At 60.1% G+C, this 56,089-nt stretch carries 58 protein-coding genes (2 of these 58 only partly in view); 20 read left to right on the forward strand and 38 right to left on the reverse strand.

What is annotated here, in order from left to right; all coding sequences use genetic code 11:
• A protein-coding gene (locus N1078_RS06365; protein WP_274087367.1) for a DUF5924 family protein crosses the window boundary here: on the forward strand, positions 1-638 show its 3' portion. 376 nt of this gene lie to the left of the window's left edge; only the last 638 of its 1,014 coding nucleotides appear in the window; its start codon lies off the left edge, out of view; its stop codon occupies positions 636-638.
• A gap of 97 nt (positions 639-735) precedes the next feature.
• Here N1078_RS06365 and N1078_RS06370 read toward each other — a convergent pair whose 3' ends face one another.
• The 5 genes from N1078_RS06370 to N1078_RS06390 form a co-directional block, all read right to left on the reverse strand.
• Entirely contained in the window at positions 736-1,965 is a 1,230-nt protein-coding gene (locus N1078_RS06370; RefSeq protein WP_274087368.1) for a nucleoside recognition domain-containing protein, read from the reverse strand.
• A gap of 198 nt (positions 1,966-2,163) precedes the next feature.
• Positions 2,164-2,622, reverse strand: a complete 459-nt coding sequence (locus N1078_RS06375; RefSeq protein WP_274087369.1) for an inhibitor of vertebrate lysozyme family protein — start codon at positions 2,620-2,622, stop codon at positions 2,164-2,166.
• Positions 2,623-2,632: 10 nt separating this feature from the next.
• Positions 2,633-2,797, reverse strand: coding sequence for a DUF1328 domain-containing protein (locus tag N1078_RS06380; RefSeq protein WP_274087370.1), 165 nt, complete (start codon positions 2,795-2,797; stop codon positions 2,633-2,635).
• Between the two features lie 84 nt (positions 2,798-2,881).
• Positions 2,882-3,316 (reverse strand): ferritin-like domain-containing protein, encoded by a 435-nt coding sequence (locus N1078_RS06385; protein ID WP_274087371.1) that lies wholly within the window; start codon positions 3,314-3,316, stop codon positions 2,882-2,884.
• Between the two features lie 79 nt (positions 3,317-3,395).
• On the reverse strand, positions 3,396-4,232 hold the full coding sequence (locus tag N1078_RS06390) for a BON domain-containing protein (protein WP_274087372.1): 837 nt from the start codon (positions 4,230-4,232) through the stop codon (positions 3,396-3,398).
• Between the two features lie 232 nt (positions 4,233-4,464).
• Between N1078_RS06390 and algB the strand changes: the two genes are divergently transcribed.
• Positions 4,465-5,811 carry a sigma-54-dependent response regulator transcription factor AlgB gene (gene algB, locus N1078_RS06395; RefSeq protein WP_274087373.1) on the forward strand — a complete coding sequence of 449 codons (1,347 nt, stop codon included), beginning with the start codon at positions 4,465-4,467 and terminating at the stop codon, positions 5,809-5,811.
• On the forward strand, positions 5,808-7,583 hold the full coding sequence (locus N1078_RS06400) for an ATP-binding protein (protein WP_274087374.1): 1,776 nt from the start codon (positions 5,808-5,810) through the stop codon (positions 7,581-7,583). Before algB ends, N1078_RS06400 begins: the two co-directional genes overlap by 4 nt.
• Before the next feature lie 136 nt (positions 7,584-7,719).
• Here N1078_RS06400 and N1078_RS06405 read toward each other — a convergent pair whose 3' ends face one another.
• The 3 genes from N1078_RS06405 to N1078_RS06415 form a co-directional block, all read right to left on the reverse strand.
• A complete protein-coding gene (locus tag N1078_RS06405; protein WP_274087375.1) occupies positions 7,720-9,204 on the reverse strand; it encodes a nucleobase:cation symporter-2 family protein in 1,485 nt (494 codons plus the stop codon).
• 207 nt (positions 9,205-9,411) lie between these two features.
• Positions 9,412-10,197 (reverse strand): N-acetylmuramoyl-L-alanine amidase, encoded by a 786-nt coding sequence (locus tag N1078_RS06410; RefSeq protein ID WP_274087376.1) that lies wholly within the window; start codon positions 10,195-10,197, stop codon positions 9,412-9,414.
• Positions 10,194-10,787 (reverse strand): MarC family protein, encoded by a 594-nt coding sequence (locus N1078_RS06415; protein WP_274087377.1) that lies wholly within the window; start codon positions 10,785-10,787, stop codon positions 10,194-10,196. The genes N1078_RS06410 and N1078_RS06415 overlap by 4 nt, the downstream gene beginning before the upstream one ends.
• A 178-nt stretch (positions 10,788-10,965) precedes the next feature.
• Here N1078_RS06415 and N1078_RS06420 point away from each other — a divergent pair, with 178 nt between their 5' ends.
• Positions 10,966-12,384 carry a DASH family cryptochrome gene (locus N1078_RS06420; protein WP_274087378.1) on the forward strand — a complete coding sequence of 473 codons (1,419 nt, stop codon included), beginning with the start codon at positions 10,966-10,968 and terminating at the stop codon, positions 12,382-12,384.
• An 11-nt stretch (positions 12,385-12,395) separates the two neighbouring features.
• On the opposite strand, the gene N1078_RS06425 is transcribed toward N1078_RS06420, so the two are convergent.
• The 5 genes from N1078_RS06425 to N1078_RS06445 all read right to left on the reverse strand — a co-directional run bounded on the left by N1078_RS06425 (position 12,396) and on the right by N1078_RS06445 (position 16,937).
• Positions 12,396-14,309 (reverse strand): GGDEF domain-containing protein, encoded by a 1,914-nt coding sequence (locus tag N1078_RS06425; protein ID WP_274087379.1) that lies wholly within the window; start codon positions 14,307-14,309, stop codon positions 12,396-12,398.
• Positions 14,310-14,324: 15 nt separating this feature from the next.
• A complete protein-coding gene (locus N1078_RS06430; protein WP_274087380.1) occupies positions 14,325-15,188 on the reverse strand; it encodes an endonuclease/exonuclease/phosphatase family protein in 864 nt (287 codons plus the stop codon).
• A gap of 24 nt (positions 15,189-15,212) precedes the next feature.
• Positions 15,213-15,842, reverse strand: coding sequence for a thiol:disulfide interchange protein DsbA/DsbL (locus N1078_RS06435; protein ID WP_274087381.1), 630 nt, complete (start codon positions 15,840-15,842; stop codon positions 15,213-15,215).
• Between the two features lie 153 nt (positions 15,843-15,995).
• Positions 15,996-16,601 carry a c-type cytochrome gene (locus N1078_RS06440; RefSeq protein WP_274087382.1) on the reverse strand — a complete coding sequence of 202 codons (606 nt, stop codon included), beginning with the start codon at positions 16,599-16,601 and terminating at the stop codon, positions 15,996-15,998.
• A 45-nt stretch (positions 16,602-16,646) separates the two neighbouring features.
• Positions 16,647-16,937, reverse strand: coding sequence for a c-type cytochrome (locus N1078_RS06445; RefSeq protein WP_274087383.1), 291 nt, complete (start codon positions 16,935-16,937; stop codon positions 16,647-16,649).
• Positions 16,938-17,185: 248 nt separating this feature from the next.
• Between N1078_RS06445 and yihA the strand changes: the two genes are divergently transcribed.
• Positions 17,186-17,839 (forward strand): ribosome biogenesis GTP-binding protein YihA/YsxC, encoded by a 654-nt coding sequence (gene yihA, locus N1078_RS06450; RefSeq protein WP_274087384.1) that lies wholly within the window; start codon positions 17,186-17,188, stop codon positions 17,837-17,839.
• A 291-nt stretch (positions 17,840-18,130) separates the two neighbouring features.
• On the opposite strand, the gene polA is transcribed toward yihA, so the two are convergent.
• The gene (gene polA, locus N1078_RS06455; RefSeq protein ID WP_274087385.1) at positions 18,131-20,980 is read right to left on the reverse strand and encodes a DNA polymerase I; all 2,850 of its coding nucleotides are present in this window, start codon (positions 20,978-20,980) and stop codon (positions 18,131-18,133) included.
• Between the two features lie 74 nt (positions 20,981-21,054).
• Here polA and N1078_RS06460 point away from each other — a divergent pair, with 74 nt between their 5' ends.
• Together N1078_RS06460 and N1078_RS06465 are read left to right on the forward strand one after the other, a co-directional pair.
• Positions 21,055-21,339 (forward strand): DUF2782 domain-containing protein, encoded by a 285-nt coding sequence (locus tag N1078_RS06460; protein ID WP_274087386.1) that lies wholly within the window; start codon positions 21,055-21,057, stop codon positions 21,337-21,339.
• A gap of 15 nt (positions 21,340-21,354) precedes the next feature.
• A complete protein-coding gene (locus N1078_RS06465; protein ID WP_274087387.1) occupies positions 21,355-22,305 on the forward strand; it encodes a homoserine kinase in 951 nt (316 codons plus the stop codon).
• A 15-nt stretch (positions 22,306-22,320) separates the two neighbouring features.
• On the opposite strand, the gene znuA is transcribed toward N1078_RS06465, so the two are convergent.
• Positions 22,321-23,274, reverse strand: a complete 954-nt coding sequence (gene znuA, locus N1078_RS06470) for a zinc ABC transporter substrate-binding protein ZnuA (protein ID WP_274087388.1) — start codon at positions 23,272-23,274, stop codon at positions 22,321-22,323.
• A gap of 66 nt (positions 23,275-23,340) precedes the next feature.
• On the opposite strand from znuA, the gene N1078_RS06475 reads away from it, so the two are divergent.
• The 7 genes from N1078_RS06475 (at position 23,341) to N1078_RS06505 (ending at position 29,059) form a co-directional block, all read left to right on the forward strand.
• On the forward strand, positions 23,341-23,826 hold the full coding sequence (locus N1078_RS06475) for a Fur family transcriptional regulator (RefSeq protein WP_274087389.1): 486 nt from the start codon (positions 23,341-23,343) through the stop codon (positions 23,824-23,826).
• Positions 23,823-24,629, forward strand: a complete 807-nt coding sequence (gene znuC, locus N1078_RS06480; protein ID WP_274087390.1) for a zinc ABC transporter ATP-binding protein ZnuC — start codon at positions 23,823-23,825, stop codon at positions 24,627-24,629. The genes N1078_RS06475 and znuC overlap by 4 nt, the downstream gene beginning before the upstream one ends.
• Positions 24,622-25,410, forward strand: a complete 789-nt coding sequence (znuB, locus tag N1078_RS06485) for a zinc ABC transporter permease subunit ZnuB (protein WP_274087391.1) — start codon at positions 24,622-24,624, stop codon at positions 25,408-25,410. The genes znuC and znuB overlap by 8 nt, the downstream gene beginning before the upstream one ends.
• Positions 25,411-25,478: 68 nt before the next feature.
• Positions 25,479-26,324 carry a PA5502 family lipoprotein gene (locus N1078_RS06490; protein ID WP_274087392.1) on the forward strand — a complete coding sequence of 282 codons (846 nt, stop codon included), beginning with the start codon at positions 25,479-25,481 and terminating at the stop codon, positions 26,322-26,324.
• A 201-nt stretch (positions 26,325-26,525) separates the two neighbouring features.
• Positions 26,526-27,533, forward strand: coding sequence for a methionine ABC transporter ATP-binding protein (locus tag N1078_RS06495; RefSeq protein ID WP_274087393.1), 1,008 nt, complete (start codon positions 26,526-26,528; stop codon positions 27,531-27,533).
• The gene (locus tag N1078_RS06500; protein ID WP_274087394.1) at positions 27,533-28,210 is read left to right on the forward strand and encodes a methionine ABC transporter permease; all 678 of its coding nucleotides are present in this window, start codon (positions 27,533-27,535) and stop codon (positions 28,208-28,210) included. Before N1078_RS06495 ends, N1078_RS06500 begins: the two co-directional genes overlap by 1 nt.
• Positions 28,211-28,288: 78 nt before the next feature.
• Complete coding sequence (locus N1078_RS06505) at positions 28,289-29,059, forward strand: MetQ/NlpA family ABC transporter substrate-binding protein (protein ID WP_274087395.1); 771 nt, start codon at positions 28,289-28,291, stop codon at positions 29,057-29,059.
• 54 nt (positions 29,060-29,113) lie between these two features.
• Here N1078_RS06505 and N1078_RS06510 read toward each other — a convergent pair whose 3' ends face one another.
• Positions 29,114-29,983 (reverse strand): LysR substrate-binding domain-containing protein, encoded by an 870-nt coding sequence (locus tag N1078_RS06510; protein WP_274087396.1) that lies wholly within the window; start codon positions 29,981-29,983, stop codon positions 29,114-29,116.
• Positions 29,984-30,093: 110 nt separating this feature from the next.
• Here N1078_RS06510 and N1078_RS06515 point away from each other — a divergent pair, with 110 nt between their 5' ends.
• Positions 30,094-30,519, forward strand: a complete 426-nt coding sequence (locus N1078_RS06515) for a VOC family protein (RefSeq protein WP_274087397.1) — start codon at positions 30,094-30,096, stop codon at positions 30,517-30,519.
• Between the two features lie 4 nt (positions 30,520-30,523).
• Here N1078_RS06515 and N1078_RS06520 read toward each other — a convergent pair whose 3' ends face one another.
• Genes N1078_RS06520 through N1078_RS06540 form a run of 5 tightly spaced genes read right to left on the reverse strand, consistent with a single transcriptional unit; the run spans position 30,524 to position 34,448 of the window.
• Positions 30,524-31,156 carry an SCO family protein gene (locus tag N1078_RS06520; protein ID WP_274087398.1) on the reverse strand — a complete coding sequence of 211 codons (633 nt, stop codon included), beginning with the start codon at positions 31,154-31,156 and terminating at the stop codon, positions 30,524-30,526.
• 11 nt (positions 31,157-31,167) lie between these two features.
• Complete coding sequence (cyoE, locus tag N1078_RS06525) at positions 31,168-32,067, reverse strand: heme o synthase (protein WP_274087399.1); 900 nt, start codon at positions 32,065-32,067, stop codon at positions 31,168-31,170.
• Positions 32,068-32,091: 24 nt separating this feature from the next.
• Entirely contained in the window at positions 32,092-33,132 is a 1,041-nt protein-coding gene (locus N1078_RS06530) for a COX15/CtaA family protein (RefSeq protein WP_274087400.1), read from the reverse strand.
• A 25-nt stretch (positions 33,133-33,157) separates the two neighbouring features.
• Positions 33,158-33,742 (reverse strand): hypothetical protein, encoded by a 585-nt coding sequence (locus N1078_RS06535; protein ID WP_274087401.1) that lies wholly within the window; start codon positions 33,740-33,742, stop codon positions 33,158-33,160.
• Positions 33,717-34,448 carry an SURF1 family protein gene (locus tag N1078_RS06540; protein ID WP_274087402.1) on the reverse strand — a complete coding sequence of 244 codons (732 nt, stop codon included), beginning with the start codon at positions 34,446-34,448 and terminating at the stop codon, positions 33,717-33,719. Before N1078_RS06540 ends, N1078_RS06535 begins: the two co-directional genes overlap by 26 nt.
• Positions 34,449-34,533: 85 nt before the next feature.
• Here N1078_RS06540 and N1078_RS06545 point away from each other — a divergent pair, with 85 nt between their 5' ends.
• The gene (locus N1078_RS06545; RefSeq protein WP_274087403.1) at positions 34,534-34,737 is read left to right on the forward strand and encodes a twin transmembrane helix small protein; all 204 of its coding nucleotides are present in this window, start codon (positions 34,534-34,536) and stop codon (positions 34,735-34,737) included.
• A gap of 5 nt (positions 34,738-34,742) precedes the next feature.
• On the opposite strand, the gene N1078_RS06550 is transcribed toward N1078_RS06545, so the two are convergent.
• From N1078_RS06550 to coxB, 4 genes are read right to left on the reverse strand one after another with little or no spacing between them, the layout of a single operon-like run.
• Positions 34,743-35,639, reverse strand: a complete 897-nt coding sequence (locus N1078_RS06550) for a cytochrome c oxidase subunit 3 (protein ID WP_274087404.1) — start codon at positions 35,637-35,639, stop codon at positions 34,743-34,745.
• A gap of 12 nt (positions 35,640-35,651) precedes the next feature.
• Positions 35,652-36,215 carry a cytochrome c oxidase assembly protein gene (locus tag N1078_RS06555; protein WP_274087405.1) on the reverse strand — a complete coding sequence of 188 codons (564 nt, stop codon included), beginning with the start codon at positions 36,213-36,215 and terminating at the stop codon, positions 35,652-35,654.
• 12 nt (positions 36,216-36,227) lie between these two features.
• Positions 36,228-37,832 (reverse strand): cytochrome c oxidase subunit I, encoded by a 1,605-nt coding sequence (gene ctaD, locus N1078_RS06560; protein WP_274087406.1) that lies wholly within the window; start codon positions 37,830-37,832, stop codon positions 36,228-36,230.
• Positions 37,833-37,836: 4 nt separating this feature from the next.
• The gene (coxB, locus tag N1078_RS06565; protein WP_274087407.1) at positions 37,837-38,961 is read right to left on the reverse strand and encodes a cytochrome c oxidase subunit II; all 1,125 of its coding nucleotides are present in this window, start codon (positions 38,959-38,961) and stop codon (positions 37,837-37,839) included.
• Positions 38,962-39,324: 363 nt separating this feature from the next.
• Between coxB and N1078_RS06570 the strand changes: the two genes are divergently transcribed.
• Positions 39,325-39,981 (forward strand): hypothetical protein, encoded by a 657-nt coding sequence (locus N1078_RS06570; protein ID WP_274087408.1) that lies wholly within the window; start codon positions 39,325-39,327, stop codon positions 39,979-39,981.
• Positions 39,982-40,005: 24 nt separating this feature from the next.
• Here N1078_RS06570 and N1078_RS06575 read toward each other — a convergent pair whose 3' ends face one another.
• The 12 genes from N1078_RS06575 to N1078_RS06630 all read right to left on the reverse strand — a co-directional run bounded on the left by N1078_RS06575 (position 40,006) and on the right by N1078_RS06630 (position 51,174).
• Positions 40,006-40,731 (reverse strand): carbonic anhydrase, encoded by a 726-nt coding sequence (locus tag N1078_RS06575; protein ID WP_274087409.1) that lies wholly within the window; start codon positions 40,729-40,731, stop codon positions 40,006-40,008.
• 118 nt (positions 40,732-40,849) lie between these two features.
• Entirely contained in the window at positions 40,850-41,908 is a 1,059-nt protein-coding gene (locus N1078_RS06580; RefSeq protein ID WP_274087410.1) for a PA0069 family radical SAM protein, read from the reverse strand.
• 93 nt (positions 41,909-42,001) lie between these two features.
• Entirely contained in the window at positions 42,002-42,940 is a 939-nt protein-coding gene (locus N1078_RS06585) for an AEC family transporter (protein ID WP_274087439.1), read from the reverse strand.
• 54 nt (positions 42,941-42,994) lie between these two features.
• Positions 42,995-44,947, reverse strand: a complete 1,953-nt coding sequence (locus tag N1078_RS06590) for a DUF7844 domain-containing protein (RefSeq protein ID WP_274087411.1) — start codon at positions 44,945-44,947, stop codon at positions 42,995-42,997.
• Positions 44,944-45,264: a DUF2388 domain-containing protein gene (locus N1078_RS06595; RefSeq protein ID WP_274087412.1), complete on the reverse strand. Its 321-nt coding sequence runs from the start codon at positions 45,262-45,264 to the stop codon at positions 44,944-44,946. The genes N1078_RS06590 and N1078_RS06595 overlap by 4 nt, the downstream gene beginning before the upstream one ends.
• A 106-nt stretch (positions 45,265-45,370) precedes the next feature.
• On the reverse strand, positions 45,371-45,688 hold the full coding sequence (locus N1078_RS06600; RefSeq protein ID WP_274087413.1) for a DUF2388 domain-containing protein: 318 nt from the start codon (positions 45,686-45,688) through the stop codon (positions 45,371-45,373).
• Between the two features lie 79 nt (positions 45,689-45,767).
• Positions 45,768-45,974, reverse strand: coding sequence for a DUF1127 domain-containing protein (locus N1078_RS06605; RefSeq protein WP_274087414.1), 207 nt, complete (start codon positions 45,972-45,974; stop codon positions 45,768-45,770).
• A gap of 248 nt (positions 45,975-46,222) precedes the next feature.
• Positions 46,223-46,438 (reverse strand): DUF1127 domain-containing protein, encoded by a 216-nt coding sequence (locus N1078_RS06610; RefSeq protein WP_274087415.1) that lies wholly within the window; start codon positions 46,436-46,438, stop codon positions 46,223-46,225.
• 380 nt (positions 46,439-46,818) lie between these two features.
• Positions 46,819-48,255, reverse strand: a complete 1,437-nt coding sequence (locus N1078_RS06615) for an NAD(P)(+) transhydrogenase (Re/Si-specific) subunit beta (protein ID WP_274087416.1) — start codon at positions 48,253-48,255, stop codon at positions 46,819-46,821.
• A complete protein-coding gene (locus N1078_RS06620; RefSeq protein WP_090241161.1) occupies positions 48,255-48,572 on the reverse strand; it encodes an NAD(P) transhydrogenase subunit alpha in 318 nt (105 codons plus the stop codon). Before N1078_RS06620 ends, N1078_RS06615 begins: the two co-directional genes overlap by 1 nt.
• Before the next feature lie 14 nt (positions 48,573-48,586).
• Positions 48,587-49,708 carry a Re/Si-specific NAD(P)(+) transhydrogenase subunit alpha gene (locus tag N1078_RS06625; RefSeq protein ID WP_274087417.1) on the reverse strand — a complete coding sequence of 374 codons (1,122 nt, stop codon included), beginning with the start codon at positions 49,706-49,708 and terminating at the stop codon, positions 48,587-48,589.
• Between the two features lie 566 nt (positions 49,709-50,274).
• A complete protein-coding gene (locus tag N1078_RS06630; RefSeq protein WP_274087418.1) occupies positions 50,275-51,174 on the reverse strand; it encodes a LysR family transcriptional regulator in 900 nt (299 codons plus the stop codon).
• Positions 51,175-51,371: 197 nt separating this feature from the next.
• On the opposite strand from N1078_RS06630, the gene N1078_RS06635 reads away from it, so the two are divergent.
• From N1078_RS06635 to N1078_RS06645, 3 genes are all read left to right on the forward strand, one after another.
• A complete protein-coding gene (locus tag N1078_RS06635) occupies positions 51,372-52,550 on the forward strand; it encodes an acyl-CoA dehydrogenase (RefSeq protein ID WP_274087419.1) in 1,179 nt (392 codons plus the stop codon).
• Positions 52,551-52,677: 127 nt separating this feature from the next.
• Positions 52,678-53,901 carry a CaiB/BaiF CoA transferase family protein gene (locus N1078_RS06640; protein ID WP_274087420.1) on the forward strand — a complete coding sequence of 408 codons (1,224 nt, stop codon included), beginning with the start codon at positions 52,678-52,680 and terminating at the stop codon, positions 53,899-53,901.
• 267 nt (positions 53,902-54,168) lie between these two features.
• The gene (locus tag N1078_RS06645) at positions 54,169-55,398 is read left to right on the forward strand and encodes an HD-GYP domain-containing protein (protein ID WP_274087421.1); all 1,230 of its coding nucleotides are present in this window, start codon (positions 54,169-54,171) and stop codon (positions 55,396-55,398) included.
• Between the two features lie 78 nt (positions 55,399-55,476).
• Here N1078_RS06645 and hmpA read toward each other — a convergent pair whose 3' ends face one another.
• Positions 55,477-56,089: the 3' portion of an NO-inducible flavohemoprotein gene (gene hmpA / locus N1078_RS06650; RefSeq protein WP_274087422.1), read on the reverse strand. 569 nt of this gene lie beyond the right edge of the window; only the last 613 of its 1,182 coding nucleotides appear in the window; its start codon lies beyond the right edge, outside the window; the stop codon is at positions 55,477-55,479.

Genomic DNA, 56,089 nt, shown 5'->3' on the forward strand with positions numbered 1-56,089 from the left:
TCGACCCGCTGTACTACAAATGGCTGGCGCCCAAGCGCTGGCTGTTTCTCGCCTATCACACCCTGGCCCTGTTCGCCGTGCTACTCACGGCGCTGCCGATCATCTTCAAACTGACCACGCCGCAGAGCTATCAACTGGCGTTAGCGGCGGCGGTGATTCTGTCGTTTCCCTCACTGTTCACGATCATCACCGTGCAACGCTGGTGGCGGGGCTTACTGCTGATTGGGATGACCCTGGCCATTGGCGCAGGCGGCTGGCTGGTACGCGTCTGGGTGCCGCCCGCGACCCTATGGCTGACCGAGGTGGCGGTCACCAGCGAATTCGACAACCAGAACCGCGCGCCGGGCGAAAGCATCAAGCAATTGAGCGTGGCGCAACTGCGCAGCCAGGGCCTGTTCGCCTACACCGCGATCAACGCACCGCGTGGGTTGAATGAGCGGATTTATCACGTGTGGCGCCGCGATGGCGGCGAAGTCGAGCGCATCGCCCTGAATATCCACGGCGGACGCAAAGAAGGCTATCGCGCCTGGACCCACAAACAGAACTTCCCGGCCGATGCCGTGGGCCGCTGGCAGGTGCAGGTGCTGACCGAGGCCGGGCAGATGATTGGCGTGCTGCGGTTTAAGGTGGTGGAGTAACCATCAGATAAACCTATCTGAGCTCTCGCGAGCTAGAGCCCTGCAAGCCCGTTTTTAACGCCGCAGGGCCGACGCGCAGCAGAGCGTTGCCGTACACCTAACCGAAGAACCAGTAGCAGACGGATATGGCGGCTACCACACCGGCAAACTCGGCCAGTAGCGCACAGCCCACGGCATGTCGTACGCGCTGAATGCCGACCGCACCGAAGTAAACCGCCAACACGTAGAAGGTGGTTTCTGTGCTGCCCTGCACCGTGGCGGCGATCAACGCGGGGAAGCTGTCGACACCCTGGGTTTGCATGGTTTCAATCAGCATGGCGCGCGCTGCGCTGCCGGAGAAGGGTTTGACCATGGCCGTGGGCAGCGCTTCAACAAAGCGCGTGTCCCAGCCAATCGCCTCGACCAGCCAGCGAATGCCGTCGAGGCCAAACTCCAGCGCGCCGGAGGCCCGCAACACGCCAATCGCGCAGAGCATGGCCACCAGATAAGGCAGCAGGCTCTTGGCCACGTCGAAGCCTTCTTTCGCGCCTTCGATAAACTCCTCGTACACCGGCACTTTCTTCAACGCGCCCATCAGCAGAAACAGCAGGATGATGCCGAATAGAGTGAGGTTGCCGGCCAGCGACGAGAGGGCCGCCAGCGCCGTGGCTGACATGCCGGCGAGCAGCGCCATAAAGGCACCCAGCGCCAGCGCGCCGGGCACCAAGTAGGCCAGCACTACCGGATCCCACAGGCGCAGACGCTGCATCAGCGCCACCGACAGCAGGCCGACCAGGGTCGAGGCGCTAGTGGCCAACAGAATGGGTAGGAATACCAGGGTTGGATCAGGCGCCCCCTGTTGGGCGCGGTACATAAAGATGGTCACCGGCAACAGGGTCAACGACGAGGCGTTGAGCACCAGAAAGAGTATTTGCGCGTTACTGGCCGTGGTACTGCTGGGGTTGAGCGTCTGCAGAGCACGCATGGCCTTGAGGCCAATCGGCGTGGCGGCGTTGTCCAGGCCCAGGCCATTGGCGGCGAAGTTCATGGTGATCAAACCAAGAGCCGGATGACCACGCGGCACTTCTGGCATCAGCCGCGCAAACAGCGGGCCGAGCATCCGCGCTAGGGCATCGACCAGGCCGGCTTTTTCAGCGATACGCAGCAGGCCGAGCCACAAGGTCAGGGTGCCGAACAGCAGCACCATGACCTCAACCGACAGCTTGGCCATGGCAAACAGGCTCTCGACCATGGCGGCAAACACCGCCGGGTCATCACCGAGTAACCAGCGCGACAGCCCGGCAATGGCCGCCACCACGAAAAACCCCAGCCACAGGCCGTTGAGCATGCTGTCTCTCCCCAATCAATGGGCGCGATGATAGCGCGGCTGATGCAGATGGGGTGTGGTGTTGGGGCTTTTCATCGCGCCCATGTGGCGTATGGGCCGGATATGTCGAGGTTATATGGGAGGCGCTCCGTTTGAGCCGCGATTGACCTTGAAGGCGCTGAACGCCTCGCGGCTAAAGCCCCTCCCACAGCCGCACCACTAATACCAGTTAGGGTCGCTTTTCAGCTGCTCTTGCAGCAGCTGCTGAGTCGCTTCGTCTGGCTCACCCAGCCAGCGCAGGGTGGCGTGTTGGCTGGGCGCTTTGTCCGCCGGCAGGCCGTCGGGCAATTGCACATACAGGCCATAGGCTTCGTCCTTGTCCCAGCTGAAAGCCACATAGAGGCGCTGGTTGAAGCAGTTTTGCGCTTCGCACAGCTGGCCGACCAGGTATTTGTCGCCGTCGTCTTCCAGGCCCTGCATGGGGCTGGCGATACCATTGAGGTTGAGCACCCACTCCGGCAGACGGCTTTCGTCTTCAACCAGTTCCTGCCAGCTCTGCTGGTAGGCCGGGTCACTGGCGAGCAGTTCGTTAAGGCGGAATTGGCCATCGGTATCCGCGGCCAAAGCCGCCGCACTGCCGCCCAGCAACAGGGCGGCAAGCAGCGTCTTGAAGGTCATGGGAACTCCTTTAACCGCGCGGCCGACGGCCGATGATGAAGGAGACGATAAACATCACCAGGAACACCACGAAGAGAATCTTCGCGATACCCGTAGCGGTGCCGGCGATACCGCCAAAGCCCAGAACGGCAGCGATGATGGCAATGATCAGAAAGGTAATGGCCCAACTCAACATGGCGAAACTCCTTCTCTACTCAAGTGTGCGCCGCGGCGCGAGATGACCCGGTGTAGCACTGGCCACACCGGGCCGGGCTTGCTGTTACTGCATGGACTGCTTCAGGTTGCGCATGCGGTCATGGCTGGCGCGCACTTTGGGCATTTCGGCCGCGAGCAGGGCTTGCACGCCCGGCTCGGCACTTTCCAGCGCATCCTCAAAGGCATGCAGAATGCGGTCTTCAGCCTCTTCCAGTTGCGCCACGTAGGTGGCCTCGGTGTCGCTGACCAAGTTGGCCTTGGTATCGGCATACACTTGGCGCAGCTTGCCGATGAAGGTGCCGCCGTCAGCGGGTTTCTGCTGGTTGGCGGCGACTTTTACCGACAGCGCGCGGATCAGCTCGGTCTTGTTCTGTGACATGTCACGGAACAGCGCCTGCAAGCGCACATCTTTCACTTCGTCGTGGGCGTGCTGATAAAAGCGCTGGCCGTCACGGGTAATTTCAATCAGCTCGTTCAGTTGCTGGATTTTGTCAGTCATGGTGACGCTCCTCTGGCTGGAACGGCGGCGGTAACCGCCTTAAAAGTTGACTGCCGCGGATAAGCGACAGCCCGCTGAATTAGCTCTCGATGCGCAATGCATCAGCGTCTACGCCGCGCACACCACGGATGTTGCGCGCGGTTTCTACGGCCAATTGTTTTTCGGCATTACTCAGCACCAGGCCGCTCAGGTTGACCATGCCGTTCTGGGTATCCACGGTGATGCTCAGGCCGTCCAAGTTGCGGCTGTAGATCAGGCTGGATTTAACCTTGCTGGTAATCCACGCATCACTGATCGCCGCAGCCGCGTCATCCGCCGCGTCTTGTGCCTTGGCCGCGGTGCTGTCGGCGGCGCTCACGCTTAACAGGTTGCTCACCTCACGCACGCCATCAGTGTTGGCGGCCAAGCGGCCCGCCAGCTCCTTGGCCTGCGGCGTTTGCGCGCTACCGTTCAAGGTCACCTTGCCGTTCTCGGCATCAACATTGATGTCCAGGCCCTCGGTGTTGCTGTTCCACAGCAGCTTGGACTTAACGGTGGCCGCCAGCGTGGCGTCTTCAAAACGCTGCGCCATATTCGGTTCGCTGCTGGCTTTGGCCTCGAACTTCGGGTCCAGATTGAGCTGGTTGTTGACCTTGTTTACGCCCTCGACACCCAGGGCAATCTGCTCAGCCAAATCACGTTCGACCGAATTTTCCACGGTGCCGCTGATGGTCGCAGTGCCGTTCTCGACATCCACATCAATGGCGAACGGGTTGAGATGACGATTGAGGGCGAATGCAGTCCACACCGAGCCTTCCTGGCGAGCCGCACTGAGCTCACGGCTCATATCACCCTCTGCGGCAAATGCGCTGAACGGCACCAGCGCGATCATCCCGGCGGTCGCGGTGGCCAAGGCCAGAGTCTTTAACTTATGCATGGCAGTTCCTCCAATGGATTGCAGTGTCTGTGTCGCTGTGGGCGACTTACACCTCACTGTCGCAAGGCCCATGCCAGGCCATAAGAAAATAATAAAACCATTAAAATCAATTACTTATGGAAGCAAAAAGAAACCGACCAGTGTGCAAGCTGCATGATTGCCTACTCTGCGCCGTGCAACTTGCACGACAGATCACGGACTAAGCCTCAGTACCCCCGCCAAGGAGAGCACTATGAACACCTCTTCACAGCCCCTCGGTCGCATTCTGCTAGTCGATGATGAGCCCGCCATCCTGCGCACCTTCCGTTACTGCCTGGAAGACCAGGGCTATCAGGTCAGCACGGCCAACAGTGCAGCCCAGGCCGACGCGTTATTACTGCGCCAGGTGTTTGATCTGTGCTTTCTCGACCTGCGCCTCGGCAACGACGACGGCATGGAGGTCCTCACCCACATGCGCGTGCAAGCCCCCTGGATGCGGGTGGTGATGATTACCGCGCACTCCGCGATCGACACCGCTGTGGACGCGATCCAGGCCGGCGCCGCGGATTACCTGGTGAAGCCGTGCAGCCCCGAGCAATTGCGCCTGGCTGCCAGCAAACAGCTGGAAGCTCGGCACATGGCCGAGCGCCTGGAGCACCTCGAAGGCCATGCGCGTAAGCCCGGCGAAGGTTTGGACTCGCACAACCCCGCCATGATGACGGTGCTGCAAACCGCGAAGCAGGTGGCCGACACCGATGCCAATATCCTGATTCTCGGCGAGTCCGGCACTGGCAAGGGGGAGCTGGCCCAGGCCATCCACAGCTGGAGCAAGCGCGCGAAAAAGTCCTGCGTGACCATCAACTGCCCCTCCTTGAGCGCCGAGCTGATGGAGAGCGAACTGTTCGGGCACAACCGCGGCTCGTTTACCGGCGCCACCGAAAGCACTCAGGGCCGCGTCAGCCAGGCCGATGGCGGAACCCTGTTTCTCGATGAAATCGGCGACTTCCCACTAGCCCTGCAACCGAAGCTGCTGCGCTTTATTCAGGACAAGGTCTACGAACGCATTGGCGACCCGCAAACCCGCGAGGCTGATGTGCGCATCGTCGCGGCGACCAACCTCAACCTCGACGAGATGGTCAAACAAGGTCAGTTCCGTGAAGACCTGCTGTACCGCTTAAATGTCATCACCCTGACCCTGCCCGCGCTGCGCGAGCGCCGCGAAGACATCATGGTGCTGGCCGAGCGCTTTCTCGCGCGCTTTGTCAGCGACTATGCACGGCCCGTGCGGGCCTTCAGTGATGCGGCGCGCGAGGCGCTGCTCAGCTACGCCTGGCCAGGCAACATTCGCGAATTACGCAATGTGGTCGAGCGCGCCAGCATCCTCTGCGCAGAGGAGCAGGTGCAGGTCAGCCACCTCGGCCTCACCCCCAATACCGAGTTGAACAGCCCGCAGGCCGGCGCGCAGATGAGCTTGGAGGCATTGGAGAAAGCCCATATCAGCGCGGTAATGGCCAATAGCGGCACGCTCGACCAAGCCGCTAAAACACTGGGCATCGACGCCTCAACGCTGTACCGCAAACGCAAGCAGCTCGACCTATGAGGTTGCGTAACCAGCTGTTCATCAGCGGTGGAGCCTTGGTCACGGCCGCGTTGGTCGGGTTACTGCTGGGCATGTTCAGCATCTGGCAGTTGAGCAAAAGCCAAAATGAAGCCATGACCCGCAACATGAACATCATCGATGCCTCACTCGGCCTGCGCCAAGAGATGGGCATCCAGGTCAGCCTGATCATTGCCGACAAGCTCGACCGGCCAGCATTGAAAGCCTCGGATGCTCGCTTTAATGCATGGCTGCGCAAAGCCGCAAACGACTCTACAAATGCCAACGATCATCAGGCGGTGATCGCGATCCAGCGCACCTATGATGTCTATCAAAAGTTTCTAGACTCGCCCGCCGAGGTACGCCGCAACCTGCTCAAAAACGATGACTTCACCCTGGCCCTGCGCGCGTTGCGCGACCGCATCAATGACATGCAAATGCACTACGTCAGCCAGGTGCATCTTGAGCAACAGAACGCTCGCGAACGCACCTGGCTGATTATCGCGCTGCTCGGCCTGATCGGCCTGGCGGTGTTATTGATCAGCTTTGTCACTGCACACAGCGTTGCCCGCCGCCTTGGCCGACCCATTGAGGAACTGGCTATCGCCGCGGACCAGATCGGCCGCGGCGACTTTCACGTCAGCCTGCCCACGCCCCCGGTCACCGAAATCGCCTCACTGAGCCAGCGCTTCGGGTTAATGGCCGAAGCGCTGCGGGCCTTTAAAAACAGTGATATCCAGGCCCTAAAAGCCGAGCAACAACGCCTTAACGCGGTACTCGACAGCATCGACGATGGCCTGCTGATCTTCGATCGCCAAGGTGACGTCGAACACTTCAACCCGGTGGCGCAACGCCAGTTGGCCTGGGACGCAAGCCAACTCGGCCAACGCGCCGCATTGACCCTGCAGCACTCAGACCTGCAAACCCAGTTGCACCGGGTGCTACAAGGCAAACCGCTGGAAGAGGCGTTGGACGACCTGCAGGTCGACATCGAGGGTGAGCAACGTCTGCTGGCCTACAGCCTCGCGGCGGTCAGCCACGACGGCGAACGTCCCTCCGGCGCGGTGATGGTGCTGCGCGATGTCACCGAACAACGCGCGTTCGAGCGGGTGCGCAGCGAGTTTGTGCTGCGCGCCTCCCACGAGCTGCGCACCCCAGTGACCGGCATGCTGATGGCGTTCTCGCTGCTGCAGGAGCGCATGCAATACCCCGAGGACAGCCGTGAGGCTGACCTGCTCAGCACCGTGGACGAAGAGATGCAGCGCCTGTTACGCCTGATCAATGATCTGCTGAATTTCTCGCGTTACCAGAACGGCCTGCAAAGCCTTGAACGAGTCGAGTGCAGCGTCGAGCCGCTGCTGCGTCTAACCCAGCAGCGTTTCACCATGCAAGCAGCGCAGTTACAGGTGACGCTGCACCTCGAAGCAGAAGAAGACTTACCGCTGTTGCAGGTCGATCCACTGCAAATCGAACGGGTGCTCGACAACCTGATCGGCAATGCCTTGCGGCACACGCACCCTGGCGGCACGGTGCACCTACGTGCCCGCCGGCGGGATAAGCGCGTCGAGCTAAGCGTGAGTGATGATGGTGAGGGCATTCCCTTTCGCCAACAGGCGCGGATTTTCGAGCCATTCGTGCAGGTCAGCCGCAAAAAGGGCGGTGCAGGCCTGGGCCTGGCGCTGTGCAAAGAGATTGTGCAATTGCACGGCGGTTACATCGGGGTGAAATCTCAGGTGGGCCAGGGCACGCAGTTCTTTGTACTACTGCCCACCTAAGACGCTCTTGCTGCGCACCCACTTGTGCAGCCTGGCACCCGCCACACATGAGAACGCCGCCTTAAAGGCGGCGTTCTCATGTTACTGGCGACGCGTACCGGCTCACCCTTGGCTCAGGTTTAGTCGCGCAACGGGCCTAATGGCTAGCGGCATCCTTGACCAGCGGCACTTCTTTGCCTTCAGCATCGAACAACTTACCGCCCTTGAAGTAGTCACCGTCGTTCAAGGCCGCCACATCCTGGAAGCCCAAGGTGCGTTCGCTGGCCGCCACGAAGACCGACTGATTCTCGGAGTTGCCGGTCTTGAAGTGGTTGAACAGCAGGTTGAGCGCAATGGCCATGATCGCAGCCGAGCTGATGCCCGAGTGGAAAATGGTTTCAAACCAGGATGGGAACTGGTGATAGAAGGTCGGTGCGGCGATGGGGATCATGCCGAAACCAATCGAGGTGGCGACAATGATCAGGTTCATGTTGTTGCGGTAATCAACCTTGGACAGCGTGCGAATACCGCTCGCCGCCACAGTACCGAACAACACCACACCGGCCCCGCCCAAGACTGACGTTGGCACCGCCGCCACCAGGCGACCCATGATCGGCAGCAGCCCCAGGGTCACCAGAATCAAGCCCGCCGACGCCACCACATAACGACTCTTGACCCCGGTCACAGCCACCAAGCCGACGTTCTGGGCAAAGGCACTCTGGGTGAAGGAGCCGAAGATCGGCGCGAATACGCTGGAGATCATGTCAGCCCGCAGGCCATTGCCGAGGCGCTTGGAGTCAACCTTGGTTTCGATGATGTCACCGACCGCGAGGATGTCCGCCGAGGTTTCCACCAGGGTGACGATGATCACAATACACATCGAGATAATGGCCGCGACGTGAAAGGTCGGCATGCCGAAATGGAACGGCGAAGGCAAGGCGAATATCGGCCCTTGAGACACCTTGGAAAAATCCGCCATACCCAGCGCTACGGCGACCAGGGTACCGATGATCATGGCCAGCAGGATCGACAGGCGCGAGATGCTGGCACTGCCCACTTTGCTCAGCAGCAGCACGGTAGCCAGGGTCAGCGCGGCCAGGCCGATATTGGCCATGCTGCCGAAGTCGGCGGCCTGGCTGTTGCCACCCATCGCCCAACGCGCAGCTACCGGCATCAGGGTCAGGCCGATAATGGTGATGACAATACCGTTGACCAGCGGCGGGAAGAATTTGGTAATGCGCGAAAACACCGGGGTAATCAACAGCCCGATCAGCGAGGCGGCAATCACCGCACCGAATACGGCTTGCAGGCCACCCTCACCTCCGCTACCGAGAATCGCAACCATGGTCGCCACGCCGGCAAAGGACACGCCCTGGACCAGCGGCAATTGCGAACCGAAGAAGGGTAACCCGAGCGTTTGTAACAAGGTTGCCAAACCACCGGCAAACAGCGAAGCCGCGATCAGCAGGCCGATATCCGCCGGCGACAGCCCTGCGGCCTGACCAATGATCAGCGGTACTGCAACGATGCCGCCATACATGGTCAGCACATGCTGCAGGCCATAAGCGAAGTTGGCACCGATACCGAGGTTTTCATCTTCCGGACGCGACGTAGAAGACGGCGTAACAGGTGAAGTCGTCATGCTGAGGATCTCGCTGTTGTTCTTGTGCGTACAATGTAGACAAAGAAAAAACCTCTTGGCTACAACTTTGTATACATTTTACAAAATAACAGTTTCAGCAGAACGATTACTAGAATCTCAGTCAAAAACAGACGTCCACACATAAAAAAAACGCCGAAGCAGTCACTGCTTCTGCGTTTGTTAACAAGTAGCACCCCAGCTAGGCACTCAGTGCTGCGCAGCCATCCCGGCCAGAACCACCAATAACGCAGCCGTCTGCGCATCCGGCTCGCCGTCATAACGGGCTGGGCGGTACTTCATCTGCAAGGCGGCAATCACGTTGCGCGTGGCCGGGTCCAATTCACCGTGCCGGGGCACGGCATAGCCCTGGCGTGCCAGTTGCTCCTGAAACCACTGCACACTCGGCAGGCTGGCACTGAACAGCACTTGCTGGCGCGCCACCTCGACGGGATCCGGCCAGGGCATCAGGCCAGCATCGGCGAGGCGCTTCCAGGGGAACAGCGGACCGGGATCAACCTTGCGCTGTGGGGCAATATCGCTGTGCGCGATGATGCTGCCGGGCGCCAGTTGATGGCGCTGCATGATGTCCTTGAGCAAGACAATCAGCGCGTCGATCTGCGCGGGAGCAAAGGGCTGCCAATGTCGCCCCGTGGGGGTGTCATAAAACCCCTGGTTAACCAGCTCAATGCCAATGGTTGTGCCATTTAGCCAGGTGCGCCCCTGCCACTCGCTCACACCGGCATGCCAGGCGCGGCGATTCTCATCGACCAATCGGTAAATGGTCGCCGGCGCCTCGCCGATCAGGTAATGGCTGCTGACCTCCTCTTCAGTGAGTAACTGCAGTGAGCGCTGCAGATCGGCAGAGGTGTAATGCAGCACGATGTATTGCACCCGGCTGTTCTGGCCGATGGCGGTGTAACTATCATCAATGCGCGGGCCGCTGCTGCAACCGGCCAGTAGCAGGGCTAAAACACTCAAACAAAAAGCTTTCATGGGCTGATATGCAACACGCTTTGCAGGTTATCCAGCAGCATATCGACGCTGAGCATAATCAACAGCATGCCCATCAATCGCTCCACTGCAGTCAACCCGCGAGGTCCGAGAAAACGCTGCAGAAACGAGGCCTGCAACAGAATAAAGGCGGTCAACGCCCAAGCCAGTAGCACCGCCGCGTAAAGCTCCCAGAGCGGCCCTTCATGAGTGTTGCGCAGGGTCATCAATACCGCCAGAGCAGAGGGCCCCGCCACCGCCGGCGTGGCCAGCGGCACCAGCATCGGCTCGCCATCTGGCACATCGCCTAATACCCCCTGCGGGCCGGGGAAGATCAGGCGCATGGCGATGACGAACAGGATGATACCGCCCGCAATTGCCGTTGCCTCGCGCGACAGCCCCAGAGCGCTGAGCACTTTGTCGCCAAAGGTAAGAAACAACAGCAGCAGCGCCAGGGCGAACAACAACTCGCGGGCGGCGACCCACAGGCGGCGCTTGGCCGGTACATTCTTCAGTGCGGCGATAAAGATGGCGATGTTGCCGAAGGGGTCGGTGACCAGAAAGATCAACGCGGCGATGCCGAAAATATCCATGACTACTCCTCTACAGATCGGCACAGTTTAGTGCCTCCCGCAGCAGAAAACGCCTTGGATCAAGCAGAACAGCACAGGCCTTGAGGCCACATGCAAGCGATGCCTGACACTGCTAGACTGGCATCTGTACAAACACAGCAATCCTGTACAGCTTATGTACCAATATGGAGAACACCCAATGCGCGCCTTGCTGTGGTTCAAACAGGATCTCCGCCTTGATGACCACCCCGCCCTCCAGGCGGGCCTGGCGGCCGAGTGCCTGCTGCCGGTGTATGTCCTGGACCCCGCCTTGCTACAGCTCAACGCATTTGGCATGCGCCGCATGGGTGTGCATCGCGCGCGTTTTTTACTGGAAAGCTTGGTGGCGCTGGAGGCTGAATTGCACCAGCGTGGCTCACACCTGCTGGTGGTTATCGGCACACCGCAGCAGGTCATCCCACAACTGGTGGCGCAGTTCAACCTGGACCAGGTGCTGACCCTGGCGGAAATCGCGCCCGACGAACAAGCCCAGGTGGTACAGGTCGCTCAACAACTCGGCCCGATTGCCCTGCAACAATTGCCCGCCAACAACCTGCTGCGCAGCGAAGAACTGCCTTTCAGCCTTGATCAGTTGCCATCAGTGTTTAGTCAGTTCCGCAGCCTGGTCGAAGAACGCTTGCACGTGTTCCAACCGCGTCACGCACCGCAGCGATTGCCGGTATTGCCTGATGGCGCACTGGCACTGATGCAGCCGCTGCCCACGCTCTCTCAGCTGGGCCTGGGTGAGCCACTCAGCGTATCGTCCAGCGCCTTTCCCTTCTCTGGAGGCGAACCAGCCGCCCTCGCCCGACTGCGTGACTACCTGTGGAAGACTCAAGGCGTAAGGCAGTACAAGGACACCCGTAACGGCATGCTAGGCACCGAGTATTCGTCGAAGTTCTCACCCTGGTTGGCCAATGGCAGCCTGTCGGCACGCCGGGTAATCGCCGAGCTGCGCCGTCACGAGGCGCAATACAAGCGCAATGACTCAACGCACTGGCTGTGGGTTGAGATGCTGTGGCGGGATTTCTTCCGCTGGACGCTGCTGCGCCACGGCAGCGCGCTATTCAAAGCGGGCGGCCTCAAGGCTGGCGCGGATACAGTGCAACCTTTGGATCAACGCTTTCAGGACTGGTCGCGCGGGCGTACCGGTATGCCGTTGGTGGATGCCAATATGCGCGAACTGGCCGCCACCGGCTTTATGTCCAACCGCGGTCGGCAGGTGGTTGCCAGTTATTTAATCAATGACCTGCAACAGGATTGGCGCCATGGCGCGGCCTGGTTCGAAGAACACCTGATTGATTACGACCCAGCCAGCAACTGGGGCAACTGGGCCTACCTGGCTGGCGTGGGAAATGACCCACGGCAAAACCGAGTGTTCAATGCGTTGCGCCAAGCACGCATGTACGACCCCGACGCCCAATACGTCAGCCTCTGGCTACCGGAGCTGCGCGACGTACCGCAGGCGCTGCGGCATACACCCTTCCTGCTCGCGGGCGGGCATCTACGCAACCTCGGTTACCCGCAGCTGGGGAACATTCCTGAAAGCTGGAAGCCCTACCTCTACGCCGTGGCTTGAGGTGGCCGGGTTCAGCCCAGCACAACCTGATTACGCCCACCGCCTTTGGCACGGTAGAGCGCCTGGTCGGCGCGCTCAAACACCGTGTCGCTGCCCTCATCATTAGCAAAGGCGGTCAGGCCAGCCGACAGGGTGATGGTCACCCGCTCACCGCGAAAGTGGAACGGGCACTGTTCGACGCCATCCAGCAGGGTTTGCAGCAGTTGCTGGCCGCCCTCCAGAGGCGTCGAAGGGATCAGCAGGACAAACTCCTCGCCGCCAAAGCGCGCAATAAAATCTGTTTTGCGCAGGCGCTTGGATAATTCACCGGCAATGATCTTCAGTACCTTGTCGCCTGCCAAATGGCCGTAGCCGTCATTGATCCGCTTAAAGTGATCGATATCCAGCACGGCCAATAGCAACTCACCGCCATAGCGCTTCCAGCGCGCCATTTCCAACTCCAAGCGCTCGCTCCAACCGGCACGATTGGGCAGACCGGTCAGCGGGTCGATCAGGGCTTTTTGTCGCTGCTCTTCGAGGTGATCACGGAAACTCTGCGCCTCCTGCTCCATATCTGCGACCTTTTGGGTCAGGCTTTGCAGGCGCTGCGCCACTTGTTCTTCATGGCCGTCCCGGTGCTTCTGGTGCGCGCTAACCGTGCTCAGCAAGCCATCCAGACGCGCCTCCAGGGATTGCTTGAGCGTCTGCAGGTCGACGGCATCGAGCACACTGGCCTGCAAACCACTGACTTGTTCACGCAGCTCCTGATTAAAGCTGCGGGCGCTCTCTACAGACTCGCTATAGCCCTCATGCGCTTCACTAAGGGTGCTGAGAAACGATGCTAAGCGCTCATTCAGCTGTTTCAAGTAACCGGCAAACTCACGCTGACCGCTGTCGGTGACGGCCAGCACCAGCACCGCCAAATCGTCCAGCACCGCGACCAATTCGTACCAGTTCAGGCCGCCCTGCACGCGCTGGCGCAGCGCCTCGCCCTGCGGCTGATGCCGCTCCGGCAACTCCAGCTCATCGAGCAGGCCCAGCAGGCTGCTGCCGATATGCGGCGCAACGGCGCTGTAACCTGGCTCGGGAATGGCGGGCAGCGCGTAGGCCGGATCGCCCTCCTCTTGCATCGACAAAACTGCTTCAGAGGCTGAGAGCGTCTGGGGGATCGACGCGGCGGTTGTCGGCGACTCTGACGCCGATTCCGGCTCAGCACTTAGCGTGGCAGGTTCTGCAGGAGCGGATGCGGATGCAGGTGCAGGTGCAGGTGCAGGTGCAGGTGCAGCATTGCTCGGGCGGAGCAACGGCTCAACCGCAGGCGCTGGACTCTCAAGTGGTGTGTCTGGTGCAGATTCTGGCGACGCTGGTTGTGGCCTGTCCACCTGGGCAGGCGCGCTATCAGCAGGGCTGCTTGATGCCGCCTCCTTGCTACCAAACAAGCGCTGCAGGAAACCTGGACGCGCGGTATCTGCCTCATTCTCAATCGTTGCTAGGGCTTGCTGCTGCAGGCGGCTCAACTCACTGAGCAGCGCAGGCAGCTCGCGTGGCTGACTGGCACGCTCTTCGATGCGCTTGGCAAACTGCTTCAGCGCTTTGCGCACCTCACGCGGGGGATCCAAGGCCAGCAACTGATCGGTCAGGCTGGTCATCCCAGACACGTTCAGCTCAAGCCGCTCCTGACGACTTTTCTCAGAGTCGAGCACGGCCTTTTCCAAGCGGGGAATAAGCGCAGACAGGCCGGAATCAATATCGTCGCGACGCAGAATATCGCGCAGCTCCTGCATACACTGGTCGACCGATTTGTCACTGCCCTCGGCCGCCAGCGAGCTGCGCACCAACCCACGCCTCAACAGGTCGAGGCGGGCATTCCAGCGGCGTTCTAGTTTCTCTTGCTGCTCCAAGCTTTCCAGATACTTACTTTTCCAGCGCTGGGCATCATCGGTCATGGTTACAGTCCACGTTCAAGGCTCAATCAGCATAGGCGTTGCAGGCGCAAAGAGTGAAGTGGGCAGGCGAATTTGCACCGCCACTGGCAGGTGGTCAGAAATCGGCTGCGACAGCACCTCGCAGCGCTCCAGCGGCAAGCTGGGGCTGAGCAGAATATGGTCAAGGCAGCGTTGCGGCCGCCAACTGGGGAACGTGGCCTCGATTTGCGGCGCAAACAGCTCAAGATCGCGCAGCGGCGAGAACTGCAGCAGGTCGTTGGCATGGGTGTTCATGTCGCCCATCAGCACAACATGCCGATAATCACTGAGCAACTCACGGATGTAAGCTAACTGACGGGTGCGGGTACGCGCGCCAAGGGACAGGTGCATCATCACCACAGCCACTGCATCCGGACCTTCGCCAAGACGCAACAGCATCGCGCCACGACCAGGCGGGCCGGGCAGCGGATGGTCTTCCATCAGGCTGGGGCGCAAACGACTGAGTACACCATTGCTGTGCTGGGCCAGGCGGCCGAGGTTGCGGTTGAGTTGCTGATACCAATAAGGGAAGGCGCCAAGACGCGCCAGGTGCTCGACCTGATTGACGTAACCCGAACGCAGGCTGCCACCATCGACCTCTTGCAGCGCCACCAGGTCAAAATCACCGAGTAGATCGCCAATCCGTTGCAGATTGCCGCTACGCCCGGCAGCCGGTAGCAAGTGCTGCCAGCTGCGCGTCAGGTAATGGTGGTAACGCTGAGTGCTAATGCCCACCTGAATATTGAAGCTGAGCAGGCGTAGACGGCCATTTTGCGGCCAGTCATCCGCGGGCAGGCAACACGGGTTGACCTGTGCATCGCACAGGCCAACCGCGCGCTTGGCTGGCCAGCGCCTGAGCATTAACGCGTGATCCGCGCGCGCCTGTTACTGCGCGGCGCGCTCTTTGGCAATCAGGTGATCGGCCACTTGCAGGGCCTGCTGAGGGCCACCCGAGCTGCCGATATCGAAACGATATTTACCATTTACGATCATCACTGGTACGCCCGTGATCTGATACGCCATGGCCAGTTTCTTGGCCTTTTCCAGCTGGCTCTTCACGCCAAAGGAGTTGTACGTCTTGAGGAAAGCGTCCTTGTCGACACCTTCAGCCGCGAGGAAATCGGCCATTTCTTCCGGGGTCGCGAGCTTCTTGCCCTGCATGTGAATGGCATCGAATATCGCGCCATGCACCTTGTGCTCAACCTTCATCGCCTCAAGGGTGATGAACAGCTGGCCGTGAACGTTCCACATGCCACCGAACATGGCCGGGATACGCACAAAGTTGACGTCTTCCGGCAGTGTTTCGATCCACGGGTTGATCGTCGACTCGAACTGATAGCAATGCCCACAGCCGTACCAGAACAGCTCAACCACTTCGATTTTGCCGGGCTTTGAAATCGCAACGGGGTTGCTCAGCTCAACATATTGCTTGCCTGCTTCAATCGGCTCGGCATGAGCGCTCAGGCCAAACAGACTGGCGGTGACGAGAGTGGTACTGAGAATCAGGTTACGCATGCGTTACTCCTTGGCTATAAACGGTGCGTGATGACGAACGGAAGTTCGACCCACAAGGCAAACTGGGGTTCCGTGCATTGTAGCGAGCCACACAACGAAAAAGGGCGGCCTGAGCCACCCTATTTCATTACAGCATGTCGCGTTTTCAGCCGATCAGTGCAGACCCTGAATGAAGCTGGATACCGCTTCCATGTCCTTGTTGCTCAGCTTAGCGGCGATCGAGCGCATGATCATGCTGTCGCCGTCATTGGTGCGATTACCTTCGCGGAAATCAGTCAGCTGCTTAGCGATGTAAGTTGCGTGCTGACCACCCAGTTGTGGGTAACCGGCCGCATCCAAGCCCGCGCCGTTAGGCCCGTGGCAGCCGATGCAAGCAGGCATGCCCTCAGCCAACTTGCCACCACGGAACAGCTCGCCGCCACGCTCGACCAGTTTCGGGTCGGCAGCGCCAACACTCATTTTCTGGCTGGCGAAGTAGGCCGAGATATCTTGCAGATCTTGATCACTCATGTTGTCCAGCAAGCCGGTCATTTCCACAATAGGACGTGCACCGGACTTGATGTCATTCAGCTGCTTGAGCAAGTAACGTTCGCCCTGCCCAGCCAGTTTAGGGAAGTTCGGCGCTGCACTGTTGCCATCGGCACCATGACAAGCACCACATACAACAACCTTACCCTGACCGGCTTCAGCATTGCCTGCGGCATGTGCCAGACCGGTGATGCCTAGGGTCAACAGCAGACTCACGAGTACTTTGTTCATCAGCTAATCCAATTTGCGACTAAGAAAAAGAGTTTATGGCCAGGCTTACTCGGACATCAGTTTGATGACCGCTTGGTAATCCTCGGCCGAGCAATCCATACACAGACCGCGAGGCGGCATGGCATTCAGACCATTGGTGACGCTCAGTACCAGCGCATCCATGCCCTTGGCCAGACGCGGCTCCCAGGCAGCTTTATCACCACGCTTCGGCGCGGTTGGGATGGCGCCGCTATGGCACACACCGCACGCACGGGCGTAGACGGCTTCGGGGTCCTGCGCGGCATGCGCACTCAACGACAGTGTCAATGCAGCGGCTACAGTCAGTAATTTTTTCATCAGATCAACCTCATCAGGGAGGGGAACGTACTGCTTTCTACGGGCAGATGATCTAAATCGTTCCCGTGGCCACTTATCCAACTAAAGGGAGAAAGCGCACACAAAATCTGCGCCATTATATACTGGCGTCATTGAAACGGAAACGACGCAGCTTGCCGCGCTTCGCACAGACAGGCAGGCTGCGCGCAAATGTCGCAAGGGCATCGCGCCTGTAACGCCACCCTACGCTCGCCCTCACGGATACTCAGATGCAAGCCAAGAACCCAATTATCGGCCTGTGCCAACAGGCTACTTTCCTTATCAGCGCAGCCAAAGTTGACCAGTGCCCGGAAGATTTCGGCCATGAAGTGGCCTTTGCAGGGCGCTCCAACGCCGGTAAATCCAGCGCACTGAACACCCTGACCCACGCCAGCCTGGCGCGCACCTCGAAGACCCCAGGGCGTACCCAGCTGCTCAACTTCTTCAAGCTGGACGAAGAGCGCCGCCTGGTCGACCTGCCAGGTTATGGCTATGCCAAGGTGCCAATCCCGCTGAAGCTGCACTGGCAGAAACACCTGGAGGCCTACTTGGGTAGCCGCGAGTGCCTGCGCGGGCTGATGTTGATGATGGATATCCGCAAGCCACTGACCGAGTTCGACATCCTCATGCTGGATTGGTCCGTTGCCAGCGAAATGCCCATGCACATTCTCCTGACCAAGGCCGACAAGCTGGCTTTTGGTGCAGCGAAGAACACCTTGCTCAAGGTGCGCCAGGACATTCAAAAAGGCTGGGGCGATCGCGTTAGCATCCAACTGTTCTCAGCGCCCAAGCGCATTGGCATTGAGGAGGCACAAGCGGTGCTGGCCGAGTGGATGCAGCTGGGTGAGTTTGCCCTTGAGGATGATCAGGACACTGAAGCCTGACGCGTTCGAGCGATTTTCTCGCAGGCAAAAAAAACCCCGGACTTCTATGGGGGAGGGAAGTTCGGGGTTCAACATCTGAACCGCTAGGGCGGGGTCCAGAATCTGCCAACACTTAACACAACAAAGGAGTACTGAATGGTTGTCTAGGCCATCCACAAACTCTGAGTGGTCGAGTCAAAACAAAGTTCAGGCCCGCGGAATAATTAATTAGTTATAAGTAATTCTGCGCTAATACTCTTAAATCTAGACCCCCATCGCGCTAGCGCTGCAGCCCGGTGCGAGGGGGGAGTATCAATGGGCTTCGTCCCAGTTATTGCCTACGCCCACTTCCACCAGCAGTGGCACATCCAGCGCAGCGGCATTGCCCATCAGCGGTTTGATCTGCTCACGCACTTGCTCGACCAGATCCTCACGCACTTCCAGCACCAGTTCGTCGTGCACCTGCAGGATGACCTTGGCATCCAGGCCCGACTCACTCAGCCAGTTATCCACCGTGACCATGGCGCGCTTGATGATGTCCGCCGCCGTGCCCTGCATAGGCGCGTTGATCGCGGTGCGCTCGGCGCCTTTGCGCAGCGCCTGGTTCTTCGCATGAATATCCGGCAGATACAGGCGACGACCAAACAGGGTCTCCACATAGCCCTGCTCGGAGGCCTGCTCACGGGTACGTTCCATGTAGGCCAGCACGCCGGGATAACGCGCAAAGTACACATCGATATACGCCTGCGCCTGCTTGCGGTCGCAGCCGATCTGCTTGGCCAGGCCAAAGGCGCTCATGCCGTAAATCAGGCCGAAGTTGATCGCCTTAGCGCTGCGGCGCTGATCAGTCGTGACCTCTTCCAGCGGCACGCCAAATACTTCGGCGGCGGTGGCCTTGTGCACATCGCGGCCGTGGCGGAAGGCATCCAGCAAACTTTCGTCCTTGGCCAAATGGGCCATGATGCGCAGCTCGATTTGCGAGTAATCGGCCGCCAGCAGCTTATAACCTTTAGCCGCAACAAACGCCTGGCGAATGCGCCGACCTTCGGCCGTACGGATCGGGATGTTCTGCAGGTTTGGATCAGTCGACGACAAACGACCGGTCGCGGCCACGGCCTGGTGGTAACTGGTGTGGATGCGCCCAGTGCGCGGGTTGATCTGCTCTGGCAGGCGGTCGGTGTAGGTACTTTTCAGCTTGCTCAGGGAGCGGTACTGCATAAGCACCTTGGGCAGCTCAAAGTCCTGCTCGGCCAATTCGGCCAGCACCGCTTCGGCCGTCGAAGGCTGGCCTTTGGCGGTTTTACTGATAATCGGCAGGCCGAGTTTCTCGTAAAGAATCACCCCGAGCTGCTTGGGTGACGCCAGGTTGAACTCCTCACCGGCAATCTCGAATGCCTGACGCTCCAGCGCCACCAGCTTTTCACCCAGCTCGTTGCTTTGCAGGCCGAGCAGGTTGGCATCGACCAGTGCACCTTGACGTTCGATGCGCGCCAACACCGGCACCAGCGGCATTTCAATCTCGCTCAAAACCTTGGCCAGGCTCGGCTCGGCGTCCAGCTTGGCCCACAAATGCTGGTGCAGACGCAGGGTGATGTCTGCATCCTCAGCGGCATAAGGGGCGGCCTGGGCCAGATCGATCTGGTCGAAGGTCAGTTGCTTGGCGCCCTTGCCGGCGATGTCCTCGAAGCGAATGGTGCTGTGATCCAGGTACTTGAGCGCCAGGCTGTCCATATCGTGACGGGTGGCCGTTGAGTCCAGTACGTAGGATTCGAGCATGGTGTCGAACTTCACCCCCTGCACCTGAATCGGCGTGCTGGCATTGGCGAGAATATTGATGTCGTACTTGGCGTGCTGGCCGACCTTGGCCTTATTCGGGTCTTCGAGGATCGGCTTTAGCGCCTGCAGCACGGCATCGCGATCCAGCTGCGTCGGCACGCCCATGTAGCTGTGCGCCACCGGGATATAGGCCGCTTCGCCAGCCTTGACCGCAAACGACAGCCCGACCAACTGCGCCTTTTGCGCATCCAGGCCGGTGGTTTCGGTATCAAAGGCAATCAGCTCGGCGTTGCGCAGCTTCTCCAACCAACTATCAAACTGCGCCTGCTCAAGGATGCACGCGTAATCGCCCAATGCCTCTGCCGCCTGAACGTCGACAAGCGCTTCAGCCGCAACCGGTGCAGGCGCTGCAACTGCAACTTCCTCGACCACAGCATGAGCGCTTGGCGCCAGGGCAAACAGATCATCACCGGCGGGCTTGGCCGGCGGCTTAACCGCCGGCGCAGGGTTGTTACGCAGTAACTCATCACGCCAGGTTTTGAATTCCAGCTCGGCATACAGCTCGACCAAGGCTGGCACATCCATCTCGCCGGGGTGCAACGACTCGATCTGGATATCCAGCGGCACATCCAGCTTGATGGTGGCCAAGGCATAAGACAGGTAGGCCATGTCCTTATGCTCAATGAGCTTGGCCGGCAGGGTCTTGGCCCCGCGGATCGGCAGCGCGGGCACTTTGTCGAGATTGGCGTAGAGCACATCCAGGCCGCCGCCTATACCGACCAATAGACCCAGCGCGGTCTTTTCACCCACGCCCGGCACACCGGGAATGTTGTCGACTTTGTCGCCCATCAGCGCCAGGTAGTCGATGATCAGCTCGGGGCCGACACCGAATTTCGTCTTCACACCCTCGATGTCATACACACTGCCAGTCATGGTGTTGACCAAGGTCACGTGCGGGCACACCAGCTGGGCCATGTCTTTATCGCCCGTGGAGATCACCACGTCGCGCCCTTCGGCTGCGCACTGGCGGGCCAGGGTGCCGATCACATCGTCCGCCTCTACACCTTCAACGCACAGCAGCGGATAGCCCATGGCCTTGACGCTGACATGCAGGGGCTCGATCTGCACCCGTAGCTCATCCGGCATCGATGGGCGATTAGCCTTGTAGTCGGCAAACATTTCATCGCGAAACGTCCCGCCTTTAGCGTCGAACACCACGGCAAACGGGCTTTTCGGGTATTGCTTGCGCAGGCTCTTGAGCATGTTCAACACACCCTTAACCGCGCCAGTTGGCAGGCCTTTGGACGTGGTCAGCGGCGGTAAGGCATGGAAAGCACGGTAAAGGTAAGAAGAACCGTCAACCAGGACTAAAGGAGTTTGGCTCATGAGCAGGATCAACCTTTTCGGCGGGGGCGGCGTTAGAATGGCCACACCATTGAAATCAAAGGGACAAGGTTACCATGCGCACACTCAATCGCCTGTTGCTGGCCAGCCTGCTGGCATTCACCACGCTTGCCGTGCAAGCCGAAGATCCGGTATCGGCAGACCCAGACGTAACCATTCGCCAGGAAGGCGACCGCACCGTCCAGGAATACCGGGTTAACGGTTTTCTCTACGCGGTAAAAGTCATCCCTAAAAACGGTAAGCCGTATTTTCTGGTACGCGCCGATGGCAGTGATGGCAACTTTGTTCGCTCGGACAGCCCGGATATGTTGATTCCGGCCTGGGAAATTTTCAGCTGGTAATAAGGCAGTTCAGTAATGTCGGTGTTTACCCCGCTTGAGCGCCACGAGCTCGAGACGTTTCTCGCCCCGTATAACCTGGGTCGCTTACGCGACTTCCAGGGCATTGCGGCCGGCAGCGAGAACAGCAATTTCTTCGTCAGCCTGGAACAGGGCGAGTTTGTTCTGACCCTGATCGAGCGGGGCCCAAGTGCCGACCTGCCGTTCTTTATCGAACTGCTCGACGTGCTGCATGACGCCGGCCTGCCGGTGCCTTACGCCCTGCGTACGACCAGCGGCGAGGCGCTGCGCAGCCTCGCGGAAAAACCGGCGTTGTTGCAGCCGCGCCTGGCGGGTAAACACGTGCAGAGCGCCAATCCGCATCACTGCCAGGAAGTCGGCGCACTGCTGGCACGCATCCACCTGGCCACGCGCGCGCAACCCCTGCCGCGCAAGAGCGATCGCGGGCTGGACTGGATGCTCGCCGAAGGGCCAAGCCTGGCATTGCAGTTGCCGGATGAACAGGTGCCCTTGCTGCGCGATGCATTAGCGGAAATTCAGGCGCTCAAGCCACGCATTCTCACCTTGCCGCAGGCCAACCTGCATGCCGACATGTTTCGCGACAACGTGTTGTTCGACGGCAACCACCTGGCCGGGGTGATCGACTTCTACAACGCCTGCTCGGGGCCGATGCTTTACGACCTGGCGATCGCCCTGAATGACTGGTGCTCGCAGGAGGATGGCCGCCTCGACCACAAGCGCGCCCAAGCCTTGCTCGGCGCTTATGCGGCGCTGCGGCCCTTTATCGCTGCCGAAGCCGAGCTGTGGCCGGCCATGCTGCGCATCGCCTGCGTGCGCTTCTGGCTGTCACGCCTGATCGCTGCCGAATCCTTCGCCGGGCAGGAAGTGCTGATCCACGACCCAGATGAATTCCAGCGCCGCCTGGCGCACCGCCAGCAGGTTGAGCTGGCGCTGCCATTTGCCTTCTAGCGCAGCCCGTCGCCGTTACAACGCCTCTAAACAGCCCGCCAGCTCACCTGCCAGATTTTCCAGCAAGGCTTCATAGCCGTTGGCATCCACCGGCAAGGCGCCGCCCATGGCATCCAGTTCGGCGAGGGTCACTGGCAGGCCAGCCGTCAGGGTTTGCGCCAGGCGTGGCAGCAGCGGCGGCTCGCTGAATACGCAGGTTGGCCCGGCCTGCTGCAAGCGCTCACGCATGGCAGCAACGTGCTGGGCACCCGGCTGGACCTCGCCAAGCACACTGAACACACCGGCATGTTTGAGGCCGTAAGCGGCCTCGAAATAATCGTAGGCTTCGTGGAAGACGAAGTAGGGTTTGCCCGCCAAACGCTGCAAACGGTTTTTCAGGCGTTGATCCAGTGCCGCCAAACGGCCCGCGAACGCCTCGACATTGGCCTGGTAGCGTGCGGCATTAGCCGGATCGGCGACAACTAAGTCAGCCGCCATCTTGCGGGCAATCACCAACGCATTGGCCGGCAGCAACCACAGGTGCGCATCAAGGCTGCCAGGGCGGTGGTCGTGGTCATGCTGATCGGCCACCTGCGCGGGCGCATCATGATCTGCATGCTCATCTGCGTGGTCCTGCGCATGTTCATCCGCGAAATGACGCAGGCTCATGCCCGGTAGCTCCTGCACCTTCACACTGGCTTTAGCACGGCTGCTGAGCACCCGCGGCAGGAAACTCTCCAGATCAGGGCCAACCCAGTACAGCAGGTCGGCACTCTGCACACTGCGTATATCGGAGGGGCGCAGCGCGTAATGGTGCGGCGACGCGCCAGGCGGCAGCAGCACGTCAGGCTGGCCAACACCATCCTGCACGGCCGCTGCAATCAACTGCAGTGGCTTGATGCTGGTCAACACGCGCACCTCGGCCTGAGCGACAGCGCTAAGGGAAAACGTGACGAATAGCAGGCAAGCAGTAGAAAAAAGACGCAACACGGGGAGCACTCATACGGACGGGAACAGGTAATATAATAACGTCTCTTACCTTATTCGTCGTTGCCCATGACTCAAGCACCCTTGGCCTCACGCCCACACGACCACTCACACTGCGTCAGTCACGCCCTGACTGAAGCGGAAAGCATCTGCACGCGTCAGGGTCTGCGCCTGACCGCCTTGCGCAAACGCGTACTGGAATTGGTCTGGCACAGCCACAAGCCGCTAGGCGCCTATGACATCCTCGGCGTACTGAGTGAGGAAGACGGTCGCCGCGCCGCGCCGCCAACGGTCTATCGCGCCCTGGATTTCCTTCTGGAAAACGGCCTGGTACACCGCATCGCCTCACTCAATGCCTTTATCGGCTGCAGCCATCCGGAGCATCCACACCAGGGTCAATTTTTGATCTGCCGGGCCTGCAGTGCAGCCATCGAGCTGGAACAGGCAACGATCAGCGACGCCATTGTCGGTGCCGCTGCGGACGTCGGCTTCGTCGTCGAACGCCAAACAGTGGAAGTGGTCGGACTGTGCGCCGGCTGCCGGGAGCACGCATGAGCGACGCGCTGATTCGCCTCAAAGGCGTAGGCGTGACCTTTGCCGGGCAACATGTGCTGCAGGATGTGCAGCTCAGCGTAAAGCCCGGCGAAATCGTCACCCTGATCGGCCCCAACGGCGCCGGCAAAACCACCCTGGTGCGCGCTGTACTCGGGCTGCTGAAACCCAACAGCGGCAGCGTCTGGCGCAAACCCAAGCTGCGCATCGGCTATATGCCGCAGAAACTCCACGTCGATGCCACCCTGCCGCTCTCGGTGCTGCGCTTTCTGCGCTTGGTGCCGGGGGTTGATCGCCCGCGCGCGCTGGCCGCGCTGGCCGAAGTGGGCGCCGAGCAGGTGATTGATAGCCCACTGCAAAGCATCTCCGGCGGTGAGCTGCAGCGCGTGCTGCTGGCCCGTGCACTGCTGCGCGAGCCGGAACTGCTGGTATTGGATGAGCCGGTTCAGGGCGTTGATGTAGCCGGCCAGGCCGAGCTGTACCGACTGATCACCCAACTGCGTGACCGTTATGGCTGCGGCGTTTTGATGGTGTCTCACGACCTGCATTTGGTCATGAGCACCACCGATCAGGTGGTCTGCCTGAACCGTCACGTTTGCTGTTCCGGGCACCCGGAGCAAGTCAGCTTTGATCCCGCCTTCGTCGAGCTATTCGGCCAGGATGCACAGAGCCTGGCGATCTACACCCACCACCACGACCATGAGCACGACCTACACGGCGCCGTGGTCAGCGAAAACGCACCCGGGTTGAGCATCAAAGGCCCGGTTAAACCCCACATCCACGGAGATGGCTGCAAGCATGGCTGATTTTCTACTCAACGCCCTGCTCGCAGGCCTTGCTCTGGCGCTGGTTGCCGGCCCGCTGGGCTCCTTCGTGGTCTGGCGGCGCATGGCCTACTTCGGCGACACCCTGTCCCACGCCGCGCTGCTCGGGGTGGCGCTGGGTTTGATGCTGGACGTTAACCCAACCCTGGCGGTGACGGTTGGCTGCGTACTCCTCGCGACCCTGCTAGTCACCCTGCAAAGCCGCCAGCCGCTGGCCTCCGATACCCTGCTGGGGATTCTCGCCCACAGCACACTGTCGCTGGGCCTGGTGGTGCTGAGCTTTATGCAGGATGTGCGCATCGATTTGATGGGTTACCTGTTCGGCGACCTGCTGGCCGTCGGCCCGACTGACCTGGCCTGGATCATCGGCGGCAGCGCGCTGGTGCTGGTGCTGCTGGCCGTGCTGTGGCGGCCGCTGCTGGCGATTACCGTGCATGAAGAACTGGCCAGGGTCGAAGGCCTGCCAGTGGCGGCGATTCGCTTGAGCCTGATGCTGCTGATTGCCGTGGTAATTGCCGTGGCGATGAAAATTGTCGGCGTGCTGCTGATCACCTCGTTGCTGATCATCCCCGCCGCCGCCGCTCAGCGCCATGCCCGCACCCCGGAACAGATGGCCTTTGGCGCCAGCCTGCTGGGGGTTGTTGCCGTGTGCGGCGGCCTCAGCCTGTCGTGGTTTCAAGACACCCCGGCTGGACCCTCGATCGTGGTGACGGCTGCCGGCCTGTTTTTGCTGTCCTTCGCCCTGCCACGGCGCACCGCCTGAACTGTTGGTGATGCCGTAAAGCGCAGTGTAGACTTGCGCGTTTTTTGCACAATCCGAGACGCGCAGCCATGAAATCGTTCGTTTTCCGCGGCTTTACCCTGATCCTGGTTCTGCTGCTGGCCGGCTGCCAGAGTGCGCCACAACCGGCCAATCTCCCGGTTGATGACTTGGTCAGCGCCTTTCGCCAGCTCGACCAGCGCCTTAGCAGCGGCGACTTGAATGCGGCAGAAAGCCAGCTGGCAACCCTGCAACAACGCGCTGCCGGTGATACGCGCCTGGAGCACTACCAGCGCCAACTCGCCGAAGCGCACCTGCAGCAAGGGCAAAAAGCCCTGCAAAGCGGCGACCTAGATAACGCCACCAAAGCCCTGAGCCGTGCCCGCAGCCTGATGCCTCAGGCACCGGCGCTGACCACCGGCCTGGATGGCGCCATCGCCCAAGCCCGCGAAGCCGAACTGGCCGCCGCCGAGCAGCAGCGCCAAGCCAGTCAGCAGGCGGCGGCCCGCGCCGAAGCCGCCCGTTTGGAGCAAGCCCGGCAACTGGCTGCAGCGCGCCAGGCCGCCGCGATTCAGGCCATCCAACCACTGAATACCCCGGCGGCCAAAGCGCCCGTGCCAGCCAAGCCCATCGCCAGGCTGATTGATCCCGCCGCCGCCAGCAGCGTGATCGCCATACCGATGCTGGATAACCAGGACAACGAACGCTTGCGCAGCCTGCTCGATGGCGTCGCCGCCGATATCGTCGCGTTCAATTGCGCGGTGCGCATTGAAGTGCGCCAGAGCAAGGACTTCCCCTGGGTCGCCTCCCTGCTCAATGCCCGCATCAAACGCCTGGACCCGAGTTTCAGCCCGCGCATGAGCCAGGTGATCAACCCTGCTCAAGTGCCGCAACTGGTTCTCACCCCCAAACGCTAAGCAGCGCGGTGCGTGACCACGACCGGGCTTGCCCGGTCGTTTGCATTGGCACTGGCTGCATTGGGCTGGACGGCAGCGTTTTTCATGAGATCTAGTTATAACCATAGGTCTACAAAGATTTTTGCGGCCTAAGCAGTGCCGGTTAAACTACCCGCCCGCTTATGCCTACCCGGCAATTCTGAAACCCAAAAGGTTTAACGCGTGATCAATTTTCATCAGGTCCACAAGGCGTATCGCGTCAGTGGCCAGGACATCACCGCTTTGCAGCCGAGCGACCTGCACATCGCCCGAGGCGAAGTGTTTGGCATCATCGGCCACTCCGGCGCAGGCAAGAGCACCCTGCTGCGCCTGATCAACCGCCTGGAAGAACCCTCCGGCGGACGCATCGAGGTCGACGGCGAAGACGTGACCGCCCTGGACGCCAATGGCCTGCGGCGCTTCCGCCAGCGCGTCGGGATGATCTTTCAGCACTTCAACCTGTTGTCGTCAAAAACCGTCGCCGACAACGTGGCCATGCCGCTGAAGCTGGCCGGCGAGCTGTCGCGCAGCGCGATCACGGCCCGTGTTACCGAGTTGCTGGCCCGCGTCGGCCTGCAGGATCACGCCGATAAATACCCGGCGCAGCTCTCCGGCGGGCAGAAACAGCGCGTCGGCATTGCCCGCGCCCTGGCCACCGAGCCGAAAATTCTGCTGTGCGACGAAGCCACCAGCGCCCTCGACCCACAAACAACGGCTTCGGTGCTGCAGCTGCTGGCCGAGATCAACCGTGAACTGAACCTGACCATCGTGCTGATCACCCACGAAATGGATGTGATCCGCCGCGTGTGCGACCGCGTGGCGGTGATGGATGCCGGTGTGGTTGTCGAGTCGGGCTCGGTGGCCGACGTCTTCCTGCACCCACAACACGCCACCACCAAGCGCTTCGTGCAAGAAGCCGAGCACGTCGATGAGCACGAGCAACATGACGACTTCGCCCATGTCGTCGGCCGTATTCTGCGCCTGACCTTTCAGGGTGAAGCCACCTATGCGCCGCTGCTGGGTACCGTCGCGCGCGAAACCGGGGTGGATTACAGCATCCTCGCGGGGCGCATCGACCGCATTAAGGACACCCCCTACGGCCAGTTGACCCTGGCCCTCACCGGCGGCGATCTGGACGCCGCGCTGGCGCGCTTTGCAGCCGCCGACGTGCATCTGGAGGTGCTGCGCTAATGGAAGCCCTACTGACCCGCCTGCTGCCCAATGTTGATTGGGCGGAAATAGGCTACGCCAGCCTGGACACCCTGAGCATGCTCGGCGGCTCCATGCTGTTTACCGTGCTGCTCGGCCTGCCGCTGGGCGTGCTGCTGTTTCTCACCAGCCCACGGCAGATGTTCGAACAAAAAGCCCTGTATGGCGTGCTTTCGCTGTTGGTGAATATTCTGCGTTCGGTGCCGTTCGTGATCCTGCTGATTGTGATGATCCCCTTCACGGTAATCGTCACCGGCACTTCACTGGGCGTTGCCGGCGCCATTCCACCGCTGGTGGTCGGGGCCACACCGTTCTTCGCGCGCCTGGTGGAAACCGCGTTGCGTGAGGTGGATCGCGGGATTATCGAAGCGACCCAGGCCATGGGCGCGACCACCCGGCAAATTGTGGTCAACGCGCTGCTGCCCGAGGCACTGCCCGGCATCATCGCAGCCACCACCGTCACGGCGATTACCCTGGTGTCCTACACCGCCATGAGCGGCCTGATTGGCGGCGGCGGCCTCGGTGACCTGGCGGTGCGTTATGGCTATCAGCGCTATCAGCCCGATGTGATGCTGGTCACCGTGGTGCTGCTGTTGGTGCTGGTGCAGGTTCTGCAAACCGTCGGCGACAAGCTGGTGGTGCATTTTTCCAGAAAATAGAGCGCCCTTTAGGACGCACACGACAGCGGCGCAGCGGTTATTTGCCGAACGCCGCCCCATCAAACAAGGAGCTTTATGATGAAAAAATTGATCGTCGCCGTTGCCGCCCTGGCAGCCTTCTCCGCCCAGGCCGAAAGCCTGAGCGTCGCGGCCACCGCTGTACCGCACGCGGAAATCCTCGAATTCGTTAAGCCAGCCCTGGCCAAAGAAGGCGTTGAGCTGAACATCAAGGTCTTCACCGACTACGTGCAGCCGAACGTGCAGGTGGCCGAAAAGCGCCTGGACGCCAACTTCTTCCAGCACCAGCCGTATCTGGATGAGTTCAACAAGAGCCGTGGCACCGAGCTGGTAAGCGTGGCCGGCGTACACGTCGAGCCTTTCGGCGCCTACTCCAGCCAGCACAAGAGCCTGGCCGACCTGCCGCAAGGCGCCAACGTGGTGATCCCCAACGACGCCACCAACGGCGGCCGTGCCTTGCTGCTGCTGCAAAAAGCCGGGGTGATCACCCTCAAGCCGGAAGCGGGCATCCTCGCCACGCCGAAAGACATCGTCGAAAACCCGAAAGCCATCAAAGTCCGTGAGCTGGAAGCCGCCACTCTGCCGCGCGTGCTGACCCAGGTTGACCTGGCGCTGATCAACACCAACTACGCGCTGGAAGCCAAGCTCAACCCAACCAAAGATGCCCTGGCCATCGAAGGCAACGACTCGCCGTACGTCAACATCCTGGTTGCGCGTGCTGACAGCAAGGACAACGCCGCCCTGCAGAAACTGGCCAAGGCGCTGAACAGCCCTGAAGTTAAGGCCTTTATCGAAGAGAAATATCAGGGCGCCGTAGTTCCAGCGTTCTAACCACTGCGCGACTTATCCTCGTCGACAAACCCCGCCCTGTGCGGGGTTTGTCGTTTATGGCTGGGCGGCGACCTCGCGCAGGCACTCCAGCAAACAGTCCAAGGCTGGTTGGCGCTTAGCGCGGCGTAGTACCGCGACCAGCTCACGGTGGAAGGTCAGCTCGCCCAACTCCAGCACGCGCAGCTGGGTCGGCCGCTGCAACCACAGCCCTGCACGTGGAATCAGCGACACACCAAGGCCGCATTCAACCATCCGCACGATGGCCTCCAACTCATCCAGCTCCAGCGCCTCCTGCACTGTCAGGCGCTGCTCGCGGAGAAACTGGTTGACCCGCCGCCCACCGAACGAGCGTCGGTCATAGCGCACAAACGGCTGCTCGGCGAGGATCTGCAGCGGGTCATCCGCCGTCACGCTGAGCGGAGTGATCAACACAAATGGCTCGCGCGCCAGGCTGATCTGCAGCAACTCCTTGGGCAGTTCGAAGGGCGGCTTGATCAGCAGCGCCAGGTCCAACTCGCCGGCATCAATCTGGCTCAGCAGGTTGAGCGACACGCCCGGCACCAGTTTCAGCTCAACCCGCGGCGCGGCGGCGCGAAAACGCGGCAAGACTTCGGGCAACAAACCAGTTTGCAAGGTAGCAATCGCACCGACCTTTAGCTCGCCTTGCCACTCAGCCGCGCTGGTTGGCAGGGCCATCTGCGCATACAGCCCGAGCATCTGCTCCGCCAATGGCAAGGCATGCTTGCCGGTAGCATTGAGCACTGCCGAGCGCCCACTGCGCTCGAACAACCGCACGCCCAATCCCTGCTCCAGCACACGCATCTGCGCGCTGACCGCCGACTGGGTCAAACCCACCTGCTGGCCGGCCGCAGCGAAAGTGCCATGCCGCGCAACTGCCACAAAGGTTTTCAATTCGCGCAGCATCGTTGCCTCGATTGATCAATTTTGTTTGTGCTTGTGAGCAAGGATATTCGCTTTTAATCAGAATCGCTGTTGCTGAGAATCGGCAGACTAGACTCTCAAGGAACTTCAGCATGGCTCTCGCACCCTTTCACCTGGCAATTCCTGTCTACGACCTGGCAGCCGCACGGCACTTCTACGGCGAAGTGTTCGGCTGTGCCGAAGGCCGCAGCAGCGACCACTGGGTGGATTTCGACTTCTTCGGCCATCAGCTGGTAATCCACCAGGCGCCGAAGATGACTTATCAGGAAGCAGCACACAGCAACCCGGTGGACGGCCACGACGTGCCAGTGCCGCATTTCGGTGTGGTGCTGGGCTGGGATGACTGGCAAACACTGGCGGCGCGGCTACAGGCCAAAGGCACGCAATTCGTGATCGAACCCTATGTGCGCTTCGCCGGCCAGGTCGGCGAGCAGGCCACGCTGTTCCTACTCGACCCCTGCGGCAACGCCTTGGAGTTCAAGGCGTTCAAGGACATCAGCCAGCTATTTGCCAAATAGCTACTTAGGGCCGCTCAAGCAGACCGGGCAACTGCGCGGCCAGTTTGCTGTTGTTGATCGGGGCGCGGATAAAGCCGCGCTGCCTGCCGTCCGGCCCGATCAGCACCAGGTTGCCGCTGTGGTCGACGGTGTAGTTTTCCTTGCTGGTATCAGCCGGAATAAACGGAATGCTGACGCTGTTCGCCAGCTTCTGAATGGTCGCTTGCTCGCCTGTCAGGCCGATAAAGCCGGCATCGAAGTAATCCAGGTACTTCTTCAACTGCTCCGGCGTGTCGCGATTCGGGTCAACCGTAACCAGCACAATCTGCAGCTTGGCAAGGGTTTCCGCCGGTAGCTGGCCTTGTAATTGACGCAGCTGGGCGAGGGTGGCTGGGCAGATATCCGGGCAGAAGGTGTAACCGAAAAACAGCAGGCTCCACTGATCCTTCATCTGATCGACCGCCACTGCCTGGCCGTCCTGATTGATCAGACTCAGCTCCGGCAGGCTGCGGCTCTGTGGCAGCAGGACGATGCCGGCATCGAGCAACGCGGTGGGATCACCCTGGTCCTTGCTGGTCAGCACCTTGTTGACGGTCAAGCCCAGCACTAGGGCGACGATGGCAACGAGAACAAAAACGGTGATCTGGGTTCGGGTCATGGCACCAACGATTACAGGTTTAACAGCAGATAGTGGTCGACCAGCAGGGCGATAAACAGCGCGAAAAGATACCAGATGCTGTACTTGAAGGTGTTGATCGCCGCGTGCGGTTTGCTGTCACGGTACAGCACCACTGCCCAGTGCAGGAAGCGCCCGCCCAGCAGCACGGCGCAGCCGAGATAGAGCAGCCCGCTCATATGAATGGCATACGGCAGCAGCGTCACCGCAAACATCACTAGGGTATAAAGCAGGATATGCACCTTGGTGTAGTGCTCGCCGTGAGTCACCGGCAGCATGGGAATATCGGCCTTGGCGTATTCCTCCTTGCGGTGGATGGCTAGGGCCCAGAAGTGTGGCGGCGTCCAGGCGAAGATGATCAGCACCAGCAGCAGCGGTTCAGCGCTGATATGCCCGGTAACGGCCACCCAGCCGAGCAACGGCGGCGCGGCGCCAGCCAGGCCGCCGATCACAATATTCTGCGGAGTGGCGCGCTTGAGAAAGCCGGTGTACAGCACGGCATAACCGAGCAGCGAAGCCAAAGTCAGCCAGGCCGCCAGCTCGTTGGTAAAGGTCAACAGCAGGGCCATACCGGCCACCGCCAGTAGCAGAGCAAAACCCAAAGCCGCACTGGGCGAGATACGCCCCGAGGTAACCGGACGCTTGAGGGTGCGTGCCATGATCGAATCGATACGCCGGTCCACCACATGGTTGACCGCCGCCGCCGCGCCGGCGCACAAACCGATACCCAGATTGCCGAAGATCAGCACCTGCCAGGCCACACCTGCGCGGGTGGCGAGGAACATGCCGACCAGGGAGGTGATCAGCATCAGCACCACCACCTTGGGCTTGGTCAGCTCCAGGTAGTCGCGCCAGCTGGCGTGGGCTTGGTGTTCGCGCGCTAGAGTAGCCATACGGTCTCTCCTCGATTGTTTTTGTTATTTGCTCGGCAGCATCGCAAGGTCAGCCTGCGCTTCTGCTGCCGGAGATGCCAGCCGTGCTGCGCTGCGCACCCGGTAATTGATTAGCACCAACGTCAGTAGCAGAGCCGCGCCACCGAGGTTGTGCGCCACTGCCACCTGAAGCGGCAGGTGAAACACGACGTTGCTGATACCCAGGCTGATCTGCACGGTCAGCGCCAGCAGCAACAAACCGGCCAACCGCCCCAAGCCATGGCGCTTGAGTTGCCAGGCCAACAGCAGCAGCACCAGGCTGACTAGCAGTGCGCCGATGCGATGGGTCATATGAATAGCAGTGCGCGCGTCGCTGTCGAGTTGCCCGCCAAGGTAATTGGGGCCGATATGCTGGGTCAGGTGAAAACCATTGGCGAAGTCCATCGCCGGCCACCATTCGCCATGGCAGGTCGGCAGATCGACGCAGGCAACCGCCGCGTAGTTGCTACTGACCCAGCCACCCAGAGCGATCTGTCCGACCACCATTAGCAAGCCGAGCGCCGCCAGGCTGCGCAACCGCGTGGGCAGATTGGGCAAAACTGCCAACTTGCCAGACAGTCGCAGTGTTAAAAGAAACAGCAGGCTAAGGGTGGCGAAACCACCGAGCAGGTGCGCCGTCACCACTTGTGGCCAGAGTTTCAGCGTCACCGTCCACATGCCAAAGGCCGCCTGCAGCGTCACCAAACCCAGCAATAAAAGAGGCAATTTAAGTGGCTGGTCGGCCTCGCCACGCCGGCGCAGCGCCTGTACCGCCAGGCCGAGAATCACCAGGCCCAGGGAGCCGGCAAAATAGCGGTGGATCATCTCGTACCAGCCTTTGGCGACTTCCACCGGTGCTTCGGGAAAGCGCGCCTCAGCCAGAGTCTGTTTGTGCTCACTCATCGGCACGCCGATAAAGCCGTAGCAACCTGGCCAGTCCGGGCAACCCAGGCCCGCGTGGGTCAAGCGGGTATAGGCACCGAGCAGCACCACCACGACCGCCAACACAGTGGCGAACAGGGCAAAACGGTAACCGGGCTTGCTCATCATCAGTCCTTAGCCGTGGGCAGCATTAACCAATTTGCGAGATTTTCAGCAGATGCCGCAGGTCGTTGAGAATTGCCTTGCCCTTGCTGGTGGCGTCATAACGCAGCACCAGATTGCCGTGTGGGTCGACGATCCACAGTTGCGCGCCGGAGGCGGCGCCGGCGGTTTTGCCGTAAGCATCCAGCTGCAGCTGATAGCGCGTCAGCTGCGGGTATTCGCGGCGTAGCTGGGCGTCATAGTCGCCAGCGATGGGTTGGGCAGTGGCTAGGCCATGGGCGGCGCGAGCAACATCACGGTTTAGGCCGATATGCACTTGGCGGGCGAGAAACACCAACTCCTTGCAGGCGGCATCGCAGACATCCGGTACGGTCACCAGCAACTGCCAGCGCGGCTCGTCTGCACCGACCACGCCGAGGTCGGCGCGGGTTTGTCCGGTGCCGATCAGCTCACCGTGATAGCTGCGGGTTTCCGGCACCCAGAAACGCCACTGATACATGGCACTGGCGAGGATCATCGGGCCGATAACCACTGCCAGAATCAGGATCAGTTGCAGCCGCCCACGGCGACGCTGGCTGGGCGACACTTCAGGCAGGGCGATGGCTGGGTTCATGGCGAGTCTCCCGCGCGTTAGATAGACCTAAATAGATAAACAGGCAGAGCAAGGCCGCCGCCAGGGCGAACCATTGCACGGCATAACCGAGGTGTTTGTCGGGGCTCATGGCGATAACTGGCCAATCGCTTTGAAATGACGCTGGGCCAGGCTCGAGGCGCACCTCATAACTCAGGCCACCACGCCCCAGTTGCTGCCACAGGTCATCCGGTTTGACCTCACTGATCACCTGCGGCCAGCCAGGAGCCGGTTGCGCACCTTGCAACTGAAAAGCCTCACCCAGCGGTACATACACCGTGGCCTGCAAACGCAATGGCGAATCCGGGGTGGCAAACGTTGGAGGAATACGGCGGTCGGGCCAGGCCAGCCAGCCGCGATTGAGCAGCAGCCAAAGGCCGCTGGCCTGATCATAGAAGGGTTGCAACACCTCAACGCCGACCTTGCCGTCGCGGGTGCGGTTATCCAGCAGAAGGGGATGCCGTGCGTCGAAGAAACCCTGCAACTGCACACGCCTGTAAGCCGGGTTGGGCTGCTGCTCCAGCGCCTCGATGCTGATTGGTGCGGCCAGTTGCTGGGCCTGGTGTGCAGCCAACAGCTCGCGCTTTTCTTCGGCCCGCGCCAGCTGCCAGAAGCCCAGGGCGACCAGGCAGGGAAATAGCAGCAGCACCAGCACGCTAGGCAGCCAGCCAGGACGGAAGGCGCTCATATCCGCCTCCCTAAAGCCCTGATCAAGCTGGCTATACTGCTGCTACGCATTTCCCTTCCCCCGAAGTTCCGCTTGGGAGTCACGCATGCTCAAAGCCGCGATCGTCCTGTTACTACTGGCTACTCTGATCAGCCTATTCAGCGGCCTGTTCTTTTTGGTCAAGGACGAAGGTAAAACCTCCCGGTTGGTCAACGCACTGACTGTACGCGTGACCCTTACCGCCCTGACTGTTGCCCTGATTGCCTGGGGTTTCTACAGCGGCCAATTGGTCTCGCATGTCACCTGGTAACCGCGTTACAACACATAGACGAAGACAAACAAGCCAATCCACACCACATCGACAAAGTGCCAATACCAGGCGGCCGCCTCAAAACCGAAGTGCTGCTCGGGGCTGAAATGACCGCGAATAACCCGAATCAACATGATGCTCAGCATCAGTGCCCCCAGAGTCACGTGGGCACCATGAAAGCCGGTGAGCATAAAGAAGGTCGCGCCGTAGATGCCCGACCCTAGGGTTAGGCCCAGTTCGGTGTAGGCATGGATATATTCCTCGACCTGCAACACCAGAAAGGCAATGCCGAGAATCACCGTCAGCGCCAGCCACAGGGTCAGCGGCTTGCGCTGGTTCTTGCGTAATGCGTGGTGGGCGAACGTCAGGGTGAAGCTGGAAGTGACCAGCAGAATGGTGTTAATCAGCGGCAGGCCCCAGGCGCTGATGGTGCCGCTAGGTGCCGGATAGAGTTTAGGATCAGGCGTATTGAGCAGTGGCCAACTGTACTCGAAGCCCGGCCAGAGCATGTTGCTCACCCCTTTATCGCCCTCGCCACCCAGCCATGGCCCGGCCCAGGTGCGCACATAGAACAGCACGCCGAAGAACGCGGCAAAGAACATCACTTCGGAAAAAATAAACCAGCTCATGCCCCAGCGAAACGAGCGATCCATCTGCGGGCTGTACATGCCGGAGCGGCTTTCCTTGATCACATTGCCAAACCAGCCGAATAGCATGTAAGCGAGAAACAGACCGCCGACAAAGAAGATCAGCGGGCCGTTGGAGTCGGCGCGATCGGCCTTCATATCATTGAACCAGGTGCCCACGCCGTACACCGAAAACAGCATGCCCAGGGTAGCGATAATCGGCCACTTGCTCTGGGCCGGGACGTAATAGCTTTCGTGGCTTTCATGACTCGACATTTATTGTTCTCCTTATGGAGCCGCCCGAGTAGGGGTCGCTTGCGCCACCGGCGGCATGCGCGCGGTGACATCAAACAAGGTGTAAGCCAGGGTTAGGTGGCGAACATCTGCCGGTAAGTCTCTATCGACGATAAAGCGCACCGGCATTTCGATGCGCTCACCGGGTTGCAGTACTTGCTGGGTAAAGCAAAAGCATTCGGTTTTGTGGAAATAAGCGGCCGCTTTCGACGGTGCCACACTGGGGATCGCCTGAGCGGTCATCGGCTTGTCGGTGGGGTTGTACGCCACAAACAACATTTGCGTGCTGTCGCCCGGATGCACCACCACTTCATCTGCTTGGGGGCCGAACTCCCAGACCATCTCGGCGGCATTGGTGGCGAGAAACTGCACGCGCACCTGGCGCTGTTCGTCCACCGCCTGGCTGCCTTCATAGGCCCCGGCGGTTTTACCGTTGATGCCGAAGGCTTGGCACATCACGTCGTAGATTGGCACCAGGGCGAAGCCAAAGCCGAACATGGCGACCACCACCAATGACAGGCGTATCACCAAACGACGTGTCGACAGGGCTTCGCTCATCGCTGCGGCTCCTTATTTCACGTCCGGTGGTGTGCTGAAAGTGTGGTAAGGCGCCGGCGACGGTATCGACCATTCCAACCCCTCTGCTCCATCCCAGGGTTTGGCCGGCGCGGGTTTACCCCCACGAATGCACTTAATGACAATAAACAGGAACAACAACTGAGTAGCGCCGAACATAAAGGCACCAATGCTCGAGACCATGTTGAAGTTGGCGAACATCATGTTGTAGTCGGGAATACGCCGCGGCATGCCGGCCAGGCCGACAAAGTGCATCGGGAAGAACGCCATGTTCATGCCGATAAAACTCATCCAGAAATGCAGCTTGCCGAGCGTCTCGTCATACATGTGCCCCGTCCACTTCGGCAGCCAGAAGTAAGCCGACGCAAAGATGCCAAAGATCGCGCCCGGTACCAGCACATAGTGGAAATGCGCCACCACAAAGTAGGTGTCGTGGTACTGAAAATCCGCCGGGGCGATGGCCAGCATCAACCCGGAGAAACCGCCGATGGTGAACAGGATGACGAAGGCCACCGAGAACAACATCGGTGTCTCGAAGGTCATCGAACCACGCCACATAGTGCTGGCCCAGTTGAACACCTTCACCCCGGTCGGTACGGCAATCAGCATGGTCGCGTACATAAAGAACAGCTCACCGGTGAGCGGAATGCCCACGGTGAACATGTGGTGCGCCCAGACGATAAATGACAGGAACGCGATCGCCGCCGTGGCATAGACCATTGAGGTGTAACCAAACAGCGGCTTACGGGCGAACGCCGGGATAATTGCACTGACCGCGCCGAATGCCGGCAAGATCATGATGTATACCTCGGGATGACCGAAGAACCAGAACACGTGCTGGAACAAAACCGGATCACCACCACCAGCCGCGCTGAAGAAACTGGTGCCGAAGTGAATGTCCATCAGCATCATGGTCACCACACCCGCCAACACCGGCATTACAGCAATCAGCAAGAACGCGGTAATCAGCCAGGTCCAGACGAACAAGGGCATCTTCATCAGGGTCATGCCGGGGGCACGCAGGTTGAGGATGGTGGCAATCACGTTGATCGCGCCCATGATCGAACTGAAGCCCATCAAGTGCACGGCAAAGATGAAGAAGGTCACCGACTCCGGTGCGTAGGTCGTCGATAACGGCGCATAGAAAGTCCAGCCGAAGTTCGGCCCACCACCCTCCATAAACAGCGTGCTAACCAACATGCTAAAGGCCGCTGGCAGCAGCCAGAAACTGAAGTTGTTCATGCGCGGCAGGGCCATGTCCGGCGCGCCAATCATCAACGGAATCATCCAGTTGGCCAGGCCGACAAACGCCGGCATGACAGCGCCGAAGACCATGATCAGACCATGCATAGTGGTCATCTGGTTGAAGAACTCCGGCTGCACAATCTGCAAGCCCGGCTGGAACAACTCGGCACGGATCACCATCGCCATGATGCCGCCCAGCAAGAACATGGCAAAGCTGAACCACAGGTACATGGTGCCGATATCTTTATGGTTGGTGGTCAACACCCAGCGCATCAGGCCTTTGGCCGGGCCGTGGTGATGGTCATGTCCGGCATGACCGTGGCCTGCGTGGCCCGGATCGATCACTGCACTCATGTCCTTACTCCTGAGCCTGTTTGAACGCGAGGATGTCTTTTGGCGTGACCATGTCACCGACCGCATTGCCCCAGGCATTGCGCTCGTAGGTAATGATCGCCGCGATATCGACTTCCGAGAGTTGCTTGCCGAACGCCGCCATGGCCGTACCTGGCTTGCCGTTGACCACGATATCGATATGACCGGCCGCAGGTCCGACAGCAATCGCTGAGCCTTTAAGCGCCGGGAACATCGGCGGCAGCCCCTCGCCCGTCGGCTGATGGCAAGACGCACAGTTGGTCAGATACGACTTCTCGCCGCGCGCCATCAGCTCATCCATGCTCCACTCTTTACTGGTCAGCTCCTTCTCGGCAGCCGCGAGTTGTTTGCGCTCGGCGAGCCAAGTGGCGTAGTCCTCTTTCGACTTGGCTTCGACCACAATCGGCATAAACCCATGGTCCTTGCCGCACAGCTCGGTGCATTGGCCACGGTAGATGCCGGGCTCGTCGATGCGCGTCCAGGACTCATTGACGAAGCCCGGGATCGCATCCTTTTTCACCGCCAACGCCGGCACCCACCAGGAGTGAATGACATCGGCGGCAGTAATCAGAAAGCGCACTTTGGTGCCAACCGGCACCACCAGCGGCTCGTCTACCTCCAGCAGGTAATGCTCACCCTTGGTGGCCTTGTTGTTGATCTGATCTTTGGGGGTGGTCAGGTTGCTGAAGAACTCGACATCTTCACCCAGGTATTTGTAGTGCCATTTCCACTGATAACCGGTGACCTGAATATCCAGTTCAGACTCGCTGGAGTCGTAGATATCGATCAGGGTTTTGGTCGCCGGGATGGCCATCAGTACCAGAATCACCAACGGTACGACCGTCCAGAGAATCTCGACTGTGGTGCTTTCGTGAAAGTGCGCGGGCTCCTGACCTGTGGAGCGGCGGTGGACCAGCATCGACCAGAACATGGCACCAAATACGATCACGCCGATGACGACGCAGATCCAGAAGATGGTCATGTGCAAGTCAAATACTGAGCGGCTCACCTCGGTGGCACCGGGCGTCATATTGATGCCCCAGCTGGCGTGTGCCGAGCTGTATACCAACCACAACAGGAGGCCCATCCAGACTCGTGGATGTCGCATCATTGCGGGTTCCCCTTAATTATTCTTGTTATCCCGCCGAACCGGTCAGAGGCTGAGCCATCAGGCATTTTCTCGGGGAAAATGCCTAGGAAGACTGTCCATGCCGCAGCTGATTCGGAGTTATCAGGTACTGCCTTTCGAGTTCGAGTATAGACAGGGACTTGCACCTGGCAACGCGAAAGCCGAAAAGAGCAACGCACTGCAAGTGCACGCGCTAAAGACCACGGTTGGCGTGGGATAGACCGGAGTGGCGACGACTACTTATAGCCAGTCCGCATAAATGTTTAATAATTATGACAATCGAGTCTTAGCAGCTACGCTCAGCCAACTAAGGTTCTCGTCCATGTCCTCACTTCAGGAGCAGTCATGAACATCGCCGCTTTGCACGCGCTGATCCAGCGTGCACACCAACACGAAGCCAGTACGGGTCATCTGAGCAAGCAGATGCAGGCACACGCGGGGCAGCTACACCCCTCCATCCGCCTACCCAGCGAAGACACCTCCGGCGTGCTGCAGCAGTTTGTCAGCGCCTATATCGAGCAGGTGCCAGAATTGTTACTGGCCGCCCAGCAAGTCGCGCAGGAAGCCGGGATCGAGGCGCAGATCAAGCCGGTGCTGAAGATTGCCGAGCAATTCTTTCTGCAGCCACCCGCGCTGATGGCCGGCCATGAGGGGTTGGAAGGCTTACTCGATGAAGCCTATCTGGCCCACCGCTTGGTCGAAGAAGTGAATGATCGCTATATCACCCACCTGGGCGCCCCGTTGATTCCGCTGGATACCACGGTGGCTAATCTGATTGCTCACCAATTGATCGGTGAGCCCTTTGCCAATCAACTGGATGAGGCTGTGCATCATGCCGTCGAGGGCATGCTCGACGACGCCAGCTTTGCCCAGAACTCCGTGCAAACCTATCGCGAGCGCCTGCACAGCCCGCAGACCGAGGCGGCGTGGCAGCGCTGGCCGTGCCTGTCACGCCAGCTTGGGGTAGAACTGCAATTGGATGAAACCCGCGCAGCGGGCTAACCCTAACATCCGCGCGGCTGCCGACTAGCTCGGCAGGTAGCGCGGGCGCGGCGTGGCCATCGGCAGTGGCCCATCATCGATCAGACGGAACTCGCCCTTTTCCGCGTCGTAAGCCTTGATCTCGCTGGTTTCGATGTCATACACCCAACCGTGGATAAACACCTGCCCGCAAGCCATACGAGACGCCACCGAAGGGTGGGTGCGCAGGTGGTCGAGCTGCGCCACCACGTTTTCCTCGGTGAGGATGCCCAGGGTGTTGTGATCGGCGCAGCCACAGTTGTCTGCCACCACCGTCTTGGCCACTTCAGCATGGCGCAACCAGGCTTTTACCGTGGGCATGCGCTCCAGCTCAGCCGGGTTGAGTACTGCTTTCATTGCCCCGCAATCGGAATGCCCGCAAATGATGATGTGCTGTACGCCCAAGGCCATCACCGCATACTCGATCGCCGTGGAAACCCCGCCCATCATCTGCCCGTAGGGCGGCACCACGTTGCCGACATTGCGGTTGACGAACAGATCGCCCGGCGAGCTTTGGGTGATCAATTCAGGCACCACCCGCGAGTCGGCGCAGGTGATAAACATTGCCCGCGGACTCTGCGCGGTGGCCAGTTTTTTGAACAGATCTTCCTGCTGCGGGAAGATCTCGCAACGAAAACGTTTGAAGCCATCGACGATACTCTGCAGGGCTTCCTCGGCAGTTTCACTGCCCGTGCGCCCTTGCAGCGGGATCAACTGATGCTTGTATGGCATGTTTGCGACCTCTGAACCTGAAAAAACCTGCTAAAGCGACAGCCAAGCAGGCTGGCAAGTCACATGCCAAGTGTCACTGCCGCAGGCCCTAACGGCAACCACCCAGCTTGCGCGCCGCTTAGAGCAGCGCCAGCTGGCCGCCCGGCGGACAAAAACGCGTGCAGTCGAGGTTGAACGTCTCGCGTCGATTCAGCCCAAGGCGTTTGCTGGCCAAGGCAAAGCGCTGTGCGAGCAATTCAGCAAAAGCGCCCTCACCACGAAAACGCTGACCGAAGCGACTGTCATACAGCGCACCACCGCGACTCTGACGGATCAGGCTGAGCACATGCTCGGCACGTTGCGGGTAATGGGCGTGCAGCCATTCCGTAAACAACGGCGCCACCTCACGCGGCAGACGCAGCAGCATATAATTGGCGCTTTGCGCGCCGGCCTCTTTGGCCGCCGCTAAAAGATGCTCAAGCTCCATGTCATTGATCATGGGGATCATCGGTGAACACAGGACACCGACTGGAATGCGGTTTTCGCGCAATACCCGAATCGCTCGCAAACGTGCTGCCGGTGCCGCTGCACGCGGCTCCATGATGCGTTTCAGTTCATCATCCAGAGTCGTCAGGCTGATCATCACCGCCACCAGGCGCTGCTGCGCCAGCTCAGTGAGCAGGTCGAGGTCGCGCAGAATCAGCGCCCCCTTGGTAATGATGGTCGCCGGATGGCGATAGTCGAGCAGCACCTTGAGGCTGTTGCGGGTCAGCAGGTGCTGGCGCTCGATCGGTTGATAAGGATCGGTGTTGGAGCCCAGGTTGATCGGCGCGCATACATAGCCAGGCTTACTCAGCTGCTGTTCGAGCAGCGCAACGGCATTGGTCTTGGCGATCAGCTTGGTTTCGAAATCCAGCCCCGGCGACAGATCCCAATAGGCGTGACTGGGCCTGGCGTAGCAGTAAATACAGCCATGTTCACAGCCACGGTAGGGGTTGAGTGAACGGTCGAAGGGCAGGTCCGGCGACTGGTTACGGGTGATGATGCTTTTTGCGGTTTCGCTGTGCACCTCAGTCGCCCGGCTGGGCGGCACTTCCTGAAACCAGCCGTCATCGCTGGCGATAATGCGCTGCGGGGCAAAGCGATTATGCGGGTTACTGGCAGTACCGCGACCGCGCGGCGGCAAGGAAACAGGCATGAGTGGGCTCCATAATTTACTGTATATAAATACAGTAAATTAGCTGCACCACCAAACCCAGTCGTCAGTCCGACACCGCGCCAAGCACCTGCATCAGCCCACGAACAATAGCAACAACAGCGGCAGACTGGCCGCCGCCAAAAGAGTTTGCAGGGTAATAATCCCCGCCATTAAGTGGCTGTCCCCGCCCAAGTGCCGGGTCAACACATACGCCGTTGGCGCGGTTGGCAAGGCAAAGAACAGCACCAATACCGTGCTTTCCATCGTCGGTAATTGCAGACCATAGGCCACAGCCCACGCCAGCATTGGCATGGCTAACAAGCGCAGCAGGCTGTTGCCGAGCAACGCCGGAATCTCGCCAGTCAATTGCTCGGGTTTCAACGCCGCGCCCACACACAGCAGACCCAACGGCAAACTGGCAGCCGCCAACAAGCTGAGCAGGCGATCACTGCCACCGGGTAAACCAAGGCCACTGAGGTTGACCAAGGCACCACCGAGGCAGGCAAGAATCAGCGGGTTCTTCAGGATCGGTAATAACAGGCTGCGCGCACTGACGCCACGCTCGGCGGTCAGCGACCAGACCGACAGCACATTCACCGTCGGCACCATCAAGGCAAGCATGATGGCTGCCAGAGTCAGGCCTTCCTGGCCAAATAGGCTGCCCACCGCTGCCAGGCCGAGGTAGGTGTTGAACCGCAGAATGCCCTGGCTAAATGCGCCGAAGCGCCCCGCCGGCCAGCCGCGCAGGCGGCGTACCACCAGCAGCGCCAGCCAGGCGATGCCCAGCGCCAGCATTACCGCCAACGCTAAGCGCGGCAACGCAGGGTTATCCAGCGGCGCCTTGGCCAGGCTGCTGAACAGCAGCGCCGGGAACAGCATGAAGTAATTCAGACGCTCAGCGCCGGGCCAGAATGCCTCACTGGGAAACGCCCAGCGCCGCAGGTAGAAACCGGCCACGATCAACGCAAACAGCGGCCACAAGGCCAGCAACAATTCCTGCACGGCAACCTCCAGCCACAAGCAAGCCGCCATCTTGAGCAGGCGCATGGAGTGACGCAAGGCCGGCGTTGATCTTGGGCGTTCTCGCTAGGGCAATTGCAAACCGCCGCTGGCTTTGTGCAACGTGCGCAGGTGTTGACCGAGCTGTGCCAGATTGGCTTCAGCTGCTTGTAATTCCGCCAGGCGAGCAGGTTCCAATAAGGTGCGCACTTCCTGGTCGAGGTTATCGCTAAGCTGACGCAGTTGCTGCTGGCGCGCCTGGCTCTCGGCTTCCAAGCGTTGCCATTCGGCGCGTTGCGGCAGGCCATAGCCGCCTTCGAGTAACTCCGCCGGACGACTGAGAAAACCGCTGTTGGCGAGAATCTGCTGCAGCGCACCACCCGCCGTATTGAGTTCAGGATCAGCGCTCTCGCGCCCGCTCAGGTAGCGGCGCTTGAGCTCATCCTGGGCCAGCAGCAACTGTCGGCGCAGCGCCGCCTGCTCAAGCAGCAGCAGCGCCGCGCTGGTGCGCAGATTGGCCTGAGCAAACCAGGGCTGGCGCTCCGCCGCAGGCAAGTTCAACCAATCCTCAACGTGCGCCTGGGTAATTGGCAATTGCGCCTGCAACACGCTAAACATGGCTTGATAGCGGTCACGGAAGGAGTCAAAGCGATACCCCAGGCGCAACGCCTCAGCATCGTCAGCGAGCACGCTGCGGTCAGCCAAATCACGGGCGGCCAGGGTATCCAACAGGCCGTTGGGCATGATGCTGTCGAGTGCATGCAGCTGGGGGTGCTGGCTGCCGCTACGCAGCAGCTTGAGGGTTTCCACGGCGCAGTTGTTGGAAAGGAACCAGTAATCGCCGTCATAACTCCAGTGCTGCTCAGCCGCGCGAATCACCAGCTGCTCCAGTTGCGGACGTTCAAGCTTAAGCGGCACCGAGGCCAGGCTACGCAGCTCAACCTTGGTGTATTCCTCAATCACCTGGGCCAGCGGCAGGACGAATAACCGTGAAGGATAAGCCCCGGTCAGGCCATCCCAACTGGACAGCTGCACATCGCCGACAAAGGCACGGTAAGACAGCACCAGATGCTCCTGCAGGTCCAACCGACAATCCGGCCCCAGCGGCCGGCCGGGCGCGCAGATCACCAGGCGCAGCATGCTGTGCCCCCAGCGACTAGCTAGCGCGTCGTTGGCTTCGGCGAGTAAATAATCCACCTGATAGACCCGCTGCGGGTCGATGCTGCCGAGCGGCTGGCGGGCAAAGTCGCGCCCGGCGTTCAGATAGGCCAAGCCACCTGCGCACGTTTCTTGGCCAGCAGGCGACCAGCCGAAATGTGCACTCAAGTAGCGCGCCAGCGAAGGTCGGCGGCAGGCGTAGCTGGGGTCGAGGAGGAAGTACTCCATGTTCACCGCGAGGTACTCGCGCGGGTTCGTCAACTCATAGCGGTCTGGGCTACGCGCCACTTGGTGGTTCTCGTGCTCGCGCTCACCACGCCTGCCAACCTGTTGCGGCCAGCCCGCTAGGTCGAGCAACAGCGGATCATCACTCAGGGTAAAACGCCGCGCCGTTTGACCCCGGCAATAATCAGGCAACCCGACAGCCCCCAGGCTCTGCTCACGCTGGCGACACTGGCGTTGCAGCTGCCTGTCCGCCTGTGGCCAACGCTGGGCGCGGTCATACAGATGGGTGAGTTCGTGCAGCACCGTCGCCAGCAGTTCGCGGCGCACGCTGCCATGTGGGCGAGCGGTTTGGTGAGAAGCGCTGCTGCCGTCGCTCAAGGCTGGCAGCAGCGCGGCATTCAGTTCGATGCCGCTGAAACGTCCGGCACGGCCATAGACCTCTGCAGGCATGTCGCCCCAGCGAACACTGACGCGGCGGTCGAGTTGTTGCTTGAAGCGCTGCGGCAACGCCTCCAGCGCCTCTTGCAACAGCTGCTGGCTGGCCTGACGTTCGCGGGCACTGAGTGCCGCGTCGTTCAGCTGCAGACTCAGCCCGGCCTGGCTAGTGGTGCTGGCGAATACTGCCAGTAACAGTAGCCAGGTACGCGGCCAATTCACAGCGCCAGAATGGCTTCGGCCAAGACCAGATCAGAAGCACCCTGTGCTTCAGGCACTTGGCTGCGAATGGTGACGATGGCCGCTTCCAGTTGCGCGCCACGGATCTGCCCTTGGCTGGCCACAAAGCTGGCCGCATCGTCACGCGCGGCCAACACGATTTTCGAATCGCGAACTGAGGTGGTGGTATCCGACGTGAAATCCAGGGTGCGATCCAGTGCACGCACGATGATGTTGCTAGTCGCCACCAAGGTTTGCGCCTGGGCAGTGGCACTCAACAGAACAATCGCAACTACAGCACCGAGTAAGGTAGGGCGCATACGCATCTCCAATAAACAACCATCAACCCGACGGGGTTGGTTTGGACGAGTATTCTGCCACACAGTTCCGCCAGCGCTTGTAGCTAAGCGCTGGCATCACCCCCACTCAGAGACTGAGGATTGCGCTCGCCAATTGCATATCGTCGCTTACCAAGGTCGGCAACTGCTGGCGGATATGCTGCAACGCGGCCTCCAGACGCACGCCGCGGATATTGCCCTGACTCGCTACAAAAGCGGCGGCGTCATCACGCGCGGCGAGCACAATCTTGTCATCACCAAATGAAGAGGAAACATCGGAGCTGGCGTCCGAGGTTGCGCCAATCGCACCCACCACTGCATCCGTGGTCACCACAAAACTGGTGGCGCTAGCCGTACCCGCCAGCGCCAAGAGTGCCGCCAGGCTAAAGGTCTTTATCGCATTCATATCCACGCTCCTGAAAAGGCCCAACAGTCGGGCTGAGTTCATTGTAGACCGGGCGCGGGCCAGTTGGTTGCCAGGCCGATCAGCGCCAAAACGGCTTTTCCAACTCAACCTGACGCTGTGCCTCACTGATCCCGGCATCCGCTAACTGACGACTATCCAGGTGCGCCAAATGCTTACGCGTGTGCCGATTGCGTTGCCAGCCACACAGCGTGGCATAGAGCTTCAGCCATAGCGGACGACTGTCCTGGGCAGAGAGTGAGGGCCGGCGTTTGAGCGTGCGTTCCATGGCGCAATTCCTTGTCAACCAACAGAGATGGCAACCTAGGATGCGCGCTAAGGCGTGGAGCGGGCAGAGACAGCACCTGTAAATTGTTATGGCGCAGTTGGAGTTTTATCCAAACTGTACCGCTGCACGCACAGCAGACTGTTACGGATAAATAATCCTGCAGACAAAAAGAAAGCCCCAGCACGCAGGGCGCTGGAGCTTCAAAAATCCCATAAAAGGGAGGAGCAGAAATCGGTGTCTGGCGGCGTTTAACGCCAGAAAGGCTTACTCAATTCGGCCTGACGCTGTGCTTCGCTGATTCCGGCATCTGCAAGCAGACGGGCATCTAAACGAGCAAGTTGACGGCGGCTGACAGCACGGCGCTGCCAAAGCAAAACAGAAGACAATATGCGCAGCGGCAGAGCGCTGGAGCCGGTGGCTTGGCTGTGATCAAAAAACAGGTCGGAACTGAGGGTACGTTCCATGGTGCTCATCCTTCCGCTTGTGGCGGGTCAGTGGTGTGTTGCGATGCAAGCATTATTGCTACCGCCCTCTGCACGCAGTAGCCACAGCTGAATTGAATTGCAGCATCAATAGATAGCTTGCTTTGTAACTGTTTGGCCTGTTTTAGCATCAACTGTACTGCCCATAAGTTCTTTAGCCTGAAAAACAATTAATGGCAGATAAAACACCTGAATAAATGCTTATTCAGCAGTGATTTAGTACAGGTACAGTTACAGATTGCACTTCTATTACAGTTGACCTGTTATTCAGATTTTCGCCTGGAAAAACCAATTTTTGATCGACCAGACAGAAAAAAGCCCGGCTCTTGAGCCGGGCTTTTTCGACAACGCAGCAGTGAGATTTAGTCGACCGCTTTAACCATATCTTCGATGACCTTCTTGGCGTCGCCGAAGACCATCATGGTCTTGTCGAGGTAGAACAGTTCGTTGTCCAGGCCGGCATAGCCGCTGGCCATCGAGCGCTTGTTGACGATCACAGTCTTGGCTTTATAAGCCTCGAGAATCGGCATACCGGCGATCGGCGACGTCGGGTCGTTCTTCGCCGCGGGGTTGACCACGTCGTTGGCGCCCAACACCAGCACCACGTCGGCTTGGCCGAACTCGGAGTTGATGTCGTCCATCTCGAACACTTGCTCGTAAGGCACTTCGGCCTCAGCCAGCAGCACGTTCATGTGGCCGGGCATACGCCCGGCAACCGGGTGGATCGCGTACTTCACGGTCACGCCGCGATGGGTCAGCTTCTCGGCCAGCTCCATCAGCGCATGCTGGGCACGGGCCACCGCAAGGCCGTAGCCCGGCACGATGATCACGGTGTCGGCGTTGGTCAGCAGGAAGGCCGCATCGTCGCTCGAGCCGGATTTAACCGGACGCGCTTCTTTGGCACCCGCCGGACCGGCTTCTGCCGGAGCACCGCCGAAACCACCGAGGATCACGTTGAAGAACGAGCGGTTCATCGCCTTGCACATAATGTACGAGAGGATCGCGCCGCTTGAGCCCACCAAGGAGCCGGCAATGATCAACATCGAGTTGTTCAGCGAGAAACCGATACCGGCCGCCGCCCAGCCCGAGTAGCTGTTGAGCATCGACACCACGACCGGCATGTCTGCACCGCCAATCGGGATGATGATCAGCACGCCAATCACAAAGGCCAGCGCCAGCAGGATGGCGAAGGCTGTCAGGTCACCGGTAAAGGTGTACACCAGGCCGAGGCCGAGAATCGCCAGGCCGATGGCCAGGTTGACCCAATGTTGGCCCTTGAACTGTACTGGTGCGCCCTGGAACAGGCGGAACTTGTACTTGCCCGAGAGCTTGCCGAAGGCGATCACCGAACCGGAGAAGGTGATGGCGCCGATGGCAGCACCGAGGAACAGCTCCAGACGGTTACCCGCTGGAATCGCATCACCCAGCGCTGCAACGATACCCAGCGACTGCGGCTCAACCACGGCAGCAATAGCGATAAACACCGCGGCCAGGCCGATCATGCTGTGCATGAAGGCGACCAGCTCAGGCATCTTGGTCATTTCTACGCGCTTGGCCATCACCGAGCCGGCAGTACCGCCGACCAGCAGGCCGACGATCACGTAGCCGATACCGGCGGTGGCGATTTCAGCACCGAGCTTGTAGATCAGGCCAACGGTTGTCAGTACGGCCAAACCCATACCGAGCATGCCAAACAGGTTGCCACGACGCGAGGTAGTTGGGTGCGACAGACCTTTAAGTGCCTGGATAAAGCAGATCGAGGCAACGAGGTAGAGAACAGTGATCAGATTCATACTCATCAGTGCTTCTCCCCAGCAGCAGCTTTAGGCGCTTTCTTTTTAAACATTTCCAGCATGCGCCGGGTTACCAGGAAACCACCAAACACGTTGACCGCAGCCAGGGCCACAGCCAGGGTGCCCATGGTTTTACCCAGTGGGGTCACGGTCAAAGCGGCGGCCAGCATGGCGCCGACGATAACGATCGCGGAAATCGCGTTGGTCACCGCCATCAGCGGGGTGTGCAGCGCCGGGGTCACGTTCCACACCACGTGGTAACCCACGTAGATGGCCAGGGCGAAGATGATCAGGTTGTAGATGCCGTCGGAAATCATATCCATGTGCGGTACTCCCCTTAGCCGTTGGTGCGCACGACATTGCCGTCACGGCACATCAGGCACGCGGCGACGATGTCGTCTTCAAGGTTGAGGTGGAACTTGCCTTCGCCGTCGATGACCAGCTTGAGGAAGTCCAGCAGGTTGCGTGCGTACAGCGCCGAAGCATCGGCCGGCACCAGAGCCGCCAGGTTGCTATGGCCGACGATGGTCACACCGTGCTCTACCACCACTTGCTCAGCCACGGTCAGCGGGCAGTTGCCGCCTTGCGCTGCAGCGAGGTCGATGATCACCGAGCCTGGCTTCATCTCCGCCACGGTGGCGGCATGCAGCAGGGTCGGCGCCTTGCGGCCTGGGATCAGCGCGGTGGTGATGACGATGTCAGCCAGCTTGGCTTTCTCGTGCACCGCCTTGGCCTGACGCTCCATCCACGACGCCGGCATCGGCCGGGCATAGCCGCCCACACCTTGGGCGCATTCGCGCTCTTCATCGGTCTCGAACGGCACATCGACGAACTTGGCGCCGAGCGATTCGATCTGCTCTTTAACCGCCGGACGCACGTCGGACGCTTCGATCACCGCACCTAGGCGCTTGGCCGTAGCGATGGCCTGCAAGCCAGCTACACCGGCACCGAGGATGAGGATGCGCGCGGCCTTAACGGTACCGGCAGCGGTCATCAACATTGGCATAAAGCGCGGGTAGTGATGCGCCGCCAGCAACACGGCCTTGTAGCCGGCGATGTTGGCTTGCGACGACAGCACGTCCAGGCTCTGCGCGCGGGAGGTACGCGGGGCGGCCTCCAGGGCGAAGGCGGTGACGCCGCGAGCATTGATGCGCGCGATGGTCTCGTTGCTGAACGGGTTGAGCATGCCCACCAATACAGCACCGGCTTTCATATGCGCCAGTTCAGCGTCAGTCGGAGCGACCACTTTCAGCACCAGATCGGCACCGAAGGCAGCTGCATCGTTACCAATGGCTGCACCAACGGCTTCATAGGCGCTGTCCGGAATGCTCGCGCTAACGCCAGCACCGCTCTGTACAGTCACCTGATGGCCTTGGCCGATCAGCTTCTTGATGGTTTCGGGAGTTGCGGCAACGCGCGTCTCACCAGCATGGGTTTCGAGAGGAACACCGATGTGCACTTCAATTCTCCTGCGTGATCTTTTTGGTGAACCGGCGCACTGCGGATGGCACGCGGGCATTAGGGAGGATCAGCACAAACCCGTCGAAAAGTGGCGGGGCCCGCATTCTGCCGGCGAACGACAGTCCCTTCAAGAAGTTATGGAGTAAGAAAATCGCATTACTACAAGTTATAGGTCTATGACTACTTTTCATACCGACCACAGGCCGCGCCGTTTCTGGCTTAGCCCTTCAATCACGCTGCTTACAGAGGAAAAACCCATGCGTATGGTGGATGACAGCCGATCGAATCTTCTGATATGTAGAAAGTAGCGAACACAGCGTAAAAAATAGCCTTCACACCAGCAGGCATGGGCCTTAGCGGTTTTTAGCGCCTGATTCTCATGTAGTTTGTAAAACAATCCACTACCTAACACTTAAGGCGGCATAAGGCCGTATCCGCGCATGTGTTTATGCACAGATCGACCACTAATTCGCTGACAAATGCTCAAGCAGGCGGGCGTTTACCCAGTCGCTTTTACTGTGCAAACGATGCGGATGCGAACCCGCGTTCTTGCCCCTGAAACACCTAGGCGCTGCGGTAACGCGCCGCCTCGCCGACCAACCAATCACGAAACGCCGCGAGCGCCGCCGACTGCACTTTGCGTTCCGGCACAATCAAGTAATAAGCCCGGCCGCTGTCCGCGAGCGGCTTATCAGACGCAATCACCAGCCGTCCTTCATCCAACTCGCGGCGGATCAGAAACGGCGGAATCAACGCCACGCCCATCTCATGCATGGCCGCCTGAGCCAGCATCGAGAACAGCTCATAGCGCGGCCCGGCCATGTCCCGCGCGGTACTGATACCCTGGGCGTTGAACCACTGACGCCAGGCGTAAGGCCGGGTGGTCTGTTGCAACAGCGGCAGGCTGGCCATTTGTTCACCGCTAAAGTGCGTCTGCTCACCCAGCAGCGCCGGGCTGCACACTGGCATCGGGTTCTCGCCCATCAGCAGGTGCGCCTGGGTACCGGACCAGTCGCCATCGCCGAAGTACACCGCCGCATCGAACTCGGTATCGGCAAACAGAAAGGGTCGCGTGCGGTTGGTCAGATTGACGGTAATTTCCGGGTGCAGGTGCTGAAAGTCTTTCAGCCGTGGCAGCAGCCACTGCGTACCGAAGGTCGGCACCACGGCCAGTTCGATACTCATCGCCCCTTGCTGGCCCATTACCGCCAAGGTGTCGCGCTCCACGGCGTCCAGCTGCCCAGCCACCCGCCGTGCATAGGACTGGCCCGCCTCGGTCAGCTTCACCCCACGCCGTGAACGGCGAAACAGCTCAATATTAAGGAAGGCTTCCAGCCCAGCGATCTGCCGGCAGACCGCGCCCTGGGTCAGGCTTAGCTCATCGGCCGCCCGGGTAAAACTCTGATGGCGCGCGGCTGACTCAAAAGCAATCAGGGCGGCCGTGCTGGGAATCTTGCGGCGCATATGTGCGTCAGCCTCACTTTATTCACTGTAAAAAGCCGAATAACCCTATCTCGAAGTGAGCAAACCGCACAACAGGGTGCGTATTACTCGTTTGCCTGGCCAACATAAGCCGCCTAGGATCAAGGCCACTTACCGCTGGGCGCGGCTCGCTTGCGCAGATACCCGCCCTCTCACAGTCTGATTTCGAGGTGTTCGCGATGGCTAAGGCAAGCTTCAACTGGATCGACCCGCTGCTGCTGGTTCAGCAACTGAGCGAAGAAGAACGCATGGTGCGTGACAGCGCCCAACAGTTCGCGGCCGACAAGCTGAAGCCGCGCGTGCAACTGGCCTTCCGTAACGAGCAGACCGACCCGAAAATCTTCCGCGAGATGGGCGACACCGGCCTGCTCGGTGCAACCATCCCCGAGCAGTATGGCGGCAGCGGTCTGAACTACGTGTGCTACGGCTTGATCGCCCGCGAAGTGGAGCGCATCGACTCCGGCTATCGCTCGATGATGAGCGTGCAGTCGTCCTTGGTGATGGTGCCAATCTTCGAATTCGGCAACGAAGCGACCAAACAGAAATACCTGCCGAAACTGGCCAGCGGCGAATACATCGGCTGCTTTGGCCTGACCGAGCCGGACCACGGTTCCGATCCTGGCAGCATGATCACCCGTGCGAAGAAGGTCGACGGCGGCTACCGCCTGACCGGCGCGAAAATGTGGATCACCAACAGCCCGATTGCCGATGTATTTGTGGTCTGGGCCAAGGATGATGCCGGCGAGATCCGCGGCTTCGTGCTGGAAAAAGGCTGGCAGGGCCTCAGCGCTCCGGCGATCCACGGCAAGGTCGGTCTGCGCGCCTCGATCACCGGCGAAATCGTCATGGACAACGTATTCGTCCCGGAAGAAAACGCCTTCCCCGACGTGCGCGGCCTGAAAGGCCCATTCACCTGCCTCAACTCGGCGCGCTATGGCATCAGCTGGGGCGCCCTCGGTGCCGCCGAAGACTGCTGGCACACCGCCCGCCAATACACCCTGGACCGCAAACAGTTCGGCCGCCCGCTGGCGCAAACGCAGCTGATCCAGAAAAAACTCGCCGACATGCAGACCGAAATCACCCTGGCCCTGCAAGGTTGCCTACGTTTGGGCCGGATGAAAGACGAAGGCACGGCAGCGGTGGAAATCACCTCGATCATGAAGCGCAACAGCTGCGGCAAGTCCCTGGACATCGCCCGCATGGCCCGCGACATGCTCGGCGGTAACGGCATCAGCGATGAATACAGCGTGGCCCGCCACCTGGTTAACCTGGAAGTGGTCAACACCTACGAAGGCACCCACGACGTTCACGCGCTGATCCTTGGCCGCGCGCAGACCGGCCTGCAGGCGTTCTTTTAAACCTGCCCACAAACGCCCTCGGACCGCAGGGTGGATGACGCTCTTTTCATCCACCTTCTCTACCGCATGGTGGATGGATAAAGCGCCAGCTACGCGCCCCGATCCACCCTACGCAGGAATCTTCGCTATGCCCGGCGCCCTTTCGCATATCCGCGTTCTCGATCTGTCTCGTGTATTGGCTGGACCTTGGGCCGGGCAGATTCTCGGTGACCTGGGCGCTGAAGTGATCAAGGTCGAGCGCCCCGGCAGCGGCGATGACACCCGCCACTGGGGCCCACCTTATGTGAAGGACGCCGAGGGCAACGACTCGCGCGAAGCGGCCTACTTTCAGAGCGCCAACCGCAACAAGCAATCGGTCACCCTCGACTTCACCCAGCCCGATGGCCAGCGCCTGGTGCGCGAGCTGGTGCAAAACTGCGACGTGCTGCTGGAGAACTTCAAGGTCGGCGGCCTGGCGGCCTATGGCCTTGATTACGACTCGCTGAAAGCCCTTAATCCGCGGCTGATTTATTGCTCGATCACCGGCTTTGGTCAGGACGGGCCTTACGCCAAACGCGCCGGCTATGACTTTATGATTCAGGGCCTCGGCGGGCTGATGAGCCTGACCGGCAAGCCCGACGGCGAAGAAGGCGCCGGCCCGATGAAAGTCGGTGTCGCCCTCACCGACATTCTCACCGGCCTGTACGCCACCGTCGGCGTGCTGGCGGCACTCAACCAGCGTGAGCAATCGGGGCTTGGCCAACATATTGATGTGGCCCTGCTGGATGTGCAGGTGGCTTGCCTGGCTAACCAGGCGATGAATTATCTGAACACAGGCGTTTCGCCTAAACGCCTGGGCAACGCCCACCCGAATATCGTGCCCTACCAGGATTTCCCCTCGGCCGATGGCGACTTCATCATCGCCGTGGGTAACGATGGGCAGTTCCGTAAACTGTGCGAGGTTGCCGACCTTCCCGCTTTGGCCGACGACCCGCGTTTTTCTTCGAACAAGGCGCGGGTTGCTCATCGCGCCGAACTGATTCCACTGCTGCGCCAGGCCACGGTGTTCAAAACCACGGCGCAATGGATCAGTTTGCTCGAACAGGCAAGCGTACCCTGCGGGCCGATCAATGACCTGGCCCAGGTATTTGCCGACCCGCAGGTTCTGGCACGCGGCCTGCGTATCGACCTGCCCAACAGCCTGGGCAGCAGCACCCCGCAAGTGGCCAGCCCGCTGCGCTTGTCCGAGACGCCTGTGACCTACCGCAATGCACCGCCGCTGCTCGGTGAACACACCGAACAGGTGCTCAGCCAGCACTTGGGCCTAAGCCCGGAGCAGATCACTGCCCTGCGTGCAGCCGGCGTGCTCTGAGCGGGTACTCGCCCGCCGTTAATCCCCCCACGCGTATTAGTTCATTGTGTGGCGGCGCAATTAGGCAGCTACCCTAATGCTCACACCAACTCGCCAACACCGGTCGATGCGCCAGCACGCGCCACGCGGGGCAGACCACTTGGCCTACCTGAGCCCCACTGGCTGCGGAACCCGCCGGCGGCTGCTCAATAGACAAAAGTAATTTGCTGTTCCTGGCATCGATAGTGGCTAATAGCCAGCAATCGAGACCCGCACCGGAGCACCTGCATGGCCGATGACTCCCCAACAGACCGCATCAAAGTCGAAGCAGCGCAGCTGACAATCGGCATGTATGTGGTTGAGCTTGATCGACCATGGACGGATACCAGCTTTCTTTTTCAGGGATTTAGAATTCAAAAACAGCAGGAAATCCGCCTGTTTCAACAGCAATGCAGTTACGTATGGGTGGATGCGCGGCGCTCTTTAAGCGTAAGCGAGCAGATAGCGGAAAACGCAGGCGCGACTGCGCCACTGCAGCCGGTGATAGCCAAGGTCGATTTCAACCTGGAGATACAGCAGGCAGCGCCTGTATGGCATGCCGCTCGAGAGGAGTCTCTGCGGATTCTTCAGGCCGTCAAATTGGGCCAGGAACTGGACGTCGATGCGGTGAAGGCCGTGGTCAAGGATTGCGTTGAAAGCATCCTACGCAATCCAACAGCCATGCTCTGGCTGGCTCGCATCAAAAACAGTGACGAATACACCGCCGAGCATTCACTGCGCGTCTCTATTTTGTCGATTGCCCTGGCTAGGGCGCTGGGTTTGCCGGCTTATCAACTTGAACAAATCGGTATATGCGGCATGCTCCACGATGTCGGCAAAGTCAAAATACCCAATGAGATACTCAACAAACCCGGCAAATTGACGGATGAAGAGCACGGCATCATGCAGAGCCATGCGGCGGAAGGGCGCAAGCTATTGATGAGTAACCAGCAGGTGACTCCCGCCACGGTCGACGTCGCCTACTCCCATCATGAGCGCGTGGATGGCAAGGGCTACCCTCGCGGCCTGGATGCCAGCAAGATTCCTTATTTCGCCAAGATCATTGCGGTAGCCGACAGCTATGACGCGATTAATAGCGACCGCGTTTACAGCAAAGGTAAATCCAGCCTGGCGTCGCTGTGTATCTTGCTGGAAGCCGTCGATAGCCATTTCGATGAAGCGATTGTGGGCTGCTTTTCGCGCATGATCGGCATCTATCCACCCGGAGAAATCGTTGAGATGACCAATGGTGAGGTCGGCATCATCGTGGGCTGTTACCCCGGCAACAAGCTCAAGCCCAAGGTGCTGCGGGTGCTGGATGCGGATAAAAAAGCGTGCAAAGAACGCATCATAGAACTGGCAAAAATGGCCAAGGACAGCAACGACAGGCCCTACCGCGTGCACGAAGTACACAGCAGCGGGGCCTTTGGTATTGATATCGATGCTTACCGGCGCAAAGGCCTGCTTATCCCTATTTAGATGGCGCAGCACCCTCAGGCCGCTACGCGCGGCTCATGCGCACTGCGCCCCCAGCCCACGAGCGCCCAGGTCGCCTGATTAACTGTCCAACGCACTGGCCGGGCCAAAGAACTCGTAATGGCTCTGCGCAGCCGGCACACCCAGGCTGTGCAAATGCCGTTTGACCTGCGCCATAAACGGCTTAGGCCCCAGGAAGTAGGCATCCAGATCACGCTGTTCAGGCAGCCACTCGGCCAACTGTTCAACGCTGAGGAAGCCTTCGGCATCACCCACATCACCGTCACGCGGCTCGCTGTAGCAGACGTAATGACGCACCTGCGGACGCTCGCTGCGCTGCGCCTCGACCCAGTCACGGAAGGCATGCACACCAGCGTGCCGGGCACAGTGGATAAAGTGAATATCACGGCCGCTGTCACGCGCCGCTTCAAGCATGCTCAGCGCCGGCGTGATGCCGACGCCCGCGCTGATCAGCACCAGCGGCTTGGTCGATTCGCGCAGAACGAAATCGCCGGCCGGGGCAAACAACTCCAAGCTATCGCCGACTTGCAGCTGGTCATGCAGGTAGTTGGAAACCTTGCCGCCCACTTCGCGCTTAACGCTGATGCGGTACTCGCGGCCATTGCTCAGCGCCGACAGCGAGTAATTGCGGCGCTGCTCGTCGCCCTCCAGCAGCAGGCGCAGGCCAATGTAT

The organism is Pseudomonas sp. MIL19, from assembly GCF_028680365.1.
GTDB classification, from domain to species: Bacteria; Pseudomonadota; Gammaproteobacteria; order Pseudomonadales; family Pseudomonadaceae; genus Aquipseudomonas; species Aquipseudomonas spirodelae.

Coding starts and splice junctions, on each gene's coding strand:
- N1078_RS06435 (WP_274087381.1), bottom strand. CDS start 15,842: ATGCGTAACCTGATTCTCAGTACCACTCTCGTCACCGCCAGTCTGTTT.
- N1078_RS06510 (WP_274087396.1), bottom strand. CDS start 29,983: ATGCTGCGCGAATTGAAAACCTTTGTGGCAGTTGCGCGGCATGGCACT.
- algB (WP_274087373.1), top strand. CDS start 4,465: ATGAACACCTCTTCACAGCCCCTCGGTCGCATTCTGCTAGTCGATGAT.
- N1078_RS06500 (WP_274087394.1), top strand. CDS start 27,533: ATGGAAGCCCTACTGACCCGCCTGCTGCCCAATGTTGATTGGGCGGAA.
- N1078_RS06440 (WP_274087382.1), bottom strand. CDS start 16,601: ATGAACAAAGTACTCGTGAGTCTGCTGTTGACCCTAGGCATCACCGGT.
- N1078_RS06540 (WP_274087402.1), bottom strand. CDS start 34,448: ATGAGCGCCTTCCGTCCTGGCTGGCTGCCTAGCGTGCTGGTGCTGCTG.
- N1078_RS06420 (WP_274087378.1), top strand. CDS start 10,966: ATGCGCGCCTTGCTGTGGTTCAAACAGGATCTCCGCCTTGATGACCAC.
- N1078_RS06375 (WP_274087369.1), bottom strand. CDS start 2,622: ATGACCTTCAAGACGCTGCTTGCCGCCCTGTTGCTGGGCGGCAGTGCG.
- N1078_RS06555 (WP_274087405.1), bottom strand. CDS start 36,215: ATGAGCGAAGCCCTGTCGACACGTCGTTTGGTGATACGCCTGTCATTG.
- N1078_RS06610 (WP_274087415.1), bottom strand. CDS start 46,438: ATGGAACGTACCCTCAGTTCCGACCTGTTTTTTGATCACAGCCAAGCC.
- N1078_RS06580 (WP_274087410.1), bottom strand. CDS start 41,908: ATGCCTGTTTCCTTGCCGCCGCGCGGTCGCGGTACTGCCAGTAACCCG.
- N1078_RS06550 (WP_274087404.1), bottom strand. CDS start 35,639: ATGTCGAGTCATGAAAGCCACGAAAGCTATTACGTCCCGGCCCAGAGC.
- N1078_RS06430 (WP_274087380.1), bottom strand. CDS start 15,188: ATGCTCAGGCGCTGGCCAGCCAAGCGCGCGGTTGGCCTGTGCGATGCA.
- N1078_RS06605 (WP_274087414.1), bottom strand. CDS start 45,974: ATGGAACGCACGCTCAAACGCCGGCCCTCACTCTCTGCCCAGGACAGT.
- coxB (WP_274087407.1), bottom strand. CDS start 38,961: ATGATGCGACATCCACGAGTCTGGATGGGCCTCCTGTTGTGGTTGGTA.
- N1078_RS06400 (WP_274087374.1), top strand. CDS start 5,808: ATGAGGTTGCGTAACCAGCTGTTCATCAGCGGTGGAGCCTTGGTCACG.
- cyoE (WP_274087399.1), bottom strand. CDS start 32,067: ATGGCTACTCTAGCGCGCGAACACCAAGCCCACGCCAGCTGGCGCGAC.
- N1078_RS06570 (WP_274087408.1), top strand. CDS start 39,325: ATGAACATCGCCGCTTTGCACGCGCTGATCCAGCGTGCACACCAACAC.
- N1078_RS06380 (WP_274087370.1), bottom strand. CDS start 2,797: ATGTTGAGTTGGGCCATTACCTTTCTGATCATTGCCATCATCGCTGCC.
- N1078_RS06515 (WP_274087397.1), top strand. CDS start 30,094: ATGGCTCTCGCACCCTTTCACCTGGCAATTCCTGTCTACGACCTGGCA.
- N1078_RS06385 (WP_274087371.1), bottom strand. CDS start 3,316: ATGACTGACAAAATCCAGCAACTGAACGAGCTGATTGAAATTACCCGT.
- N1078_RS06490 (WP_274087392.1), top strand. CDS start 25,479: ATGAAATCGTTCGTTTTCCGCGGCTTTACCCTGATCCTGGTTCTGCTG.
- N1078_RS06645 (WP_274087421.1), top strand. CDS start 54,169: ATGGCCGATGACTCCCCAACAGACCGCATCAAAGTCGAAGCAGCGCAG.
- N1078_RS06530 (WP_274087400.1), bottom strand. CDS start 33,132: ATGAGCAAGCCCGGTTACCGTTTTGCCCTGTTCGCCACTGTGTTGGCG.
- ctaD (WP_274087406.1), bottom strand. CDS start 37,832: ATGAGTGCAGTGATCGATCCGGGCCACGCAGGCCACGGTCATGCCGGA.
- N1078_RS06390 (WP_274087372.1), bottom strand. CDS start 4,232: ATGCATAAGTTAAAGACTCTGGCCTTGGCCACCGCGACCGCCGGGATG.
- N1078_RS06405 (WP_274087375.1), bottom strand. CDS start 9,204: ATGACGACTTCACCTGTTACGCCGTCTTCTACGTCGCGTCCGGAAGAT.
- N1078_RS06595 (WP_274087412.1), bottom strand. CDS start 45,264: ATGCGCCCTACCTTACTCGGTGCTGTAGTTGCGATTGTTCTGTTGAGT.
- N1078_RS06425 (WP_274087379.1), bottom strand. CDS start 14,309: ATGACCGATGATGCCCAGCGCTGGAAAAGTAAGTATCTGGAAAGCTTG.
- N1078_RS06445 (WP_274087383.1), bottom strand. CDS start 16,937: ATGAAAAAATTACTGACTGTAGCCGCTGCATTGACACTGTCGTTGAGT.
- yihA (WP_274087384.1), top strand. CDS start 17,186: ATGCAAGCCAAGAACCCAATTATCGGCCTGTGCCAACAGGCTACTTTC.
- N1078_RS06370 (WP_274087368.1), bottom strand. CDS start 1,965: ATGCTCAACGGCCTGTGGCTGGGGTTTTTCGTGGTGGCGGCCATTGCC.
- N1078_RS06415 (WP_274087377.1), bottom strand. CDS start 10,787: ATGGATATTTTCGGCATCGCCGCGTTGATCTTTCTGGTCACCGACCCC.
- N1078_RS06410 (WP_274087376.1), bottom strand. CDS start 10,197: ATGAAAGCTTTTTGTTTGAGTGTTTTAGCCCTGCTACTGGCCGGTTGC.
- N1078_RS06575 (WP_274087409.1), bottom strand. CDS start 40,731: ATGCCATACAAGCATCAGTTGATCCCGCTGCAAGGGCGCACGGGCAGT.
- N1078_RS06600 (WP_274087413.1), bottom strand. CDS start 45,688: ATGAATGCGATAAAGACCTTTAGCCTGGCGGCACTCTTGGCGCTGGCG.
- N1078_RS06635 (WP_274087419.1), top strand. CDS start 51,372: ATGGCTAAGGCAAGCTTCAACTGGATCGACCCGCTGCTGCTGGTTCAG.
- N1078_RS06505 (WP_274087395.1), top strand. CDS start 28,289: ATGAAAAAATTGATCGTCGCCGTTGCCGCCCTGGCAGCCTTCTCCGCC.
- N1078_RS06620 (WP_090241161.1), bottom strand. CDS start 48,572: ATGGATATGATTTCCGACGGCATCTACAACCTGATCATCTTCGCCCTG.
- N1078_RS06615 (WP_274087416.1), bottom strand. CDS start 48,255: ATGAGTATGAATCTGATCACTGTTCTCTACCTCGTTGCCTCGATCTGC.
- N1078_RS06630 (WP_274087418.1), bottom strand. CDS start 51,174: ATGCGCCGCAAGATTCCCAGCACGGCCGCCCTGATTGCTTTTGAGTCA.
- znuC (WP_274087390.1), top strand. CDS start 23,823: ATGAGCGACGCGCTGATTCGCCTCAAAGGCGTAGGCGTGACCTTTGCC.
- N1078_RS06640 (WP_274087420.1), top strand. CDS start 52,678: ATGCCCGGCGCCCTTTCGCATATCCGCGTTCTCGATCTGTCTCGTGTA.
- N1078_RS06585 (WP_274087439.1), bottom strand. CDS start 42,940: ATGGCGGCTTGCTTGTGGCTGGAGGTTGCCGTGCAGGAATTGTTGCTG.
- N1078_RS06535 (WP_274087401.1), bottom strand. CDS start 33,742: ATGAACCCAGCCATCGCCCTGCCTGAAGTGTCGCCCAGCCAGCGTCGC.
- polA (WP_274087385.1), bottom strand. CDS start 20,980: ATGAGCCAAACTCCTTTAGTCCTGGTTGACGGTTCTTCTTACCTTTAC.
- N1078_RS06465 (WP_274087387.1), top strand. CDS start 21,355: ATGTCGGTGTTTACCCCGCTTGAGCGCCACGAGCTCGAGACGTTTCTC.
- N1078_RS06475 (WP_274087389.1), top strand. CDS start 23,341: ATGACTCAAGCACCCTTGGCCTCACGCCCACACGACCACTCACACTGC.
- N1078_RS06545 (WP_274087403.1), top strand. CDS start 34,534: ATGCTCAAAGCCGCGATCGTCCTGTTACTACTGGCTACTCTGATCAGC.
- N1078_RS06460 (WP_274087386.1), top strand. CDS start 21,055: ATGCGCACACTCAATCGCCTGTTGCTGGCCAGCCTGCTGGCATTCACC.
- N1078_RS06520 (WP_274087398.1), bottom strand. CDS start 31,156: ATGACCCGAACCCAGATCACCGTTTTTGTTCTCGTTGCCATCGTCGCC.
- znuB (WP_274087391.1), top strand. CDS start 24,622: ATGGCTGATTTTCTACTCAACGCCCTGCTCGCAGGCCTTGCTCTGGCG.